This is a genomic window from Flavobacterium resistens (genome assembly GCF_900182645.1).
GTDB lineage: Bacteria > Bacteroidota > Bacteroidia > Flavobacteriales > Flavobacteriaceae > Flavobacterium > Flavobacterium resistens.
This window is the reverse complement of the sequence record NZ_FXTA01000004.1, coordinates 1-57,671: the sequence shown is the minus strand read 5'-3', so window position 1 is coordinate 57,671 and position 57,671 is coordinate 1. Positions and strand designations below refer to the sequence as shown.

At 34.1% G+C, this 57,671-nt stretch carries 54 protein-coding genes (1 of these 54 running past the window's edge); 25 read left to right on the top strand and 29 right to left on the bottom strand.

Annotation, left to right across the window (positions count from 1 at the left end; translation table 11 throughout):
* The 5 genes from FN795_RS15030 to FN795_RS15010 form a co-directional block, all read right to left on the bottom strand.
* A protein-coding gene (locus tag FN795_RS15030; RefSeq protein WP_142451357.1) for a lycopene cyclase family protein crosses the window boundary here: on the bottom strand, positions 1 to 541 show its start. The gene continues 626 nt to the left of window position 1, outside the view; only the first 541 of its 1,167 coding nucleotides appear in the window; its start codon is at positions 539 to 541; its stop codon lies off the left edge, out of view.
* A gap of 18 nt (positions 542 to 559) precedes the next feature.
* A complete protein-coding gene (locus FN795_RS15025) occupies positions 560 to 1,024 on the bottom strand; it encodes a thioredoxin family protein (RefSeq protein WP_142451356.1) in 465 nt (154 codons plus the stop codon).
* Between the two features lie 207 nt (positions 1,025 to 1,231).
* A complete protein-coding gene (locus FN795_RS15020; protein WP_142451355.1) occupies positions 1,232 to 3,484 on the bottom strand; it encodes a TonB-dependent receptor in 2,253 nt (750 codons plus the stop codon).
* A 114-nt stretch (positions 3,485 to 3,598) separates the two neighbouring features.
* A complete protein-coding gene (locus FN795_RS15015) occupies positions 3,599 to 4,507 on the bottom strand; it encodes an NAD(P)/FAD-dependent oxidoreductase (RefSeq protein ID WP_142451354.1) in 909 nt (302 codons plus the stop codon).
* A gap of 11 nt (positions 4,508 to 4,518) precedes the next feature.
* Positions 4,519 to 4,872 (bottom strand): MerC domain-containing protein, encoded by a 354-nt coding sequence (locus FN795_RS15010; protein ID WP_142451353.1) that lies wholly within the window; start codon positions 4,870 to 4,872, stop codon positions 4,519 to 4,521.
* Between the two features lie 93 nt (positions 4,873 to 4,965).
* On the opposite strand from FN795_RS15010, the gene FN795_RS15005 reads away from it, so the two are divergent.
* The 3 genes from FN795_RS15005 (at position 4,966) to FN795_RS14995 (ending at position 8,057) form a co-directional block, all read left to right on the top strand.
* Positions 4,966 to 5,358: a Fur family transcriptional regulator gene (locus FN795_RS15005; RefSeq protein ID WP_081909399.1), complete on the top strand. Its 393-nt coding sequence runs from the start codon at positions 4,966 to 4,968 to the stop codon at positions 5,356 to 5,358.
* A gap of 74 nt (positions 5,359 to 5,432) precedes the next feature.
* Entirely contained in the window at positions 5,433 to 7,301 is a 1,869-nt protein-coding gene (locus FN795_RS15000; protein ID WP_142451352.1) for an Nramp family divalent metal transporter, read from the top strand.
* A gap of 102 nt (positions 7,302 to 7,403) precedes the next feature.
* A complete protein-coding gene (locus FN795_RS14995) occupies positions 7,404 to 8,057 on the top strand; it encodes a metal-dependent transcriptional regulator (protein WP_142451351.1) in 654 nt (217 codons plus the stop codon).
* A gap of 29 nt (positions 8,058 to 8,086) precedes the next feature.
* Here the strand turns inward: FN795_RS14995 and FN795_RS14990 are convergent, their stop codons facing one another.
* The 8 genes from FN795_RS14990 to FN795_RS14955 form a co-directional block, all read right to left on the bottom strand.
* Positions 8,087 to 8,782 carry a hypothetical protein gene (locus FN795_RS14990; protein WP_142451350.1) on the bottom strand — a complete coding sequence of 232 codons (696 nt, stop codon included), beginning with the start codon at positions 8,780 to 8,782 and terminating at the stop codon, positions 8,087 to 8,089.
* Between the two features lie 23 nt (positions 8,783 to 8,805).
* Entirely contained in the window at positions 8,806 to 10,032 is a 1,227-nt protein-coding gene (locus FN795_RS14985) for a hypothetical protein (RefSeq protein WP_142451349.1), read from the bottom strand.
* Positions 10,033 to 10,189: 157 nt separating this feature from the next.
* The gene (locus FN795_RS14980) at positions 10,190 to 10,591 is read right to left on the bottom strand and encodes a hypothetical protein (RefSeq protein ID WP_142451348.1); all 402 of its coding nucleotides are present in this window, start codon (positions 10,589 to 10,591) and stop codon (positions 10,190 to 10,192) included.
* A gap of 117 nt (positions 10,592 to 10,708) precedes the next feature.
* Complete coding sequence (locus FN795_RS14975; protein WP_142451347.1) at positions 10,709 to 11,491, bottom strand: enoyl-CoA hydratase/isomerase family protein; 783 nt, start codon at positions 11,489 to 11,491, stop codon at positions 10,709 to 10,711.
* A 10-nt stretch (positions 11,492 to 11,501) separates the two neighbouring features.
* A complete protein-coding gene (locus FN795_RS14970) occupies positions 11,502 to 12,917 on the bottom strand; it encodes an ATP-binding protein (RefSeq protein WP_142451729.1) in 1,416 nt (471 codons plus the stop codon).
* 144 nt (positions 12,918 to 13,061) lie between these two features.
* Entirely contained in the window at positions 13,062 to 13,610 is a 549-nt protein-coding gene (locus FN795_RS14965; protein ID WP_142451346.1) for a CopD family protein, read from the bottom strand.
* A gap of 33 nt (positions 13,611 to 13,643) precedes the next feature.
* Positions 13,644 to 14,657: a ferrochelatase gene (hemH, locus tag FN795_RS14960; protein WP_142451345.1), complete on the bottom strand. Its 1,014-nt coding sequence runs from the start codon at positions 14,655 to 14,657 to the stop codon at positions 13,644 to 13,646.
* Between the two features lie 247 nt (positions 14,658 to 14,904).
* Complete coding sequence (locus FN795_RS14955; RefSeq protein WP_035652643.1) at positions 14,905 to 15,777, bottom strand: helix-turn-helix domain-containing protein; 873 nt, start codon at positions 15,775 to 15,777, stop codon at positions 14,905 to 14,907.
* A 227-nt stretch (positions 15,778 to 16,004) separates the two neighbouring features.
* On the opposite strand from FN795_RS14955, the gene hemA reads away from it, so the two are divergent.
* The 13 genes from hemA to FN795_RS14890 all read left to right on the top strand — a co-directional run bounded on the left by hemA (position 16,005) and on the right by FN795_RS14890 (position 26,356).
* Positions 16,005 to 17,255, top strand: coding sequence for a glutamyl-tRNA reductase (gene hemA / locus FN795_RS14950; RefSeq protein WP_035652641.1), 1,251 nt, complete (start codon positions 16,005 to 16,007; stop codon positions 17,253 to 17,255).
* 119 nt (positions 17,256 to 17,374) lie between these two features.
* Entirely contained in the window at positions 17,375 to 18,298 is a 924-nt protein-coding gene (gene hemC / locus FN795_RS14945; protein WP_142451344.1) for a hydroxymethylbilane synthase, read from the top strand.
* The gene (locus FN795_RS14940) at positions 18,298 to 18,963 is read left to right on the top strand and encodes a uroporphyrinogen-III synthase (protein ID WP_142451343.1); all 666 of its coding nucleotides are present in this window, start codon (positions 18,298 to 18,300) and stop codon (positions 18,961 to 18,963) included. The genes hemC and FN795_RS14940 overlap by 1 nt, the downstream gene beginning before the upstream one ends.
* Positions 18,964 to 19,060: 97 nt before the next feature.
* Complete coding sequence (hemE, locus tag FN795_RS14935; protein ID WP_142451342.1) at positions 19,061 to 20,086, top strand: uroporphyrinogen decarboxylase; 1,026 nt, start codon at positions 19,061 to 19,063, stop codon at positions 20,084 to 20,086.
* An 86-nt stretch (positions 20,087 to 20,172) separates the two neighbouring features.
* Complete coding sequence (locus tag FN795_RS14930; protein ID WP_142451341.1) at positions 20,173 to 20,535, top strand: hypothetical protein; 363 nt, start codon at positions 20,173 to 20,175, stop codon at positions 20,533 to 20,535.
* Between the two features lie 25 nt (positions 20,536 to 20,560).
* Entirely contained in the window at positions 20,561 to 20,938 is a 378-nt protein-coding gene (locus FN795_RS14925; RefSeq protein WP_142451340.1) for a hypothetical protein, read from the top strand.
* 2 nt (positions 20,939 to 20,940) lie between these two features.
* Positions 20,941 to 21,486, top strand: coding sequence for a GNAT family N-acetyltransferase (locus tag FN795_RS14920; protein WP_142451339.1), 546 nt, complete (start codon positions 20,941 to 20,943; stop codon positions 21,484 to 21,486).
* Positions 21,483 to 22,385, top strand: a complete 903-nt coding sequence (gene hemF, locus FN795_RS14915) for an oxygen-dependent coproporphyrinogen oxidase (protein WP_142451338.1) — start codon at positions 21,483 to 21,485, stop codon at positions 22,383 to 22,385. The genes FN795_RS14920 and hemF overlap by 4 nt, the downstream gene beginning before the upstream one ends.
* The gene (locus FN795_RS14910) at positions 22,376 to 23,314 is read left to right on the top strand and encodes a DUF4421 family protein (protein ID WP_142451337.1); all 939 of its coding nucleotides are present in this window, start codon (positions 22,376 to 22,378) and stop codon (positions 23,312 to 23,314) included. The genes hemF and FN795_RS14910 overlap by 10 nt, the downstream gene beginning before the upstream one ends.
* Positions 23,315 to 23,377: 63 nt before the next feature.
* Positions 23,378 to 24,280, top strand: a complete 903-nt coding sequence (locus tag FN795_RS14905; protein ID WP_142451336.1) for a fructose bisphosphate aldolase — start codon at positions 23,378 to 23,380, stop codon at positions 24,278 to 24,280.
* 67 nt (positions 24,281 to 24,347) lie between these two features.
* Positions 24,348 to 25,340 carry a porphobilinogen synthase gene (gene hemB, locus FN795_RS14900; RefSeq protein WP_115887722.1) on the top strand — a complete coding sequence of 331 codons (993 nt, stop codon included), beginning with the start codon at positions 24,348 to 24,350 and terminating at the stop codon, positions 25,338 to 25,340.
* A gap of 1 nt (position 25,341) precedes the next feature.
* Entirely contained in the window at positions 25,342 to 25,752 is a 411-nt protein-coding gene (locus FN795_RS14895; protein WP_142451335.1) for a c-type cytochrome, read from the top strand.
* Between the two features lie 154 nt (positions 25,753 to 25,906).
* Positions 25,907 to 26,356, top strand: coding sequence for a GyrI-like domain-containing protein (locus tag FN795_RS14890; RefSeq protein ID WP_142451334.1), 450 nt, complete (start codon positions 25,907 to 25,909; stop codon positions 26,354 to 26,356).
* Positions 26,357 to 26,402: 46 nt separating this feature from the next.
* Here FN795_RS14890 and FN795_RS14885 read toward each other — a convergent pair whose 3' ends face one another.
* The gene (locus FN795_RS14885; RefSeq protein ID WP_142451333.1) at positions 26,403 to 28,463 is read right to left on the bottom strand and encodes a M13 family metallopeptidase; all 2,061 of its coding nucleotides are present in this window, start codon (positions 28,461 to 28,463) and stop codon (positions 26,403 to 26,405) included.
* 202 nt (positions 28,464 to 28,665) lie between these two features.
* Here FN795_RS14885 and FN795_RS14880 point away from each other — a divergent pair, with 202 nt between their 5' ends.
* From FN795_RS14880 to FN795_RS14860, 5 genes are all read left to right on the top strand, one after another.
* A complete protein-coding gene (locus FN795_RS14880) occupies positions 28,666 to 29,589 on the top strand; it encodes a DMT family transporter (protein ID WP_142451332.1) in 924 nt (307 codons plus the stop codon).
* An 84-nt stretch (positions 29,590 to 29,673) separates the two neighbouring features.
* Positions 29,674 to 30,339: an SCO family protein gene (locus FN795_RS14875; RefSeq protein ID WP_035652604.1), complete on the top strand. Its 666-nt coding sequence runs from the start codon at positions 29,674 to 29,676 to the stop codon at positions 30,337 to 30,339.
* 103 nt (positions 30,340 to 30,442) lie between these two features.
* A complete protein-coding gene (locus tag FN795_RS14870) occupies positions 30,443 to 30,682 on the top strand; it encodes a FeoA family protein (protein ID WP_035652602.1) in 240 nt (79 codons plus the stop codon).
* On the top strand, positions 30,682 to 32,781 hold the full coding sequence (gene feoB, locus FN795_RS14865; RefSeq protein WP_142451331.1) for a ferrous iron transport protein B: 2,100 nt from the start codon (positions 30,682 to 30,684) through the stop codon (positions 32,779 to 32,781). The genes FN795_RS14870 and feoB overlap by 1 nt, the downstream gene beginning before the upstream one ends.
* Before the next feature lie 6 nt (positions 32,782 to 32,787).
* Complete coding sequence (locus tag FN795_RS14860) at positions 32,788 to 32,910, top strand: FeoB-associated Cys-rich membrane protein (RefSeq protein WP_154275363.1); 123 nt, start codon at positions 32,788 to 32,790, stop codon at positions 32,908 to 32,910.
* A 428-nt stretch (positions 32,911 to 33,338) separates the two neighbouring features.
* Here the strand turns inward: FN795_RS14860 and FN795_RS14855 are convergent, their stop codons facing one another.
* From FN795_RS14855 to FN795_RS14845, 3 genes are all read right to left on the bottom strand, one after another.
* Entirely contained in the window at positions 33,339 to 33,992 is a 654-nt protein-coding gene (locus FN795_RS14855) for an HD domain-containing protein (protein ID WP_142451329.1), read from the bottom strand.
* Between the two features lie 183 nt (positions 33,993 to 34,175).
* Positions 34,176 to 35,168: an acyl-ACP desaturase gene (locus tag FN795_RS14850; RefSeq protein ID WP_142451328.1), complete on the bottom strand. Its 993-nt coding sequence runs from the start codon at positions 35,166 to 35,168 to the stop codon at positions 34,176 to 34,178.
* A 52-nt stretch (positions 35,169 to 35,220) separates the two neighbouring features.
* Positions 35,221 to 35,961: a lysophospholipid acyltransferase family protein gene (locus FN795_RS14845; protein WP_142451327.1), complete on the bottom strand. Its 741-nt coding sequence runs from the start codon at positions 35,959 to 35,961 to the stop codon at positions 35,221 to 35,223.
* Positions 35,962 to 36,086: 125 nt separating this feature from the next.
* On the opposite strand from FN795_RS14845, the gene rnpA reads away from it, so the two are divergent.
* The 4 genes from rnpA (at position 36,087) to FN795_RS14825 (ending at position 39,847) form a co-directional block, all read left to right on the top strand.
* Complete coding sequence (gene rnpA / locus FN795_RS14840; RefSeq protein ID WP_142451326.1) at positions 36,087 to 36,491, top strand: ribonuclease P protein component; 405 nt, start codon at positions 36,087 to 36,089, stop codon at positions 36,489 to 36,491.
* 80 nt (positions 36,492 to 36,571) lie between these two features.
* Positions 36,572 to 37,396 carry a DUF4349 domain-containing protein gene (locus tag FN795_RS14835; protein WP_142451325.1) on the top strand — a complete coding sequence of 275 codons (825 nt, stop codon included), beginning with the start codon at positions 36,572 to 36,574 and terminating at the stop codon, positions 37,394 to 37,396.
* A gap of 2 nt (positions 37,397 to 37,398) precedes the next feature.
* A complete protein-coding gene (locus tag FN795_RS14830; protein ID WP_142451324.1) occupies positions 37,399 to 39,036 on the top strand; it encodes a S41 family peptidase in 1,638 nt (545 codons plus the stop codon).
* A gap of 7 nt (positions 39,037 to 39,043) precedes the next feature.
* Positions 39,044 to 39,847, top strand: coding sequence for an OmpA family protein (locus tag FN795_RS14825; RefSeq protein ID WP_142451323.1), 804 nt, complete (start codon positions 39,044 to 39,046; stop codon positions 39,845 to 39,847).
* A gap of 151 nt (positions 39,848 to 39,998) precedes the next feature.
* Here the strand turns inward: FN795_RS14825 and FN795_RS14820 are convergent, their stop codons facing one another.
* From FN795_RS14820 to FN795_RS14765, 12 genes are all read right to left on the bottom strand, one after another.
* Positions 39,999 to 40,445, bottom strand: a complete 447-nt coding sequence (locus tag FN795_RS14820) for a GNAT family N-acetyltransferase (protein WP_142451322.1) — start codon at positions 40,443 to 40,445, stop codon at positions 39,999 to 40,001.
* A gap of 100 nt (positions 40,446 to 40,545) precedes the next feature.
* Positions 40,546 to 41,193, bottom strand: a complete 648-nt coding sequence (locus FN795_RS14815) for a DUF1579 domain-containing protein (RefSeq protein WP_142451321.1) — start codon at positions 41,191 to 41,193, stop codon at positions 40,546 to 40,548.
* Between the two features lie 196 nt (positions 41,194 to 41,389).
* Entirely contained in the window at positions 41,390 to 42,355 is a 966-nt protein-coding gene (locus FN795_RS14810) for a DUF4837 family protein (RefSeq protein WP_142451320.1), read from the bottom strand.
* A 44-nt stretch (positions 42,356 to 42,399) separates the two neighbouring features.
* The gene (locus FN795_RS14805; RefSeq protein WP_142451319.1) at positions 42,400 to 44,226 is read right to left on the bottom strand and encodes a LysM peptidoglycan-binding domain-containing protein; all 1,827 of its coding nucleotides are present in this window, start codon (positions 44,224 to 44,226) and stop codon (positions 42,400 to 42,402) included.
* 110 nt (positions 44,227 to 44,336) lie between these two features.
* The gene (locus FN795_RS14800) at positions 44,337 to 45,524 is read right to left on the bottom strand and encodes a phosphoglycerate kinase (protein ID WP_142451318.1); all 1,188 of its coding nucleotides are present in this window, start codon (positions 45,522 to 45,524) and stop codon (positions 44,337 to 44,339) included.
* 258 nt (positions 45,525 to 45,782) lie between these two features.
* Complete coding sequence (locus tag FN795_RS14795; protein WP_142451317.1) at positions 45,783 to 46,286, bottom strand: hypothetical protein; 504 nt, start codon at positions 46,284 to 46,286, stop codon at positions 45,783 to 45,785.
* Positions 46,287 to 46,295: 9 nt separating this feature from the next.
* A complete protein-coding gene (locus FN795_RS14790) occupies positions 46,296 to 46,991 on the bottom strand; it encodes a pirin family protein (RefSeq protein WP_142451316.1) in 696 nt (231 codons plus the stop codon).
* Positions 46,992 to 47,009: 18 nt separating this feature from the next.
* Positions 47,010 to 47,753, bottom strand: a complete 744-nt coding sequence (locus FN795_RS14785; protein ID WP_142451315.1) for a dioxygenase family protein — start codon at positions 47,751 to 47,753, stop codon at positions 47,010 to 47,012.
* 168 nt (positions 47,754 to 47,921) lie between these two features.
* Positions 47,922 to 48,611 carry a LytR/AlgR family response regulator transcription factor gene (locus tag FN795_RS14780; RefSeq protein ID WP_142451314.1) on the bottom strand — a complete coding sequence of 230 codons (690 nt, stop codon included), beginning with the start codon at positions 48,609 to 48,611 and terminating at the stop codon, positions 47,922 to 47,924.
* Positions 48,608 to 49,699, bottom strand: a complete 1,092-nt coding sequence (locus tag FN795_RS14775; RefSeq protein WP_142451313.1) for a sensor histidine kinase — start codon at positions 49,697 to 49,699, stop codon at positions 48,608 to 48,610. Before FN795_RS14775 ends, FN795_RS14780 begins: the two co-directional genes overlap by 4 nt.
* Before the next feature lie 158 nt (positions 49,700 to 49,857).
* Positions 49,858 to 50,832: a PorP/SprF family type IX secretion system membrane protein gene (locus FN795_RS14770; protein ID WP_035653473.1), complete on the bottom strand. Its 975-nt coding sequence runs from the start codon at positions 50,830 to 50,832 to the stop codon at positions 49,858 to 49,860.
* 43 nt (positions 50,833 to 50,875) lie between these two features.
* Positions 50,876 to 57,671 (bottom strand): T9SS type B sorting domain-containing protein (locus FN795_RS14765; RefSeq protein WP_142451312.1); only part of this gene is annotated, 6,796 nt, incomplete at its 5' end.

Below are 57,671 nucleotides of genomic sequence, written 5' to 3'. Positions count from 1 at the left end.
TAAAAACTTCTGATTCTGATTTTACAAACCAACCAACAAAATGTTGTTGTAAAACGGGATATTTGGTTTGACTTTCGGCGAAAGCCTTCGTGTAAATACTATTGAATAAATAATTACAAGTGTATCTGTTTTCTTCTGTTCCAACAAAAACATGGTTTTCGAGTTCATTGATATCCGTTACTTTTTCATTCAAAAATGTAATATTCGTCTGATTCGAAATTTTCTCAAAAACGAAATTATAAAAATCTAAACCATTGATTTTATTGTATTGATAAGGCTTCAACGCTAAATTGCGTTTGAAATTTTCATTCACAAACAAAGCTGAATCCCATTTTTTGGAGATAATCGATTTCCAAATTGATTCTTCTTTTTCCCAGAAACTCCATGTTCTGTCGTTGATTTTCTTTGAGTCTTTATCAAGCAATAAAATTGATTTATCTGAGAATTTACCAGACAAAACCATTTTATAAATTGTCATTAAAGAAGCCAATCCGGCGCCGGTAAAAATGTAATCGAAATGTTTGATTTGTGAAGAATTCATTCTCAAAAATAAGGAATTTTATTTTTCCAGTTTTTCTAAAAGAATTTTAAAATCATTTGGACTCAAATAGATATTATATTGAAAAATGATTTCGTTTCTCTCATTCAAAACACATAAAGTCGGATATGCAATTTGATTATTAATTGTTCCGAGTTGTAAAGCCAGTTCATGAACGCCAACATTATTTCCTGAAGGCTGAAATTTAAAAACATGATTATTAAACGAAATATCTTGTTTTTCCTCGGCATTAAAATCAATGAAATAGAATTCTGAATTTAATTTTTGAATGATTTCAGGATTTTTAAATGTTGTCGCTTTCATTCTTTGGCAAAACTGACACCAATCGGTATGAATAAAAACAATGATTTTTCGTTTTTGAATTTGTTGTAAGCTATCAATTTCTTCAAAAGAATAGCTTTTCAGCTGACAAAAACCTGTAGCTGAAATTCCGAAGAAGAAGATTAATAGAAATAGCTTTTTCATTGTTTTTTGTTTTTTGCCCAGATTTGCTTCGCCTGTTCGCTATCGCTCGAGTCACAGATTAAAATGATTTTTTTTCTGGTTGCCACCCTGAGCGGAGTCGAAGGGCTCGCCAATTGGAGCGGGGCTTCGACTCCGTTCAGCCTGACAAATGCAAATTAAAATCTAAAAAAATCAGTTCAATCCGTATAATCTGTGACCCATAAAATTTTATCGCAAAGTATATCGCAATCCTAAAAATCCACGAATCGTCTGGTTTTGTCCATAAACATAAGTCGTATCAAACGTCAAACCATAAGGATTATCAGGCGTTACCAAAACTTTTCCGGCCGAATCGTATTGCACATTTTTATCAAAAGGATCATTTGTTCTCGAAATCAAAAACGGATTTTTTTGCATCGGCGTAAAATTCAGCAAATTTTTGATACCGCCATAAAGTTCAAAATTCTTCCAACCCGTAAAGGTAAACTGAATATTCTGAATGCTGTACCAAGGCGAATTTGGACTTCGCGGATCTGTTTCGCTCAGCAAAGGCAATTTCATCGGACTGTAAACATTTCCTGTATAATCAATTCCTAAATTCCACGGTTGTATTTTGTATGAAACGCTCCAGGTTGCAGTGAAATTCTCCGTTAAAAAAGGTCTTTCAGAAATTCCGTTTTGAACATTTTTATTATCCAAAACCGTCGCTCCGACAATAAATTTTAACCCAGAAGGAAAATTAAGATCAATATTCGTACTTATTCCCTGACTCAACGCATATCCGTCGATATTATCATAAATAATCTTATTTGGGTCACTTTCATAGTCAGAAATGATTTTATTGCTAAAACGCGTATAAAAAGCTGTTGTTTCGATACCCATAAAAGTTCCGTTGCCAAAATTAATTTTCTGGATATAATTTAAATTCACATTTACAGATTGTTCCGGTTTCAAATCATTCGCAATTACAACATCTCTGGAACCTGTTAACGCGGCGTGATCTTCGGTAAACAAATTCACAACTCTAAAACCCGTTCCCGCATTTAAACGGAAAATCGTGTTTTCATTGGCTTTGAATCTGTATGCAAATCTCGGCGTAAAAATAGAACCGTGAATTGAATTATAGTCATAACGCATTCCGAGCAAAACCTGGCTTTTTGAAGAAAATGTAATTTCGTCCTGAACAAAAATTCCCGGAAGCCAAGTGCTTTCCGCTTCTTTGGTTGCCGTTGTGTTGTCATCATAATAGGAATATCGGCTTGCGATTCCGGCCAATAAATCATTTCGTCGGATTTTTTTATCCCAAGTCAATTGCAGAAAACCAATTTTCTGATTCGCGATATACGATGTCGTTCCGTATCGGCTGTCCTGATAATGTACATTTCCAGAGAACGAAAGCATAAGTTTTTCTTCAAATGGCAATTGATAACTTCCTATTAACTCGGCTCTTTTGGTATAAATACTTTCGCCGTAAATTTCATCGCCTCCGCGGAATTTCTTTTCCCAACGCACATCTCCGCCCCAACGATCTTCGTACATTCCACGTACAGCAACCGTAAAAAGCCGATTATTATTTCGCAGAAAACTCCATTTATTAAAAACCGAAATTCGGTCAGAAAGCGTCACATCCGTAAAATTGTCTTTGTCTTTATCAATAACCTGATTGTAATTGAAATAATTCAGCCCCAAAAGTGAGTTGGCTTTTTTGCCGACATTAAACTTCATTCCCAAATCAAGATTGTTTTCGAAATAAGTCGTCGTAAAATAATCCGCAGAAAACATTGGAGCATTTGTTGGATTTTTGGTTATAATGTTGATCAAACCGCCAACCGCTTCACTTCCGTAAAGAGACGAAGCCGGACCTTTTACAATTTCGATTCGTTCAACCAAAGAATTCGGAATTCCAGATAAACCATAAACCGTAGAAAGACTGCTTACAATTGGCATTCCGTCAATTAAAATCAAAGTATAAGGACCTTCCAATCCGTTAATATGAATGTCACCCGTGTTGCAGACACCGCAATTAAGCTGTGGCCGAACGCCATTCACATTCTGCAGCGCATCGTAAATACTTGGTGTCGGATTTTTTTTGAAGAAAACTGGCGAATAAACCTCAACCGGAACGGCACTTTCCAAACGTTTTACTGGTTTTAAAGTTCCAGAAACGACAACTTCATTCAATTCGTTTTGATCTTCTGTCAATTCAAAATCAAGATTTAAATTTTGATTTTCTAAAACCGAAATTTTCTGATTTATCGTTTTGAATCCATCCGATTTCACAACTATTTTATAGACACCTTTCGGAACATTTTCTAATTTATAAAATCCAACTGAATCAGTTTGCGTTTTAAAGTTTGTATTTAATAAGCTGATATTAATTCCCTGTCCTGCAGGAATTAATCCGTCAATTTTTCCCGAGATATTTTGTGAATAAAGGCGTGTAGCAGAAATTATTAATATTGTCAAAAATAAATATTTCATTATTATAAAATTAAATTTAGACAAAACTAAAAATTAAATTTGACAAATATTGTTTCTATTTGCAATAATTTTAAACGGATTGGATTCAATGTGTTAGATTTTTATTTAAACACGTCAAGCAAAATCTTCATCAATAAGATCTTTATTGATAACCGCCCCGGCAAAAGAACCTGTAGAAACCGCAATAGCTACAGATCGCATTTGTGTTGTACAATCACCACTCGCATAAATTCCTGAAATACTTGTTTTTTGCATGGCATCTACTTTTACTAAACCTTGTTCGTTTATATCACAACCCAAATCTGCTGGTAATGAACAATGTTGCTCAAATGGCGGTTTCGAATAAATAGCTTTTACATCAATTTTTTCTTTATTTCTGAAAACAATATTTGAAACATATCCATAATTATGCTCAAACGAATATATTTCTTCTTCGAAAATTGAAATGCCTTTTTTCTGCAGAGTTTGAGTTTGTTCCAAAGTCAATTCAGATTTTCCATTCGTGCATAATCTCAAATCTTCAGTCCAGTTCGAGATTAATTTTGCGTATTCAAAGGCCATTTCGCCATTTGCAATAATAGCTGTTTTTTCATTTTTCACTTCATAACCATGACAATACGGACAATGCAAAACCGAGATTCCCCAGCAATCTGTAAAACCGTTTATTTTAGGAAACAAATCTTTAACACCGCTCGCAAACAGAATTTTTCTGGAAATGAAAACTTCGCCAGATTCGGTTGAAACTTCGAATCCATTTTCTTTTTTAATTGCTTTTACTGCAAGACCTTTATAAAAATGAACGGTTTTATAAAGATCAACTTGTAATTTGGCTTTCGCCGAAATAGCAGCTGGCTTTTCACCATCTTGTGTAATGAAATTATGTGAATGCGGTGTCTGTCTGTTGCAAGGCAAACCGCTGTCAATAACCAAAATCTGACGGAGCGAACGTCCTAAACTCATGGCTGCCGATAATCCGCTATAGCTTCCGCCAATGATAATCACATCAAAATTCTTCTGTTTCATATTGACCGTTTTTAATGATTTTGTTTTTTGTGCAAATTGTAATTCAATAAATGTCCAATGATCATTCCGATTCCGCCGAAGTAAATTAAATCGAGATGTATTTCAAACACTATTTCACTCAAAATACTGATCCAAATTAAACTCATCGAAACAACTAAAATTGACGACACTAAAAGCGACGATTTTTTTATAATTTTGATTATTGCAAATAAACCAAAAGAAGCAAAAATCAAATCGATTATTGGGTTATGAATTAGCCCTAAAGGAAGGATTGTCAGAACAGGAAAAATCAAACAATGAACGAGGCAAAATGTCGCGCTTGAAATTCCTAAAATATCGTAAAAAGATGTTGTTGTTTTCTTCATATTTTGTAGATTTGCTTAATGCAATTTAGTTGCAAATATATCACAATTTTATCATTTGCAACAATGTTGCGATAAAATTTTTAATTCAAAAAAATGAAAACTACACGTAACACTACAGCAAAGACGGCCGTTTTAGAGGTTTTTGAAAAATCAAGAACTGCGCTCTCACACACCGAAATTCAAAAACAATTAAACGACGTTTGCGATCGCGTCACCATTTATAGAATCCTCGACCGACTAGTTAACGACGATATTGTTCACAAAATTTCCAACCTCGATGGAACGGTAAAATATGCAAAATGCAATCATTCTAACCAGCGTGTCCACATACATAATCATGCTCATTTTAGCTGTGAAAACTGTCATGAAATAACGTGTCTCGAAAATGTAAAGCCAAGTTATATTATGCCTCATAATTACAAAGTCAAAGAAATCAATTTTACATTGTCAGGATTATGCCCGAATTGTTTAAATTCTAACATCTAAGTTTTAGACTTGCCTAAAAATATTGTTCAGCGAATATAATTTTTACATATATTTGTTAAAACAACATTTCTACAATGACCAAATCTTTAGAAGAAGTAAACCAATCGGTTGCTACAGAGCATAAAAAAACAGGATTCAGGAAAATATTAGCTTTTTTAGGCCCCGCATATTTAGTCAGTGTTGGCTATATGGATCCTGGAAACTGGGCAACAGATATCGCTGGCGGAAGTCAGTTTGGTTATACACTTGTTTGGGTTTTATTGATGAGCAATTTAATGGCTTTGCTTTTGCAGAGCTTAAGCGCAAGACTTGGAATTGTCACACAGCGCGATTTGGCGCAAGCTTCAAGAGAAACCTATTCTAAATACATCAACTACATTTTATATTTTCTTGCGGAAATTGCCATTGCTGCCTGTGATTTGGCCGAAGTTCTCGGAATGGCGATCGGAATTAATCTTTTATTTGGAATTCCATTGCTTGAAGGTGTTTTAATTACTGTTTTAGACACTTTTCTCCTATTATTCTTGATCAACAAAGGAATTCGTAAAATGGAAGCGTTTATAATTGTTTTGGTCGCAATTATTGGTTTTTCTTTCATTTTCGAAATGATTTTTGCACAACCTGAAGTTCCAAAAATCCTTGCTGGTCTTATTCCTTCTATCCCAAATTCGGCTGCTTTATATATTGCAATCGGGATTATTGGTGCAACAGTAATGCCTCACAATCTTTATCTACATTCTTCTTTGGTACAAACCAGAAAATTTGACCGAACTCCAGCTGGAATCAAACAAGCTTTAAAATACAACCTCATCGATTCAACAATTGCTTTGAATTTGGCTTTTTTTGTAAATGCTGCCATCTTGATTCTTGCTGCCGCAACATTCCACAAAAACGGAATGTTTGAAGTTGCTGAAATTCAAGACGCGCATCAATTTCTTGAACCGCTATTGGGAACTAAATGGGCTCCAATTCTATTTGCTGTTGCCCTAATTGCAGCCGGACAAAGCTCGACTGTTACCGGAACTTTAGCTGGCCAAATTGTAATGGAAGGATATTTACATTTAAGAATTCAGCCTTGGGTTCGCCGAATCATAACACGTTTAATTGCAATTGTTCCCGCTTTAATCGTGATTTACATTTATGGCGAAAGCGTAACGGGAAAACTGTTGATTTTAAGCCAGGTTATTCTGAGTCTTCAGTTGGGATTTGCGATTATTCCGCTTATTCATTTTGTGAGTGATAAATCCAAAATGAATGGTTTTCATATTTCAAAAACCACGCAGGTCGTTTCATGGATTATCGCCGCAATCATTGTTTCTTTGAACGCAAAATTAGTTTACGACGAAATCACTTCATGGCTTGAAAGTTCAAATCATCCAACGGTTCTTTGGTTGACTGTTGTTCCGCTTGCTTTTGCTTTTGCCGGATTATTGTTATACATTGTTTTTAAACCTTTTATTGCAAAAGCTAAAGCAAAAACCATTAATCATTCGCCTCACAATTTAAAATTAAAATTTACGCCAAAGGAAAGCCACGCTGTAAAGAATATCGCAATTTCAGTAGATTTTTCAAATGCCGATGAAGCCGCACTAAATCGTGCTTTTGAGCTCGGCGGAATGGACGCTAAATACACGCTTATTCACATTGTAGAAACTGTTGGCGCTTTGATGTATGGTGTGAATGTACATGACCACGAAACGACTATCGATGAAAAGCTTCTTTTAGAATACAAAAAAATGCTTTCAGAAAAAGGGTTCAATATTGAAACCAAACTTGGTTTTGGAAAACCCAACAAAGTAATTCCAAAAATAATAAACGAAGGCAACTTTGATATTTTAGTGATGGGAACCCACGGCCACACTGGATTAAAAGATATTCTTTTTGGCACAACAGTAGATAAATTGAGACATAAAATTTCAATACCTTTGTTGATTGTTAAATGAAGGTGCTGAGATGCTAAGATTCTAAGTTGCTAAGGTTTTTCAAAAAAGCCTAAAAAGAAAACTTAGAACCTTAACAACTTAGAATCTTAGAATCTTTAAAAAATGACTTTTTCAGAAGAAAACTATCTAAAATCGATATACCACCTTACAGCAGCTTTAGAAACTGAAGTTAGCACTAATGCTATTGCTGAAATCATGGAAACAAAAGCTTCCTCTGTAACCGATATGCTTAAAAAGCTGGCAGAGAAAGATTTGGTAAACTATAAAAAATACCAAGGCGTTTCTTTGACAGAAAACGGAAAACTAGCTGCCAAAATGATTGTTAGAAAACATCGCTTATGGGAAGTATTTTTAGTTGAAAAACTAAATTTCAGCTGGGATGAGGTTCATGATATCGCTGAACAATTGGAACACATCAAATCGGAGCAATTGATTAACCGTTTAGATGATTTTCTGGGAAATCCGACTGAAGATCCACACGGCGATCCAATTCCAGATGCAAATGGCCGAATTATTAAAATTGAAAAGCATCTTTTATCTGAATTAGAAGAAAACCAAACCGGTGTTTGTGTTGGCGTTAAAGATACTTCATCAGAGTTTTTGAAATATCTGGACAAACAAGGAATTGCTTTGGGTTCTAAAATTGAATTTCTTTCTAAAGAATCTTTCGATTTATCGGTGAAAATTAAAGTAGATGGCAGGGAATTATCAATTTCGAATAAAATTGCTTCAAATTTGTTTGTGAAGTTGGTTTAGGTAGATTCAATTTTTTAAAACCTCTTTATTTATCTTCCCGCTTCAACCCAAGAAATATTAAATAACCCTTTAAATACATAAATCGTTACATTCCTACCTACTTCCAATTCATTGTAGGTATTTTTATCTATTGTCAATTTTATTGCTTCAGATTGTTTTTCTTCAGATATAACCTCTATATCATATGATTTAATTCCTACACTTTGAATACGCATATGATTAACAGTTGATGTAAATATTTGAGGTTTTGATTTGTCGAAGACACAATTAAAACCTATAACTACACCAAAAACATATATAAATGAAAAAAGAACAATTCTAAGTATAGTTCTATACCAATTTTCAATCTGCAGATATTTTCTATTTACAATTAAAAAAATTGCTGAAAAAAGGATTGTCATAATTGCAACAGAAAACCACACATTAGAATAATTCACTATATTAAAATCGGAATGTATTCGAAATGCCAAAAAAATAGGAGGAAAAAAAGCAGCTAAAACATTCGTAGAACTATTTCTCTTCGCTTCTATTTTTATTATTCCTTTTGATAATCTAAAAAGCAGTATCCCAATAATTGGCATTAAAAAACAGACAATTACCATATAATTATAAAAAGTAGGAAATTTTAAAATCCAAACTATAATTCCGGCACTTGTATAATTGATAATTTTGGTAACTAGAACTGCTTTTCTTAAAAATTTCTCTTTTAATGTAATTGAATCCATTCTAAAAGAATATAAATTGATGATTATCTTTTATGATCTACTACAATCCAAGGAATGTTAAATCTTCCCTCAAACAAATAAACAGAAACTTCATCACCTTCATTTAGAGAGTCATATAAATCGGAATCTATGGAAACCTTTTCTGTTTCTGTTTTATTATTCCAAGGTAACAGATATAAATAGTAACTCGTGACCTTGTCTTCACGCATCTCTTTGTTCACTACTTCGCTTGAAAACATTTGCGGATCCGATTTGTCAAACACACAATTTGTCGCAATAACTGTCCCGAATCCATAAACAAATGAAAAAATAGCAAACCATAAAATTGAAAACAAATCTTTTCCTTTCTTAAATGAAAGGTGTTTACTAAATGACAATAGAATTCCAGTATAAGTAATCGCAATTGCTATTGCAGGAATCCAAACATTTGAATAATCATCAATCGAAAAATCGAGCGACATACGAAAAGAAAGTGCGATTCCAGGAGCTATTAATGGATAAGTTGCATTTGGATAAACGCTGTTTTTTGCTCCATCGACTCTAATTAATCCCTTCCAGAATTTTATTACTGCAAGTGTTATCAATGGCACAGCAATACAGGCAATAATTGCATATTCATACGGATTAGGGAAAAATATTGTCCAAAAAGTCACAAATATTCCGACACCAGTCAAAACGTAAGAAGTTAATCGAGCCTTTTTTAGTTGATCTTCTCTTTCTTTAGAAGAAATTCCAAACTCTTGATTTGATAATATTTCTTGTTTTTCATCTTCTATAATTTTGTCAGTCGCTTCTCTTTTTCCCTTATCAAAGTCAATAACTTTGGAAGCCAAAATAGCTTTAATTTCCGAAGAATTTTCAATCGTATTTTTAAATACAATAGTCTTCTTACTTCGATCTATTGGCTCAACAACAATATCCTCTAACTGACGTATTTTAGGATTTGTCCTAGTTTTAAAGCCTTTTATTTCCGTAAACTTTAACTCTCTCTTTTTTAGAAAACCAATTATACAAATAGATTCATCTGTAATGATCACTCTTCTTTTCTTTGTAGAAATTATTGCTACAATCATAAGAACAATCATTAACATAAATAAAGGCGGAAGCCATAATTTTTCTTCTCCTGATTGAGTAATTGTACCTGAAGGAGATAAAATATCAATTATAAATGCGCCATAGAATAGAATTCCTAATGACGCTGAAATGTAAATTAATATCCTTATTCCCTTTTTTACTCTGTATTCTTTCATTTTAAAAAGCTATATAATTTTTTGCAAAATTATCGTTACTTTTTAGGCGCATATGTTTATAAAAGACTTAATAATATAAAAAAAAGCCAAAAAAAATCCGTAAAAACTATTTTAGCTTTTACGGGTTTAATTTTCAATTTAATTGAAATATAATCTTTTACACAATACCTTTTTCAATCATTTCCAGCATAACCGGAGATGCATTTTTAAATGTCGGCGGCTGCTCAATAATACTTCCTGCGTTCTTTTTATTTACTTTGAAAGTAAGATCGTTTTCTGTTGTAAAAAGTAAAGCAGTCAAAAAAGGATTTTTTATATAAGTACCAAGAATCAATAAAGCTTCATCTAAACTATGAATGCTTTCAATTTCTTCTGTTTTATATCGAGTCGTCAGGGAAATTGAGAATGTGTTATCTTCATTCAAAACCAATCTGAAATAGATGTTTTTGATTTCGGTGTCGCCCATTGTTTTTGCCAAAGTCAGTTTTGCGAAAGTTCCGGCTTGGATACTTTCTTTAACTCGTTCACAAAAAAGGGCAAATATTGGTTCGTAGGACATATTGTGATGTTTATTTAACCGCAAAGGTCGCAAAGATTTACGCAAGGTTCGCAAAGTTTTTTAATTTTCCTTGTGTGCTTTGCGTAATGTCTTGCGACCTTTGCAGTTGAGAAAAAATTATTTACCTGTAAATTCGGCTTTACGTTTCTCCAAAAAGGCCGTTGTTCCTTCTTTAAAATCCTGTGTTCCGAAGCATTTTCCGAAAGATTTAATCTCCGTATCAAATCCATTTTTACCATCTTCGAAATTAGCGTTTATTGCTTTTATTGCTTTTGCAATAGCAAACGGTGCATTTTTTATGATTTTTTGTGCAATTACAGTTGTGAAAGATAAAAGTTCGCCTTGAGGCACAACATGATTTACTAAACCGTATTGTTTTGCTTCTTCGGCAGAAATCATAGCTGCAGTCATGATCATTTCCATTGCGCGACCTTTTCCAATCAATTGAGGCAAACGTTGTGTCCCTCCGTAACCCGGAATTAATCCTAAAGTAACTTCTGGCAATCCCATTTTTGCATTATCTGAAGCGACTCTAAAATGACAAGCCATTGCTAATTCTAATCCGCCGCCTAATGCAAAACCATTAACGGCTGCAATAACTGGCTTTTTAAGATTTTCGATAAAATCAAATAAAGTTTCCTGACCTTCCGCAGCTAATTGCGCACCTTCAACAACGGTATAGTTTGCAAATTCCGAAATATCGGCTCCAGCAACAAAAGCTTTTTCACCACTTCCGGTTAAAATTATAGCGCGAACTTCCTCATTTTTGCTTAACAATTTAATTGCTTTGCTCAAATCACTGATTGTTTCCTTGTTTAAAGCATTCAGTTTTGCTGGTCTGTTAATTGTAATGGTTGCAACTCTCTCCTCTATTGCAACTAAAATATTTTCGTAATTCATGACGCTAATTTTATGAGTTTGTAATAGGCAAAGAAACTCTAAAAGTGGTTCCTTTTCCGTATGTTGATTCAAAGGTAATTGTTCCTTTATAATTTTCTATGATGTTTTTGATAATTCCGAGTCCAAGTCCCATTCCACTGGTTTTGGTGGTGAATTTTGGTTCGAAAATTCTACCGATATCTTGTTTTTGAATCCCGATTCCGTTGTCTTTCACGGCGATTTCAACATTGTTATTTCTTCTTTTTACCGTAACAATAATTGATTTTTGAAACTGACTTTCAGAAATTGCCTGAGTTGCATTTTTAACCAAATTGGTAATCACACGAATTAATTGTGTACGATCCATAGTAGAAATGATTTCTTCTTCATCACTTTCAAAAGAAATATAATCTTCATTGAAAATATCCAAAGCTAATTCAACAACCTCAACAACATTTAATGTTTCATTTTGTTGCGCCGGCATTGAAGCAAAGTTCGAAAATGCCGAAGCCACTGCTGTCATCGTGTCAATCTGCTGAATTAAGGTTTCGGAATAATCATTCATCTTCTGTTTAACGTCAGGAGCGCTTGGATCAAATTTTCTTTGAAAACTCTGCACTGTTAAACGCATTGGCGTAAGCGGATTTTTAATTTCGTGCGCGACTTGTTTCGCCATTTCGCGCCAGGCTTCTTCACGTTCACTTTGCGCTAATTTAATCGCACTCGTTTCCAGTTTGTCAACCATTCCGTTATACGCTTTTATCAGGAAATTGACTTCTTTGCTATTGGCTTCCAGAACAATTTTTTCGTTTTTCTGATCCAGATTGGTTTCTTCCAAACGATCTGAAATGGTTTTCAGTGATTTTGTAATATAAGTAGAAAGGAAATATGCTAATCCAAAAGCGACAATCAGCATAAAAGAATATACCTGACTTAAACGAATTAAAAAGGTATTCAACTCATTATCATAATAACCATCGTCTTCTAAATAAGGAAGATTCAGAATTCCGAGTGGTTTGAATTTTTCGTCTTTAATTAAACTGTATGAAGATCGGTTTTTAACTCCGTCTATAGTTTTAATGTCTACAAATCGTTTTTCAATCGAAGAGCGAACCAATTTCAAAATATATTCCGGAATTGGCGGCGGCGCTTTATCAACAGCGAAAGACTCTTTTGAAGATTTTAATAGTTTTCCGTCAAGACTATAAATATTGATTTCGATTTTATGAATCTGAGCTAATTCGTGGATTTTATCTTTAAAAATCAAATCCAGATTTTGGGTTTTCAGCGGGTAAGTTGTAGTCGAAAGCACATAATTGATGTGTTCTTTTACCGCATTTTCTTTTCGTTCTAAACGTTCTTGATGATATTCTTTTGCTTCAGTCTTAAACTGAATAATCGAAATCGAAGCCAATAAAAAAGATGCCACAACAATCAATACAATCATCGACAGGAAAATCCTGGTACGAAGCGATAGCATTGACATTTTGAAGTTGTTAAACATGTTTTTTTAGTTATAAATTATGAGTTATGAATTATGTGTTATGTGTCATAAACTTACAACTCATAATTCATAACTCAAAACTCATAACTATTTTCTCTCTCTAATTCTCTTGTAAAATCGGAATCCCAGCATTATTAAAACCGAAAACAATATAATTCCGATTACGCCGAAAATCCAATTGATGGCGCTTTTTAAAACTACTAAAAAGACAACGGCAAATAAAATAATCGTTGCACCTTCATTCCACAAACGCATAAAATTATTGGAATATTTTACCTCATCATTTTGCAATTGTTTAAAAATCTGATGGCATTTTCCGTGATATAAATATAAAAGAAAAACGAAACACAATTTTACATGCATCCACGGCATTTTAATCCAAATATGACCAGCGTCTGTAAAAAACAGCATCCAAAAAGCAAAAATACTCGCCAAAACTGCCGACGGCCACGTAATAATGTACCACAAACGGTAGGCCATTATTTTGTATTGCGCCTGAAGAATTTCTTTTTCTGGTGAAGGTTTCTCATTCGCTTCAATTTGGTACACAAACAAACGCACAATATAAAACAAACCCGCAAACCAAGTGATTACAAAAATTAAGTGCAGTGATTTTAGATAGTTATAATATTCCATAAAGTCTTTTTTCTTTACTCTTGCCTCTTTCTTCTATTTAGCCCAATCGTTAATCCAGTTAGAAACCGTCTGGCACCATTCATCATCATCATTCAAACATGGAATTGCCAAGAACTCTTCGCCACCTTTTGCTTCAAAATCTTCTTTGGCGCGCATGGCGATTTCTTCTAAAGTTTCTAAACAATCTGAAACGAAAGCTGGTGTTACAACTGCTAATTTCTTGATTCCTTTTGCAGGCATGTTATCAATTTCAACATCTGTATAAGGTTCTAACCATTTGTCTCCCGCTAAACGCGATTGAAATGTCAGACTGTATTTATCTTCAGGAAGTCCCAATAATTTCACAACTTGTCTTGTTGTTTCGTAACATTGGTGACGATAACAAAAATCATGCGCTGGCGAAGGCGTGTTGCAGCAAGATCCGTCAATTTTACAATGCGATTTAGTCACATCGGTTTTGCGAATATGACGTTCTGGAATTCCGTGGTAAGAAAACAATAAATGATCGTAATCAAAACCAATTAAATGTTTCTGAATGGAATCGGCTAAGTTTTTGATGTAATCCGGTTTATTGTAAAATGCCGGAACATCTTTAAATTTCATGTGAGGGAATTTCTTCTTGCGAATTTCTTCGGCCTTTACTAAAATAGTTAAAGTTGAAGCCATTGCATATTGCGGATACAAAGGAAAAAGCATTACGTCTGTAACTCCTTTATCACTTAATTCCTGAAGTCCTTTTTCTATTGTCATGCTTCCGTAACGCATCGCTAAAGAAACTGGAACATTTACAAGAGGCTGAACCTTTTTCTGCATTCTTTCAGACAATACTACTAAAGGAGAACCTTCATCCCACCAAATTTTTGCGTAAGCGTGCGCCGATTCTTCTGGTCTTTTTCTTAAAATAATTCCACGAACTAATAATGCTCTCAATAAATACGGAACGTCGATCACGTATTTATCCATTAAAAATTCGTCTAAATAAGGTTTTACATCTTTTGGAGTTGGACTTTCTGGAGACCCAAGATTTACTAATAATACGCCTTTCATGTTTTTTGCTTTTGGCTTTAAGTGCTAGACTTTAAGCTTTTTATTTGTTTTTAAAAATTTCGTCAAAAGTAAACGCTGTACTTTATTCGAAATATGATAATTATTACTTTTTAATTATTGTAGAATATTTAAAATCGATTTGGATAATTCGTGAAATTTTTCACGCAGATTTACACAGATTTAAGCAGATTAAATTCGTGAATTGCTTCGCCTGTTCGCTGTCGCTCGGGTCGTGGCTAAAAAAAAATTACACATTCGCATTAATCGACATTAAATACTTCTTTGGAGTTGTCGCGAACTTTTTCTTGAATGCTGCTATAAAATGACTTCCCGTGCTATAACCTATTTTAAGTCCAACCTCATTTACATTATACGAACCGCTGTCTAATAGTTTTCGGGCGAAATCCATTTTGTAATCAAAAAGGAAACCGTAAACCGTATCTCCGTAAATTTGTTTGAAACCCATTTTAAGTTTCTTCAAATTCAAACCAATTTCATCAGCCAGTTCTTGTAATCCCGGTGGTTCGGCCATATTGGCGATAATGATTTCTTTTGCTCTTCGTATTTTTAGAACGTTGTCTTCATCAATCAAAAACGGACATTGTTCTGCATTTGGATCTTCGGTTCTATTAAAATACAAACTCAATAATTCGTATCCTTTTCCTTTATAATAAAGGTTTTTTATAGATGGATGAAGATTATAATGAAACAACTGACTCAAAACAATCGCCATTGACGGACTTATATTTCCTTCGTTATAATACTTTTTGTCCTTATTATCAGGACTTAAAAACGTAATATAATCGGCTTCAGCAGAAAACAACGCGTGAAATTTTTTGATGGAAACAATTACCGAAATCACCCACGAGTTTGGAGCCAATTCTAAATTAAGCGGTAATTCTTTCTGCGGATTGTATAAAAGCAGTGATTTTTCTTCCTTCAAATCCAAAGCATAAGAACCTTGATTGAACAAAAATTTAGCATTGCCTTTTATCCCGAAGTGGAACTGTATCAGACCAGTACCTATTTCATGCTGCGCATAAAATGGCTCTAAACTGTCATTTTGAAAACGGATCAGCGTAAAGTCGTCTTCAATTTTTATAACTTCTTGAGAACTCATAGCGATATTTTTTTTAAACTAAAATCAAAACTAACGCGAAATGTTATTTAGAATCACTCTAAACTAATCACTTGAAATGAGTTGATTTTGCTACAAAAATAGTCCTTTTTACTCAAAAACACCTATTTAGGTTCAAAAAAACATACAGCGACATAAAAAGTACTTTTAGCGTTATTTTTATCGATGGTATAGTAATAATTTTGTTGCACTTTTATGAAAGTGAATTTATGGAAAACAATAACGTACCGAAACACCTTTATTTTTACTCAGTTGGTCTGAGTTATAAAAAAGCTGATGCTGAGGTCAGAGGTCAATTTAGTTTGGATGCAGTTGCGAAGACTCGTTTACTGGAACAAGCTAAAAACGAAGGAATAGAAAGTTTATTAGTTACTTCAACCTGCAACAGAACCGAAATCTACGGTTTTGCAGAACATCCATTTCAATTAATAAAATTGATTTGCGATAATAGCAACGGCTCTGTTGATGCTTTTCAAAGAGTTGGTTTCGTTTACAAAAATCAGGAAGCAATCAATCACTTATTTCGTGTAGGAACTGGTTTAGACAGTCAGATTTTAGGTGATTTCGAAATTATATCCCAAATTAAAACGTCTTTTATCCATTCAAAATCTTTAGGTTTGGCGAATGCTTTTCTGGAAAGATTAGTGAATGCGGTAATTCAGGCGAGCAAAAGAATTAAAACGGAAACAGAAATTAGTTCTGGTGCTACTTCGGTTTCTTTTGCATCGGTACAATATATTTTGAAGAATGTTGAAGATATCAGCAATAAAAACATTTTACTTTTTGGAACTGGAAAAATCGGAAGAAATACGTGTGAGAATTTAGTAAAACACACTAAAAACGAACACATTACTTTAATCAACAGAACGAAAGACAAAGCGGAGAAATTGGCCGGAAAATTAAATCTGATTGTTAAAGATTATTCTGAATTACATTTAGAACTTCAAAAAGCCGATGTTGTTGTTGTGGCAACCGGCGCTCAAAATCCAACGGTTGACAAAGCAATATTGAATCTTAAAAAACCTTTGTTGATTCTGGATTTATCTATTCCGAAAAACGTTCATGAAAACGTTGAGGAATTAGAAGGTGTAACGTTGATTCACATGGATTATTTGTCTCAATTGACGGATGAAACGTTGGAAAACAGAAAATTACACATTCCTGCGGCTGAAGCAATTATTGAAGAAATCAAAGAAGAATTTGTTATTTGGATGAAAGGCAGAAAATTTGCCCCAACAATTAACGCCTTAAAAGAAAAACTAAACGCGATCAAAGCTTCGGAATTGGATTTCCAAAGCAAAAAAATCGCTGATTTCAATGAAGAACAAGCTGAAATCATCAGTAATAGAATCATTCAGAAAATCACTACTCATTTTGCAAACCATTTAAAAGACGACGATACCATGGTCGATGAAAGCATCGAATGGATCGAAAAAGTCTTCAAAATAAAAGCATCTTAAATAAAATTTTAAACCATATAAGTTATATAAGTTCATTTAACCACAACGCTTAATTGTTGTCTTTAAGTTCAAGCTGCTTAAATTTCCTTATATAACTTATATGGTTCAAAAAACAAATCATGGCAGAAAAGACAATCAGAATAGGAACGCGTGACAGCGAATTAGCACTTTGGCAAGCACACACTGTAGAGAAAAAACTAAACGACTTAGGTTATAAAACCTCAATTGTTGCGGTTAAATCTCAGGGCGACATTATTCTTGATAAGCCACTTTATGAATTAGGAATTACTGGAATTTTTACCAAAACACTTGACATCGCTATGATCAATGGCGATATTGATATTGCCGTGCATTCTATGAAAGATGTTCCAACGGCTTTGCCAAAAGGAATTGTTCAAGGAGCTGTTTTAGAAAGAGCCAATGTTTTAGATATTTTGGTTCATAAAGGAAATCCTGATTTCGAAAATCCAAGCACTATTGCGACCGGAAGTTTACGTCGCCAGGCACTTTGGTACAATAAATACCCAAATCATACTGTAGTTGATTTACGCGGAAATGTAAATACACGTATGCAAAAATTGCAAGACAATAATTGGGATGGAGCTGTTTTTGCAGCTGCAGGTTTGGAAAGAATCAATTTAAAACCAGAAAATTATATCAATTTAGATTGGATGATTCCGGCTCCGGCTCAAGGAGCGATGCTTGTTGTGGCAATGGAAAATGACAACTATACTTTAGATGCGCTTTCGCAATTAAATCATATTGAAACTGAAATTTGTACTTACATTGAGCGTCAGTTTTTGAGAACTTTAGAAGGTGGTTGTACAGCACCAATTGGAGCTTTGGTTACTTACAATGAAGATGAAGACACTTTGCATTTTCAAGGTGTTTTACTTTCTGTTGATGGAAAACAAAAATTGGAAATCAACAAAACGGTTGATATTTCAGAATGGAAAAAATTAGGTTTTAATTCAGCTCAGGAAATTTTGAATAATGGAGGAACGGAATTAATGCAGAAAATTAAAGAATCTCTGAAGAAATAATGGCAAATCCAGTTCAAATAGTATCTACAAAAATATTATCTCCTCTTCATAAGCAAGAACTAATGAAATATGGCGTCGAAGTAATCGAAGCCGATTTCATTAAAACCGAAAATAAACCTTTCGAATTAAAAGACCTCAACGAAAGTCTGATTTTTACAAGTCAGAATGCCGTTCACAGTGTTTTATCAGATCCAAAATCAGAAGATCTAAAAAAGAAAAACGTGTACTGCGTTGGACTTAAAACCAAAACTTTATTGACAGATAACGGATTTAATGTTGTGGCTTACACAGGTTACGCTTCTGATTTAGCTGAAATTATTACTTTAATTTATGGAAATGAAAGCTACACTTTTTTCAGCGGAAATTTAAGAAGAGACACTTTGCCAGAAGCTTTAAAAGAAAACGGAATTAAATTCAATGAAATTCAGGTTTATGAAACTACGCTACAGCCTCAGAAAATAAAAGCAAATCCTGAAGCGATTTTGTTTTTTAGTCCGTCTGGAGTTAAAAGTTATCTGAAAGACAATACTATAAACAAACAAATCTGTTTCTGCATTGGCGAAACCACCGCAGAAGCTTTATCAAAAATCACAAAAAATATCATCATCGCAGATCAACCCACAATTGAAGACGTAATCGAAGATGTAATTCACGAATACAAATAAATCAAAGCAATAAGCTTTAGGCAGTAAGCCGTAAGCAAAAAAATCATAATTAAACAAGCTTAAAGCCTAAAGCTTAAAGCCTAAAGCAAAGAAAAAAATGTTAAAAAACGACCTATTTTTAAAAGCATTAAAAGGAGAAACAGTTCAGCGTCCGCCAGTATGGATGATGCGTCAGGCAGGAAGATATTTACCTGAATTTAGAGAACTGCGTGATAAATATGATTTTTTTACGCGTTGCGAAACTCCAGAATTAGCTGCTGAAATTACAGTTCAACCAATCCGTAGAATTGCTCCGGATGCTGCGATTTTATTCTCAGATATTTTGGTAGTGCCTCGCGCAATGGGAATTCATGTAGAATTGAAAGATAATTTGGGTCCGATTATTCCAGATCCAATTCGTACAATGGAACAAGTGAATCAAGTTTTTGTTCCAGATGTGAATGAAACATTAGGTTATGTTTTTGATGCTGTGAAATTGACTAAAGAAATGCTGAATGATGAAGTTCCGTTAATTGGTTTCGCAGGTTCGCCTTGGACAATTTTCTGTTATGCTGTTGAAGGAAAAGGTTCTAAAAGTTTTGATACTGCGAAAGGATTTTGCTTTTCAAACCCAGTTGCAGCGCATACTTTATTACAAAAAATCACCGATACGACTATTTTATACTTAAAAGAAAAAGTAAAATCGGGAGTAAATGCGGTTCAGATTTTTGATTCTTGGGGAGGAATGCTTTCTCCTGTTGATTATCAGGAATTTTCATGGAAATACATCAACCAGATTGTTGATGTTTTAGCTGAAATTACTCCAGTTATTGTTTTCGGAAAAGGTTGTTGGTTTGCTCTTGGCGATATGGGTAAAAGTAAAGCTTCTGCATTAGGAGTTGACTGGACTTGTTCAGCTAGAAATGCTCGTTATTTGTCTGGTGGAAACATTACTTTGCAAGGAAACTTTGATCCGTCAAGATTGCTTTCTCCAATTCCGACTATCAAGAAAATGGTTCACGAAATGATCGACGAATTCGGAAAAGATAAATATATCGTAAATTTAGGTCACGGAATTTTACCAAATATCCCTGTAGATCACGCAAAAGCGTTTATTGATGCCGTGAAGGAATACGGGAATTAGTATTCAGTTTACAATTTTTAGTATTCAGTTTTTGAGTAAAACTGAATACTAAAACTTAAAATCAGGAATAAATTCATACTATCATTATGTTGCAAAAGAATACTATTTCTAAGATTGAAGAAGTAAGTCCTAATTTTATTGGATTTAATATACTCATTCTATTCGTTTTTGTAATCTGGTGGTATAACGTAATTAGCACTTTTATTTTTGGCCATTATAGTCTTTCCGGAGAAAAGCAAATGTTCGAAATATTCATTTATACCGTTGGTTCATTTGTTTTGCCTTTACTGTATACTTTTTATATTTTAGGCTACATCGACTATAATAAAATTAAAAAACAGTCATTATATTTTAAACTTATTGGCTTAGCCTGGCTTCCAGCGATCATTCTTTTAATAAACTTTATTTATATCCAGTCAACAATAGACAATCGGGTATATTTTGAATAAAAAAAACGAGTTAATTTAAATCAACATGCTCAACAAAGGTTTAAGAGATGAAGAAAAAATCAGAATTGATAACGTTCTTAAAACGTTACGAACTCTTGTTTTTGTTCCTTATCCTTTGAATGCTTTACAAAAAACAGAAATTGAAAATCAACTCAAAGAATTCGGATTAAATCTTGAAAATTTAATTGATTTTTCGAATGAAGATTTAATTACTTTCTTGATTCGTCTTTCCTTTGATTGGGAACAATTAGAACAATTTGCTGATATTTTAGTCGAATTTTCTAAAACTGAAAACTATAATTTAGACAATAAGCCTTTGGCCGTTTATCAATATATTCAGGCAGAAAGCAGGATTTTTTCTTTCGGAATCAATACTAAAATTGCTTCTCTAAAAAACAAATAAAGATGAGTTTTACAGATTGGAAAATAGACCGAATTGAAAATATTCTTCCTAAAGAGTTTTATAAACTGATTGATAAGAATAAAAATCACATTGGTAAAACATTCCCTGTAACGCTAGCTAATTCTGACTCACCAGAAAAAGCAGAAAATTTTATCTCAGTTAACAAAGACAAAGAAAGAAATAGCGAAGGATATTATTTCTTCGCCCGCGATATAAAAACAAATAATCTAATTGGTTATTTGTGTGTAAAAACTATTGATTACCGCATTTCAAAATGTGAATTAGGTTATTTTATCGACGAAGATTTTCAAGGCAAAGGCATTACATCCGAAATGGTTTCTAAGGCACTCGATTTTTGTTTTAACGAATTGAAGATGAATAAAGTTTTCATCTGTACTTCAGAAATAAATATAGCAAGCCAAAGAATTGCATTAAAACATAATTTTAAACAAGAAGGAATTTTAAGAGACGAATTTAGAAATGGTGATGGCACATTACAAAATACTGTTTACTTCGGATTACTTAAATCAGAATACAATTTACAATGAAAGACAAATTTTACGCATACATACAACAATTACAAGACCAAATCTGTGCTGGATTAGAAGCTGTTGACGGAACGACGAAATTCCGTGAAGATTTATGGAAACGTCCAGAAGGCGGCGGCGGAAGAACACGTGTTATTGAAAACGGTGCTGTTTTCGAAAAAGGAGGTGTAAACATTTCTGCAGTTCATGGAAAACTTCCAGAAACGATGCAAAAAATGTTTAATGTCGGAGAAGCTGATTTTTTTGCTTGTGGATTAAGTTTGGTTTTACATCCAAAAAACCCAATGACTCCAACGGTTCACGCGAATTGGCGCTATTTTGAAATGTATGACGAATCTGGAAAAGTTATCGAACAATGGTTTGGTGGCGGACAAGATTTAACGCCATATTATTTGTTTGAAGAAGATGCAAAACACTTTCATCAAACCTGTAAAACGGCTTGCGATAAACACAATCCAGAGTTTTATCCGAAATATAAAAAACAATGCGATTCGTATTTCTGGAACGCACATAGAAATGAAGCGCGCGGAATTGGCGGTTTATTTTTTGATTATTGCAAAGCAAATGAATCAATGTCAATGGAAAATTGGTATAACTTTGTAACTGAGGTTGGTAATAGTTTCCTGGAAGCTTATGTTCCAATTGTAGAAAGAAGAAAAAATTTAGCATATACGCCAGAAAACAGAAATTGGCAGGAAATTCGTCGTGGCCGTTATGTGGAGTTTAATCTGGTTCATGACAAAGGAACTTTATTCGGATTAAAAACGAATGGAAGAATCGAAAGTATTTTAATGAGTTTGCCTCCGCATGTGCAATGGGTTTACGATCATCATGCAGAAGCAGGAAGCGAAGAAGAGAAATTAGTAAATGTGTTAGAAAACCCACGCGAATGGATGTAAAACTGATTTATATAGCGTTTTTTGCAAGTGTTTTTGGGTGTTTCGCTCAAAATGATACTTTGCAGAATCCCTATTTTAAATCATATAATGATAAAATTACGGCGAGCGTTTATTATTTAGACACTTCAAATAGTTTTCAGATTACATCAGACAATCAGGATCCGAAGATTTATCTTGATCTCATTCCGAATCGCAAAGAGCAAATCGGTTTTAGTTTAAATTACAAGATTATTGATATTACGATTGGTTTTGCTCCGAAATTTCTTGGCGGAAATACCGGAGATTCCCATTCTAAAAACTTTAATTTCAACACTCGCTTTTATTATAAAAAATGGATGCAGTCCTTAACTTTTATCAATCAAAAAGGGTTTTATGTAAGTGATGATAATTTTACTGCACAAATGCCCGATATGCGAAGTACAAAAATTGGCGGATCGACTTCCTATGTTTTTAATGACAAATTCTCATTTAAGGCATTGGTAAATCAAAACGAATGGCAGACCAAAAGTTCTGGAAGTTTTATTCCGAATTTTTCTTTCTATTACACCAATATTGACCTAAATACGCCTGATACAACACCCGGAGATATTTACGTATTTACTTTAACTCCTTCTTACTTTTATAATTTTGTAATAAGTGATCGCGTTTTAATTGGAGCAGGAATTGGTTTGGGCGCCGGAATTAATGATGTTGACGGAGATACCTCAGCGTTATATCAAGCCGATTTAAATTTAAAATTGGCTTATAATCAAGATCGTTTCTTTGCTTTTGCCAGTCTGAATGCGGTAACCTTTGATCAGGACGAAAAAGTAGATCCGAGATTGAATGATAATATTGTCACTTTAAAAATTTCTGCTGGTTATCGATTTGATCCTCCAAAAAAGGTAAAAGAAGTATATGACAAGGCAAATGAGAAAATAGGGCTTTAAAAAGCCTTCAAAATAGCAAAAACAAGCATAAGCAGGGATTTCTAATAATTAAAAATCATTATTATGGAAAAGACAGATGTAAAAACGGCACAATTAAATCGTATGCATTCCGGAAAAGGCTTTATCGCCGCACTTGATCAAAGTGGCGGAAGTACTCCAAAAGCTTTAGCACAATACGGCGTAGAGGAAAGCAGTTACACGAATGATGAAGAAATGTACACACTTGTTCATGAAATGCGAACAAGAATTATAAAGAGTCCTGCATTTGACAGTCAATATATTCTTGGCGCTATTTTATTCGAAAATACTATGGACCGCAAAATCGATGGACAATGGACGGCCGATTATTTGTGGGAGAAAAAAAATATAGTTCCGTTTTTAAAAGTAGACAAAGGTCTTGCTGATCTAAATAACGGAGTTCAAATCATGAAGCCGATTTCTAATTTGGATGAATTACTGACGCGAGCTGTAGAACGAAATGTTTTTGGAACAAAAATGCGTTCAGTAATTAAAGAGGCCAATCCAGCCGGAATTCGAGAAGTTGTTGAACAACAATTTGCAGTTGGTTTACAAATCTTTGCAAAAGGATTAATTCCAATTATCGAGCCAGAAGTTGATATTTATAGTTCAGATAAAGAAAAGTCAGAAGAAATTCTGAAAGAAGAAATCAAAAAACAGCTTAGTTTATTAGACAAAGATGTAAAAGTGATGTTGAAACTATCGATTCCAACCGTAAATAATTTCTATAGCGATTTAATGGCTGACTCGCATGTAGTTCGTGTCGTTGCGCTATCAGGAGGTTATTCTCGTGATGAAGCCAATGAAAAGCTGTCACAAAATCAAGGATTGATTGCCAGTTTCTCAAGAGCATTATCTGAAGGGCTTTCTGCTGGTCAATCTGATGACAATTTCAACTATGAGCTAAGCAGCACAATTAAAGACATTTACAACGCTTCTATTAAATAAAAAATTAAACACAAAACATTATACTTTCAGAGTTAAACCTGAAACATTAAACTTTAAACAAAAAAACATGTTCCCATTACAAAGAAACCGTCGCTTAAGAACTAATGAATCTATTCGTTCTTTAGTTCGTGAAACAAGTTTAAGTCCGCAGGATTTTATGCTTCCAATGTTTGTTGCCGAAGGAAAAGATATAAAATCAGCAATTCCTTCAATGCCTGGAATTTATCGCCATTCGTTGGATAACACAATCAAAGAAGTTAAAGAAGCTTGGGATTTAGGAATCAAAGCGGTAAATATTTACGTAAAAGTAAGCGATAATTTAAAAGACAATAAAGGTACCGAGGCTTGGAATAAAGATGGTTTGATGCAACAAACAATCCGTGCGATTAAAGATGCTGTTCCGGAAATGATTGTAATGCCCGATGTTGCTCTTGATCCATATTCAATTTACGGTCACGACGGAATTATCGAAAACGGTCAATTGATCAACGACGCAACGGTTGATGCTTTAACCAGAATGAGTTTAAGCCACGCCGAAGCCGGAGCCGATTTTGTAGCGCCAAGCGACATGATGGACGGACGAGTTTTGGCAATCAGAAAAGCTTTGGAAGAAAACGGACATCACAATGTTGGAATTATGAGCTACAGTGCAAAATATGCTTCTGCATTTTACGGACCGTTCCGAGATGCTTTAGATTCAGCTCCTGTAGATTCTCAAAATATCCCAAAAGACAAGAAGACATATCAAATGGATTATGCGAATAGAATTGAAGGAATTCGCGAAGCATTATTAGATGTTGAAGAAGGTGCAGATATCGTAATGGTAAAACCAGGAATGGCTTATTTAGACATCGTTCGTGAAGTAAAAAACGCCGTTCATGTGCCAGTTGCGGTTTACCAAGTATCTGGTGAGTACGCGATGGTAAAGGCCGCAGCAGAAAGAGGGTGGCTTGATCATGACAAAATTATGATAGAGCAACTTTATTGCATTAAGCGCGCAGGGGCTAGTATCATCTCAACTTATTTTGCAAAAGAAGCTGCTGTAATTTTAAATAAATAAGATGAAAAAAGCAGTATTCTTAGCAGCCGTTTTAGCATTTGCTTCATGCAAAAAAGAGAGTCAGGAACCTTTTGGAAAGTCATCTGAAAGTACAACAGAAACTTCTTCCGAAGGCGAATCGGCGAAAGCCACAACTCCAATAGATTTAGGAAAAGAAATTTTTGAAGGAAGAGGAAATTGTACTTCTTGCCATCAACCTGATCAAAAAGTTATTGGTCCAAGCATTCAGGAAATAGCAAAAATCTATAAAGACAAAAAAGGTGACATCACCACTTTCTTAAAAGGAAACGCAGATCCAATTGTTGATCCGAGTCAGTTTGCTGTAATGCAGACTAATTTTGCAATTACCAAAGAAATGTCTGATGAGGAATTAAAAGCTATAGAAGCTTATATTTACAGCAATTTGAAATAAAACTGTAATTGTAATAACAAAAAGAAAAACGACGCCAAATAAGCGTCGTTTTTTTATTTGGCTTAAAATGTGGTTTTTTAATGTTTCGCTGCTGACATACTGTTGTCACAACTCGGATTTACTTTTGGGTCATTAACCAATAAATTTAAACATAATGCACAATCAAGAATTTAATGTAATTGGAATTTCGATTAGAACAACAAATGAAAATGGACAATCGGCAAAAGACATTCCCGCACTTTGGAATACTTTTTTATCAAAAAATATCGTGGGAAAAATTCCAAACAAAATTTCGCAGGATATCATTTGCATTTATACCGATTACGAAAAGGATCACACAAAACCTTATACCACAATTTTAGGTTGTGTTGTCGAAAACCTGAATAGTATCCCAGAAGAAATGGTGGGAATAACAATTCCAAATTCTAATTATGAAAAATTCACACCAAAAGGGAATTTGGCCGATGGAATTGTCTATAACGAATGGCTAAAAATCTGGGAATTAAATCTGAAACGAACTTTTACAAGTGATTTTGAAGTTTATGGTGCAAAAGCTCAAAATCCTGAAAATGCTGAGGTTGACATTTATATTGCTATTAAATAATAAAAAAAAACGGCGCTTATTCAGCGCCGTTTTAAAATTTATAAGATTACCAGATTTTAACTCTTTTCTCTGGTTCAAGATACATAGCGTCTCCTGGTTTAATTCCGAAAGCTTGGTAAAAAGCATCTAAGTTTTTAATTGGCACAACCGCTCTGTACATTCCTGGAGAGTGCGGATCTGTTTTAACTTGGCTCTTAATTGCTTCGTCTCTAGATTTTGTTCTCCAAACTGTAGCCCAAGAAATAAAGAAACGTTGTTCTGGAGTAAATCCGTCGATTAATCCTGGATTTCCGTTTGCTTTCAAATACAATTGTAAACCATCGTAAGCAGCATTTGTTCCTCCTAAATCTCCAATGTTTTCACCTAAAGTAAATTTACCATCAACGTGAATTCCTGGCAATGGCTCTAAAGCACTGTATTGAGCAGCAAGATCTCCTCCAAGAGCAGTAAATTGCTTTAAATCATCAGCAGTCCACCAGTCAACCAAGTTTCCGTCAGCATTATAACGAGCACCTGAATCATCAAAACCGTGAGAGATTTCGTGACCAATAACCGCTCCAATTCCACCATAGTTTACAGCTTCATCAGCTTGGTAATTGTAGAACGGTGGCTGTAAAATCGCTGCTGGGAAAACAATCTCGTTGTAAGATGGATTGAAATAAGCATTTACAGTTTGCGGAGACATTCCCCATTCTGTTTTATCAACTGGTTTTCCAAGTTTAGCTAAATTGTCAGCATAAGCCCATTTTGATAGATTTTTCATATTATCAAAATAAGTTCCGCCTTCTTTAACATCTTTAAGCTCTAATTTTGAATAATCTTTCCATTTGTCTGGATATCCAATTTTAACCGTTAATTTTTTTAATTTTTCAATAGCCTTAACTTTAGTTTCAGCAGACATCCAAGGTAAAGCATTGATTCTGTTTTCATACGCCAACATAACATTTGCAATCATGTCTTTTGCTTTTGCTTTTGCTTCAGCAGGGAATAATTTCTCTACATAAAGTTTTCCTAAAGCTTCACCAGTTGCTCCGTTGATTACTTGCAAAGCAACTTCCTCACGTGGACGTTGTTTTAAAGCTCCTGTTAATGTTTTTCCATAGAAATCAAAGTTTGCATTTTCGATATCTGTAGTCAAAGTTGAAGCAGCTCTGTTTAATAGGGACCATTTTAAGTATTCTTTCCAAGCTTCTACTTTCTTTTCAGTAAAAGTTTTTTCTAAAGCGATCATGTAACGAGGCTGTGCAACATTTACAGTATCTAATTTTGCCATTCCAATTCCTGTGAAATATTTTTCCCATTGAATTGATGGTGTATTCTTTTTCAAATCAGCAACAGCAGTTGGATTGTATTGTTTTCTTCTATCTCTTCTTTCAACACGATCCAATCTTGGAGCAGACATTTCAACCTCCAAAGCCAAAATTTGTTTTGCACTTTCTTTTGCTTTTGCAGGAGATTCTCCAATGTACTGCATCATACGAGCAACATGAACTTCGTATTTTTCACGTTTTTCTTTAGAATCTTTATCATCAGAATTGTAGTAATCTTTATCCGACAATCCAAGAGTTCCAGGTCCTAAAGTCACCGAATTTTTATTACTGTTTTTAGCATCAGCACTAACATAAACTCCAAAGAAACCTGATCCGCCAGAAAGTTGCATTTCAGTAATATAGTTTTGAAGATCAGCAACATTTTTAATGGCGTCGATTTTCTTCAAATAAGGCTGAAGTTGTGTAACTCCTCTTTTATTTCTTCCAACAGTATCCATGATAGTGTTAAATAAAGCGATTGCTTTACCTTGGTCAGTATTTGATTTATACTTCGGATTTTTCGAAGCTTCTTTCAAAATAGCAAGTGAATTCTCGTCTGTCTTTTGACGCAATTCATTAAAACTTCCCCATGAATTTCTATCACTAGGAATTTCAGTTTTGTCTAACCAAGCTCCGTTTACATAACGAAAAAAGTCCTGGCTTGGACTTACTTTAGTATCCATATTGGCAATATTGATACCTGGTTCTTTTGGTTTTGCATCTTGAGCTTGAACTGCTGTTATCGTTAACATTGCAGAAACTACACAAAACATTGGTTTAGTAAGCTTTTTAATCATTATAATTTATTGTTTTAGTATATATACAAACATATTGTTATTATTTTGAATACTATGTTAAAATTTTCCAATAATTAAAACTGTTCTTTAATATTAAATTTCCGAATAGAATACAGCTAAAAATTTCATTAATAATTTGTGAGATTTATACCCAATTTTTGAAATTGTTTTTGGAATATTTGTCAAAAGAAAAATCATCAAAGTGAAAGCAAAAATTCAGAATGCAGTTTCAGGAAAAGTTGACGCAATTGGACTTCCAATTTTAGCTTTATGCTGGGTAAGTTTTGGTTGGGGAACAACATGGCTTGCATCAAAAGAAGGTGTAAAACATATGCCAGCACTTCAAATGGCCATGATTCGACAGTTTTTAGCCGGCTTGATCTATGTTGGTTATTTTATTCTAAAAAAAGAACCTTGGCCAAAAGGTAAACAATGGGGAACTATTTTAATTCTTGCTTTCTTAAATTTTGTTTGCAGCAATGGTTTAAGTACTTGGGGTGTGAAATACATTAGCAGCGGACTTGGCGCAATAATCAGTGCTATTTTTCCAATTTGGATTATCATTATTAATTTTTTCAATGGCGAGAAAGTTGCGAAACTTGCCATAACAGGAATTTTAATCAGTTTTGGTGGCATCTGTATTATTTTCATTGATCATTTGACTGACTTTTTCAAACCCGATTTTCAATTCGGAATCCTTTTGACCGTTATTTCAACCATCACATGGGCGTTTGGAATTTTGTTTATCAAGAAGAAAGCAGCGAGTTTCAATCCCTATTTTAGTTTAGGTCTTCAAATGCTAATTTCAAGTTTCATTCTTTACGGAATTACTGAGCCTTTAGAGATGAATATTTCGCTTGCCGAAATTCCAACCACTTCATGGTGGGCAATTGGCTATCTGGTAATAATTGGTTCTGTATTAACTTTCATTGCTTTCATCTATACACTGCAGCATCTTCCAACAGAAATCAGTAGTATTTATGTTTACATTAATCCGATTGTAGCTATGGTTTTAGGCTTTTTTATTTTTGGAGAAATGCTGACACAAGCTATAATTATTGGTAGTGTGGTTACTTTATCAGGAATATATCTGGTGAACAAATCCATCCGTAAAAACAAAGCTTAAATGAAATTCTAATAAGCTGTTAAAAAGCTTTAAGAGTAAGTATTTTAAAATGCTCTTTTTGTATTTTTGCGCCAAATTATTTTTATGAAATCGCTTCTATACAAATACCGCAAATTCTTTATTGTTTTAATTGTTTTTTCGGTTGTTACGATATCCTTATTTTATTCAGCTTTAAAACCACAAAAAACACTTCCAATTTACAATCCGTCAGATGTAAATCCGGAATTAGTTGACAGTACGATTCAATATAAAAGCAAATATCACACAATTGCTGATTTTTCGTTTGTAAACCAAAATGGCGATACGATCACTCAAAAAAATTACGAAGGAAAAATCTATGTTGCCGATTTCTTTTTCACAACTTGCGGTTCTATTTGCCCAAAAATGTCAACCAATCTTGTTGATGTTCAGAAAGCCGTTTTAAACAATCCAAAAGTAATGCTGCTTTCACATACTGTTTTCCCAGAAGTTGACAGTGTTTCGGTTTTAAAAGAATATGCCATAAAATATGGTGTTGTAGACAGCAAATGGAATTTGGTTACCGGCGACAAAAAAGAGATTTACACCATGGCCAGAAAATCTTATTTGGCAGTTAAACTTGGCCGGCCAGATCAACTTTATGATATGGTTCATACGGAGAATTTCGTTTTGGTTGATCAAAAAAGACGTGTTCGCGGTTTCTATGACGGAACTAACAAAGAAGAAATCAAACGTCTTTTAGAAGACATCGATTTCTTATGCAAAGAGTAAAATCCCTTATTTTTAGAAAGATTTAGCATATTCAAAAGTGTTAAATGCCTTGAAATAAAGAATTATTGCCTACTTTTGCAATCTAAACTCAATCTAAATAAGCTTGCAAAATACAATTCACACTCTGAAAAAAGGCGAGAAAGCCATTATCAAAGATTTTGATATCGATCTTATTCCTCTAAAATTATTAGAAATGGGTTGTTTGCCGGGAAGTGAAGTCGAATTATTACAAATTGCTCCTTTTGGAGACCCATTATATTTAGACATTAACGGTTCGCATGTTGCAATTCGTATCGAAACAGCTCGTGAAATTGAAGTTGAACTTATCAAAAGCAATTTATAATGAGTGTTCAAAATATTAATGTTGCCCTTATTGGAAATCCAAATACCGGAAAAACTTCTGTTTTTAATCAATTAACGGGTTTAAACCAGCAAGTTGGAAATTATCCCGGAATTACGGTTGAGAAAAAAATGGGGTTCTGTAAGCTTCCGCATAACATCAAAGCCAATATTTTAGACTTACCAGGAACGTATAGTTTGAATGCCAGTTCAATGGACGAAAGCGTAGTTATTGAACTTTTGCTAAATAAAAACGACAAATTATATCCGGATGTTGCCGTTGTTGTCACCGATGTAGAAAATCTCAAAAGAAATTTACTGATTTACACTCAAATTAAAGACCTTGAAATTCCGACGATTTTAGTCATAAACATGTCCGATCGTATGGAAAGAAAAGGAATTTCATTAGATATTCCGTTTTTAGAAGAAAAATTAAAAACTAAAATTGCTCTGGTAAGTTCCCGAAAAGGTTTAGGAATTGATGCTTTAAAGGAATTAATTGTTTCGTACAAAACCATTCCGCACGAACCTTGCTTAAACGCTTCAGTAATTGACGAAGAATATTTCAAAAAACTCCAACACGCATTTCCGAATCAATTGTTGTACAAACTGTGGCTTGTAATTACTCAGGATGTCAATTTTTCTAATTTGGACAGAAATGAAATCAGAAGCACTTTTACCAAATCACATTCTGAATTAAAACGTCTTCAGCAAAAAGAAACCATCAAACGTTATCAGTTTATCAATGACGTTTTGAAAGAAGGATTAAAAGTCGATGCATCGATGGCAAAAGACATTCGTGCAAAACTAGATCGCGTTTTAACGCACAAAGTTTGGGGTTACGTTATTTTCTTTGCCATTTTATTTTTGATTTTCCAATCGATATTCAGCTGGTCAACTATTCCTATGGATTTCATTGACAGCACTTTTGCTTCTTTAAGCGCTTGGGCTGCAGAAACATTACCAAGTGGTATTTTAACCGATTTACTTTCGCAGGGAATTATTCCGGGAATTGGAGGTGTTATTATTTTTATTCCGCAGATTGCTTTTTTATTCTTGTTCATTTCAATTTTGGAAGAAAGCGGTTATATGAGTCGTGTTGTTTTTTTAATGGATAAAATAATGCGCAAATTCGGGCTTTCGGGAAAAAGCGTTGTGCCTTTGATTTCAGGAACTGCCTGTGCAATTCCGGCAATTATGGCAACCCGAAATATTGAAAACTGGAAAGAGCGTCTTATTACAATTTTAGTAACGCCATTCACAACTTGTTCGGCAAGATTACCTGTTTATGCTATTATTATTTCACTGGTAATTCCGAGTACACGCGTTTTTGGAATATTAAATCTTCAGGGATTAACCTTAATGTTTCTTTATATTCTCGGATTTGCAACCGCAATTCTATCCGCTTATATTTTGAATAAAGTTTTAAAATTAGAATCAAAAACGTATTTCGTAGTTGAAATGCCAAGTTATAAATTGCCACTTTTTAAAAATGTTGGAATCAATGTTGTGGAAAAAACCAAAGCATTTATTGTGGGCGCCGGGAAAATCATTTTAGCTATTTCTGTTATTTTATGGTTCTTGGCTTCATATGGTCCTGGAAAAGATTTTAATGAAGCCGAAAGCATTGTAAAAGAAAAATTTGCAGAAACTAAACTAAATGAAGTTCAGTTTGAAAATGAAGTCGCTTCGCAAAAACTAGAGAACTCTTATATCGGATTAATGGGAAGAGCAATCGAGCCTGCAATTGCGCCTTTAGGCTACGATTGGAAAATCGGAATTGCATTAATCAGTTCATTTGCTGCGAGAGAAGTTTTCGTTGGAACACTTGCCACCATTTACAGCGTTGGCGATACGGATAACGAATCGACTATAAAAAGCAAAATGCAACAGGAAATTCATCCTGAAACAGGTCAAAAAGTATTTAATTTTGCAACCGGAATTTCATTATTGCTGTTTTATGCCTTTGCGATGCAATGCGCAAGTACATTAGCCATTACAAAAAAAGAAACCAACTCGTGGAAATGGCCGGCAATGCAACTAGTATTTATGAGTGGACTAGCCTATTTTAATGCTTTAATCGCTTATCAACTATTAAAATAAAGCATTATGATTCAAGAAATTATAGCTTTCGCCATATTAGGATTTGCCATTGCATTTCTGATTAAGAAATTCTTCTGGAAATCTAAAAAGAAAAAAGACTGCGGTGATGGAAATTGTGGATGTTCTTAAAAAGATAATGACATCCTAACATTCTAGAGAAATTTCAAAAAGCTTCACGAGATTAAAATTCTTTGTGAAGCTTTTTTGTTTTTAAAAAAGCTTTACCAAAAGAAAAATGTCTTATTTTAATGATTTTAAAGCTTTTAATGCAGATCTATGATAAATGAGAAATTTATTTTTACATAAAATAAAATTACATCAAAATGACAAACTTTGAAAAAGAGGAAATTGTAAGAGACAACAGGGTTGCTAGATTATTGTGGTTTTCTTTTGGGTTTTTATGCGCTTTCGGAATAATGTGCCTTTTAAAATTCAAATTATAAATTCAAACATTATAAATTCTTGTAACTATAATAAAATCTCATTTAAAACAAAAAGCAACTTCAGAATTTGAAGTTGCTTTTTTTATTTATTTGAAATGAATTGTCTGTCGAAAACTATTTCACTCCTTCCCACTCGGCATAAAATTGAGCAAGGAATGTTTCCATAAAATGATGCCTTTGAGCTGCAATTTCTTTGCCTTTTTCAGTATTCATTTTGTTTTTCAAAAGTAAAAGCTTTTCGTAGAAATGATTAATAGTTGGAGCATTGTTCTTTTTATATTCCTCTTTTGTCATGTTGGTTATTGGAGCAATTTCAGGATTGTATAAAGCTCTGTTTTTAAATCCGCCATAATTAAACGCTCTCGCAACGCCAATTGCACCTATTGCATCCAAACGATCAGCATCCTGAACAATATCCAATTCGACAGAAGAAAACTTCTTTTCAAAATTTCCGCCTTTATAAGAGATATTTTCAATAATATTCACAACATGCTGAATAATGTCTTCTGAAACATTTTCTGCTTCTAAAAACGCACGAGCTGTCTTTGGGCCAATTGTTTCGTCTCCGTTATGAAATTTACTATCGGCAATATCATGAAGTAAAGCACCAAGCGAAACAATCGTTAAATCACAATCTGTTTCTTTTGCAATCAAAAGTGCATTTTTATAAACGCGTTCTATATGAAACCAATCGTGACCGCCTTCAGCATCGTTTAATTTTTCTTTTACAAAATCTATGGTTTTATTTATCAATTCAGAAGTATTCATAGCGTATTTTATATGATTTTTGACATATCTACTTTATGCATTAAAAGTATAATTATCTACATTTTATAAAAAATGTTGATTGCTAAAAAGCTGTTAAGCCTTTAACAATCAACACTAAATTATTATTTTAATTAAAGCGCAACTTTGTTGCAAATTTAAACTATAAGCAATAAAACTTAAAATTTAAAGTCTAGCTGGTTCCACCCATTTAAAGATATGACCTTCGGCAGGAATTACTAATCTTTCAGAAATTTTAGCCATTCTTCCTGGTAATTTCATTAGATAATCACGTGCTTTTTCGGCTTCATCTGTCAAATTAGAAATTTTATCAATTTCCCATTTAGTGATCAATTTTTGCATAATATCAACGTAATCATTTGCAGTGTAAACACCAATACGTTGCGCTGAATCTGAAAACTGTTCAAATGCAGAGCTGATTTTTTGACCAGATTCTCTCAAAAAGTGAGCTGGCATAACGATTTTCTGCTTCATCATGTATTGAAAAGCAAGCATCATTTCGCTAGGATCTACCTGAAAAATTCTAGTTACAAATTCGCTGTATGCATGGTGATGACGCATTTCGTCTCCCGCAATCATTTTACACATTTTAGACAACTTGTTATCACCAAATTTCTTAGCCATTTGCGCTACTCTATTGTGCGATACGTACGTTGCTAATTCCTGAAAACTAGTGTACACAAAATTCTTGTATGGATCAGTTCCAGTTCCAATATCAAACCCGTCGTTGATTAAATGCTGTGTTGTCATTTCGATTTCACGCATGTTCACACGACCAGACAAATACAAATATTTATTTAAAAGATCTCCGTGGCGATTTTCTTCTCCAGTCCATTGTCTGATCCATTTTGACCAGCCATTTCCGCCGTTTTCAATCTGATCCACACCTTCTACATCCATTAACCATGATTCATATGTAGGCAAAGCTTCCTCAGTGATGGTATCACCAACAAGCGTAACCCAGAAATCGTATGGAAGTTCTTTAGCAATTTCGCGCAATTCTTTAACCTCTTCAAAGAAATTTTCTCCTTCAGAATTAGGCAAGAAATCTGACGGCTGCCAAATTTTTTCCACTGGAATTAAATACTGTTCAACGAAGCTATCCACGTTTTTTTCCAAAAACTGCATTACTTCTAATCTAATGTTTTTTATAGACATTACTTATTTTTGATTTGGGATTTAAGTTTCAGCACTCGGCTAAAACAAAAATCTATTTATACTCGTTTACTCCTTCTACAACAGCCTTTTCAGTCAAAGCCATTAATTCGGCAAAATCATAATCTTTTACTGCCATTGCTTTATGAGCTGTAAAAGTCAGATTGTTTCCTAAACCGACAGGAAACATTCCATAGCGAACCATTTTCCATGAATTATTAATACTCACCGGCACAACATAAGCTGATGGTGCGTATTTACATAAGATTTTTAAACCGCTTTGGGCAAATTCTTTAGGTTTTCCAGTCTTGCTGCGGGTTCCTTCCGGAAAAATAACTGCAGATCTGGTGTTTTTTTCGATATATTCAGACAAGCCTTTGATTACAGGAATCGCTTGTTTAGGGTCTTTACGGTCAATAAGCACTGATCCGCCGTGTTTCAAATTGAAAGAAACACTTGGAATACCGCTTCCTAACTCTTTCTTACTTACAAATTTACAATGAAAACGTCTAAAGTACCAAATCATTGTAACGATATCGTACATACTTTGATGATTGGCAACAAAAATGATCGGAACTCCTGTCGGAATACCCTCTACTCCTGTAACTTTATACGTTGTTCCAACAAGATTCGTACATCTTAAAAGCCAAAAGTTAAGATAATCAACACTTTTCTTGTGTGCCTGATATCCAAACACATTCAGGCAAATCCATTGTATTGGGTGAAAAATCACCAAACACAATCCAAAACATAAATAGTAAATAACAGATATTGGGTACGAAATTATCTTTTGCATGCCTGAAAAATTAATTGCCAAAAGTAGTAAATATATTTTTAGCGGTATAAAAATTGAAAACAATAACTGTTTTTCTCGTTTAATTGTACCTTTGCCGTAAAATTTGCAAATTTTTTCTGAACTAAATGAGCTTTACTTACCCTAAAAATGAACGCTTAAAAAGCAAAACGACAATTGGATTACTATTTTCTGAAGGAAAATCGGTATCGAAATATCCACTTCGTTTGGTTTATCGTGAAGCAGAAAAAAATTCAGAAGAAAAAATTAAGCTTGGCGTTTCGGTTTCTAAGAAATATTTCAAAAAAGCCGTTGACCGAAATTACTTCAAAAGAGTGTTGCGAGAAACTTATCGATTAAATAAGCATTTGCTTCTAGATCAACTCAATCAACCATACTCTATCATGTTTTTTTATCAGACAAAAGACAAATTATCTTACCAGGAAATCAATACCAAAACGATTCAGTTGTTTGAGAAATTCCTGCAACAAATAAACAAAACTCCGGATTCTGAAAATAAAACAGAATCGTAAGTCTTATAAGGCAACTTTATTTATCAATTTGGGCAAAAAATTATAAAAAAATTGTAGTTTTAGCTCTAAATTGGAACTTTATGAGATATATTTTCTATTTATTCTTTTTGGGTTTAATTTTTTCGAGCTGCTCAAAAAACAGCGAGGAAAACGTAAGTGCTGATATGGCAATCTCAGCAGTAAAATTGCCAGCAAAAAAATATGAATCTGGCAGTGCAGATAAAAATCTAAATGCTTCTTCGCCTGAAATTGAACAAAAAATTATAAAAGAAGCTTCTCTTCGATTTGAAACAAATGATTTAGAAGAAACATTCAATCAAATCAAAACCGCAGTAACAGCAAACAAAGCAACTGTTTTAGTAGATTCTGAAGGAAAAGATTATAATTCTGTTTTCAGGAATCTTACAATTAAAGTTCCAAGTCAAAATTTTGATACCTTTATCAATACGATTTCAAAAGGAGTTTCTTATTTCGAAAGAAAAGATATTTCTGCAGAAGATGTTACAGAACAATATATTGACCTTACTACAAGATTAAAAAACAAACGAAAACTTGAAGAACGTTATTTGCAAATTCTTCAAAAAGCCACAAAAATCAGTGAGATTTTAGAAATAGAAAAGCAAATCTCAATTATCCGCGAAGAAATCGAAGCCAAAGAAGGACAATTAAAATATTTAGAAAGCCGAGTTTCTGAAAGTACTGTTAGAATTGAATTTTATAAAAACCTTCCGGAACAGGAAGCAGTGCAATTATCATACGGATCAAAAATCTGGACCGCTATTAAATCAGGATTTTTTAGCCTGTCAAGCTTCTTTATATCAATTATCAGCATTTGGCCGTTTGTAATTATATTTTGTGTATTAGCCTATTTTATTAGAAAAAGATTTAAAAGAAAAAAAGCATAATCATGTATCCATATTTAAAAAAGAAGTTCGTTATACCAACCGTTGCGGCGGGATTATTATTTATTGGAACCAGTTTCAAAGAAGACTTTTTTGAAATTGCGAAACAAATAGAAATCTTCACTACTTTATTCAAGGCCGTTAATACAAATTATGTTGACGAAACCAATCCGGGCGATTTGATGGACAAAGCCATTAAAAGCATGTTGGGAAGTTTGGATCCTTACACCGTTTACTTTAATGAACAGGATGTTGTGAATTTCAAAATCAACAATACTGGAGAATACACCGGAATTGGTGCTTTGATTTCAAGAAAAAAAGACCGTTTGATTGTTCGCGAACCGTACAAAAATTATCCAGCAGACAAAGCGGGATTAAAAGCTGGCGACGAAATTATTCAGATTGGCGATGTTTTGATAGCAGATTATAAAGATGATGCTTCACAATTAATGAAGGGAACTAAAAACACCAAGATCCAGATCAAATATCTTCGCCAGGGAAAAACCAATACAACAGAATTGGTTTTGGATGAAGTTGATATTAAATCAGTTCCGTTTTACGGAAAAATTGATAATAAAACAGGTTATATTGTTCTTTCTCACTTTAGCCGAAAAGCTGCTGCTGAAGTAAAAGACGCTTTAGAAAAATTAAAAGCAGACGGAGCAACTCAAATTGTATTAGATTTAAGAGGAAATCCGGGAGGTTTATTGAATGAAGCGATTGATATCTGTAATTTATTTGTTCCAAAAAACGAAGTAATTGTTACAACAAAATCAAGAATTGAAAAACACAATAACACCTATAAAACAACCAAAGAACCAGTTGATACTGAAATTCCATTAGCAATTTTGGTTAATGGAAGAAGCGCATCGGCATCTGAAATTGTTTCCGGAGCATTACAGGATTTGGATCGTGCCGTGATTTTAGGAAGCCGCAGTTTTGGTAAAGGTTTGGTTCAGCGTTCGGTTGATTTGACTTACGGAACACAATTGAAAGTTACTATTTCCCGCTACTACACTCCTTCTGGACGTTGTATTCAGGCGTTAGATTACGCGCATAAAGACAAAAATGGTGTAGCTCAAAGAACGGAAGCAAAAAACTTTAACGCTTTTAAAACCAGAAAAGGCAGAACGGTTTATGATGGTGGTGGTGTTTTGCCAGACATTGAATTGGACGAAACTAAAATGAGTCCGATAACAAGTGCATTATTGAAAAATGACGGTATTTTTGATTATGCAACAACTTACTATTACAAAAACCCAAATCTTGGTGATAAAATTCCGGTTCTGACTGATGCTGACTACGCAGGTTTCAAACAATATTTAAAAACCAATAAAATCAGTTTTGACACCGAAACTGAAGTTGCTTTGAAAAATACGCTAGCAGCAGCAAAAAACGAAAAAATCGATGAAACAATTGCTCCGGAATACCAGCAATTACTAGCTGCATTGGAAAAAAGCGAAAACACTTTACTGGATAAAAATCAAAAAGAAATCAGAAATTTAATTCAGGAAGAACTCATCAAAAGATATCAATATCAAGAAGGCCTTTATCAATTTTACCTTAAAAACAATTCAGAAATTAAAAAAGCGGTCAGCGTTTTAAATAATCAAACTGAGTACAAAACGATTTTAAAAATGTAAAAATGAAATGAAACTTTGTTTAGCCCTATTTCTGTTTATTATTTACAATTTATCGGCACAGCAAAAACCTATTGAAACCATTTATTTTGAGTTTGACAAATATGATCTAACTCCTCTACAAACCGAAGTTGTAACTAATTTCATTAAAAGTATTGACACGGCAAAAGTCGAGTCAATACAAATCTACGGATACTGCGATGATCGCGGTACAGACGAATATAATTTTAGATTATCGAACAATCGTGCCAATACGATTCAGAATCTGTTGACATCTGCAGGATTCAATCAAAGCAAAATTGTGATTCTGGAAGGAAAAGGCCGTATTGTAGTCCGACCTGATACTGTCGAAAATCTTCATGAAACCCGCACCCGAAATCGGCGGGTTGATTTGATAGTAGTAAAACGAAACAGTTTTGGAAAAGGAATTTATACTTCTTTTAAAGACAATTTAAAAGTTGGCGACAAAATATACTTAGAAAGTATACTATTCGACATTGGAAGTTCAGTATTAACATCAACTTCAAAAAAAGAATTGGACAAAATTGCTGAAAAATTGCTTCGACAAAAAAGTATTCAATTTGAAATAAGAGGCCACGTTTGCTGTACACCCGATCTGTACGAGGACGGAATCGACAAAGCCACCAAAGAAAGAAGACTTTCCTGGAACCGCGCCAAAACGGTTTTTAATTATCTAAGCTCTAAAAAAGTATCTAAAAATCGGATGACCTATCAAGGTTGTGGCAATAAATATCCGCTAGGACGAGGAGATAAATATGACCGTAGAGTTGAATTTTTGATTACGAAGATTTAAATCGTTTAATTAAAAAAGAATTTCATTTTACTTAAAGTAATACTTTAAAAAAAACTGTTATTAAATTATTTTTTAGATAATTACAAAAACATTTTAGCGCAAAAACACTTAATGCAAAAAAGTTGCGTTAAGTGTTTTTGCGCTAAAATTCTTAACCGCGAATCATCTCAATATGTTCGATATCATCTTCTAAATACATTTCGCTGGTTTGCACAAATCCGTGGCTTTCGTAAAACTTTTTAAGATAAAGCTGAGCGCCAATCGTAATCTGATCTTTACCAAAATTTTGTTTTATGGCTGCAATTGATTCACGCATTAAATCATGTCCCCATTTTCTATCACGATAATTGGCATCGACAACTACTCGCCCAATCGATGCATTATCAAAACTAATTCCGGCATCAAATAAACGCGTATAAGCAACAATTTTGCCATCAAACTCACCAATTAAATGCAAACCTTTCTTGTCTTTGCCATCAAGGTCCAAATAAACGCAGTTTTGTTCCACTACAAAGATCTCGCTTCTCAATTTAAGCAAATCATATAGTTCGTCAACCGTTAATGCCTCAAAAGGCTTTATTTTCCATTTTAATTCCATTATTCATTATTGTTGTAGTCGAAAAGACGAAATTAGCTTAAAAAAAGAAATTCCAATCACAAACTGTAATTGGAATTTCTTTAAATGAGGAAATATCGTTTTATTTCTTCTTCGAAATAATTTCCATGCTTTTATATTCGGCACCGTTTTTCATATCATACATTTCGAATTTTCTAGTTGTCGGATCAACAATAGTATAAACTTCACGATAAGGAGTCTTTTTCCCCTTTACTGGATCTACAGTTTCTCCTTTTAATTCGATTGTTTTTGTGCTTTCGTCATATTTACCATAGGCCACCATCATTCCGGTTCCCATATTGTCAATAAAAGTATTCGTAAATTCTTTAGTGGCATTATTATATGCCAACGTTCCTTTTCCTTCAAAGGGAGCTCCCATAATAGTACCTTTATAATCAGTTTCTTGATAACGCCCACCGAAAAGCATTTTTACGGTTGCTATTGAAGTTGCTTTTTCCGGTTTTCCATTTGGTTCATACCAAAAAGTCATATCACAAGTCCAAGTCCCAACTTCCTCCATCATTAATTTATGAGGTTCTCCGGGCGTTGCATAGGCCTGCCATGCTTTTACCTGCGTTGCAGAATCAACAGGTGCTTCAACTTCAGCAATTGGTTCTTCGGTTTTAATACTGTCTGAATCCTTTGTTGTTACTGTTTCTGTTTTTACTTCTTTTTTGCAAGAAATAAAACTCAATATCAATATTACTAATATTCCGGCTACATTTTTCATAAGTATTTGTTTTTATGTTTGTTACAAACAAATTTAATGAAAAAACATTTAGTTTCAAGTTTCAGGTTCTACACATAATTTGAAACTTACGTATTTGTCACCCTGAGCGAAGTCGAAGAGCGCAACGCAAATGGCTTCGACTTCGCTCAGCCTGACAGTGCAAGCAGAACTTGAAACCCGAAACTTGAAACAAAACTTATTTTTTATCAATCTTAACGGATTTTATAATCGCTTCTAAGTCCAGCATTAAATCACGCTCCTGATTGGAAGGTGAATAACAAAAACCTTCAATTACTAAAATTCGATTATATTTTTCATCAATAATCGCGTAGTTTATGAAAGGTCCGGCCATAAAATCATTTCTCATTTCCCAACTGCCTTTCGTTTCGTATGCTTTTTTTCCGTCCAAAAGTGTTGATGTAAAATAAGGCGCATAAGCTTCACCGGTAATCATTCGGGTATTTGGTTCTCTACCCTTTATGTATGCACCGACAGAATCTCGCATTTTTATAATATCACCAACTATATTTGATTTTTTAAAGGATCGAAGCGGAACCTGATAAACAAGCAAACTTGTATTACCGCTTATAATATTATTCTTGAGCCAAATGAAATTCTTCTTATGAAGCATATATTCATAACCAACAGGAATTTCAAGCGTAGCATGGAATTTATTTTTGATAATCGCCTGATTTAGTAATGATTTGCTATTATCTTGTTGAATTTTTTCAATTTCAGCATCACGAATAATTTTTATCATTTGAGCTGAATTCAGTTCAATGCTGCAAATAATATCATCTACTGATTTTCCGTAAATGCGAAAAGTATTGTGTGGGAGTTTTTTGCTTCGAATGATTTCGAACTTGTCGGTTGTCGCTTTTTTAACAACAATTATGCTTCTGCTATCTGTAACAAAGCCTTCGAGTAAGCGTGCAGGATATTGATTGATTGTGAAAAGAGGTTCTTCCTGAGTCAGGCCCCAAACAGGTGAAGCAAATTTATTTCTGATGGTGTCGCCAACCTCTCCATACCACAACTGATCATCTATGATAACCGAAATTGTGTTCGTTTTACCTGATACAGGTTGGGATTGTTTATCGTTTTTAAGACATGAAATCAGTAAAAACGGCACTAATAGAAATAAAAAAAGGGTTTTATTCATTTTTTTAATTTATGAAATAAAACCCAAATTTAGATGTTTTTTTATTATCCGTTTATTTTAAGTTTCATTCCGGGTTTAATATCTCCATCTTTTATACCATTCCATTTTTTAATATCTGAAATCGTAACTCCAGGATATTTTTTTGAAATACTGTATAAAGAATCTCCTTTTTTAACGTAATAATCTTCACTGATTTTTTTCGATGCTGCACCTTTCTTGAACGATTCAATAGAAACATTCGACGCGATAGCAGTATTTACATTTGCAGTTTCTTCAATTGCAGGAACTTCTTTAGAAATCACTAAAGTTTTTCCTAAACCAATATTATTTGAAGTAAGACCATTAAGTTCTTTTAACTCCGCAATAGTCGTACCGAATTTTTTTGCAATGCTTCCTAAATTATCTCCAGCCGCTACAACATATTCCTGTGGTGTAGCTACTTTTTCCTTATCATCAGCAGTTGCAATTGCTTCTTCAGACTTTTTCTCTATCGCAGGAATTGCTTTTACATCTTTTGAAATTTTAGATGTATCAACATCCGATTTGATTTTCAACGTTCTTCCTAAAGCAACGTTATTTGATTTTAAGTTATTCCATTTCTTTAAATCGGCAAGATTTACGTCATATTTTTCAGCGATTGCTCCTAAATTATCTCCTTTTTGAACTTCATAAAATTGGAAATCCGAATTTGTTTTCTGAGGTTGCAATTTAACTTTCGGCGCCACTTTCAAGGCCAGTTTTGCAGGTATTGTGCGTACCGTTGACATATAATCAACATAGGCATAAATTTGCTTTTCGTTAGAAACAAAAGTCGCAATTTTATCTTTCGGAAGACGAAGGCAATGTTGCTCACCTTGATAAAAAGGCACAACGTTTAATTTATAAGAAGGATTTAAAAGCTGAATTTGAGATTGAGGCATATCAAGCAAATCGGCGATTTGTTTGAAAGTCATTTCTTTTTTGATGTTCAGCGTATCTGTTTCGAAGTTTTTAACTACAGCTCTTTCCGGATTAATTCCGTGTTCTTTATGATATTCAAAAAGATACATTGTTGCATAAAATGCCGGAACATAACCTTGCGTTTCTTTTGGAAGATTACTGCGAATATCCCAGTATTTTGTTTGTCCGCCAGAACGACGAATGGCTTTAGTTACATTTCCAGGTCCTGAATTATAAGATGCTAAAACAAGTTCCCAGTCATTAAAAACCTCAAACATTTTGGTAAAATAATCGCTTGCTGCAGCTGTAGATTTCATTGGGTCGCTACGCTCATCAACATAAGAATCGATTTTTAAAGCGTATTGTTTTCCTGTTCCGTACATGAACTGCCAAAGTCCTGTGGCGCCCATTTTAGAAACTGCTTTAGGATTTAAAGCAGATTCTACAACGGCTAAATATTTAATTTCTAAAGGAACATTGTTCTTTGCGAACGATTCCTCAAAAATTGGAAAGTAATATTCTGATAAAGCCATTAATCGAGAAAACGATTTTTTACGATTCTTAAGAAATGACTTTATTAAGTTTTCTAAACCTTGATTGTATTCTATATTAAACGGAGATTTTTCGTTCATTGCCTGCAAACGCTGTTTTAGCAGTTCCGTTGGCAATTCCTGATCAACCGTTACGTCTGAATTAATGGTTTGAATATCTTTTGATAGATCATCATATATATCAAGACTTGTTAATTCTTTCATCCAAAGACTGTCTGCTTTTGCAGCCACGTCATTTTTTTTGAATGTGCTTTTAACCGAATCGAGATACGATAATTTTACTTCTGGCTTTACTTCTACTTCTGATGATGCAGATTGCTGTGCAAACATTGACATTGAACATAGAACTCCGACTATTAAAGATATTTTCCGTACAATCATATAACATTTTTTTAAAATCTTATAAATCAATAAATTATAAGAGACGTATTTTTGCAAAACTAAAAAGTTTAGTGTTTAAAAATACGCAAAAAAATGTTAATTGTGATATTTTATTCTAAAATTGCTGCAATTCCAGGTAAAACTTTGCCCTCAAGCATCTCTAACATAGCTCCACCACCTGTTGAAACGTAACTCATTTTATCTTCAAAACCGAATTGTTTTACAGCAGCAACAGAATCTCCACCTCCTACTAATGAAAACGCTCCGTTTTCTGTAGCTTCAGCGATATAGTCACCTAAAGCGATTGTTCCTTTTGAGAAAGTTTCCATTTCAAAAACTCCTAAAGGACCATTCCACAAAATAGTTTTAGACTCTAAAATTACTTTTTTGAAGTTCTCTAAAGATTTTGGACCTGCATCAAGACCTTGCCATCCGTCAGGAATTGCTGTTACATCAACAACCTGAGTGTTTGCAGTGTTTGAGAAATCATCTGCAGCAACAACATCAACTGGAATATGAACCTGAACACCTTTTTCTTTAGCTAATCTTAAAATTTCAAGAGCTAAATCTTGTTTGTCATCTTCGCAGATTGACTCACCGATTTTTCCACCTTGAGCTTTAACGAAAGTAAAAGTCATACCTCCACCAATGATCATGTGATCCACTTTATCTAAAATATTTTCGATAACTGTAATTTTTGAAGATACTTTAGAACCTCCAAGAACAGCTGTTACAGGTTTTTCGCTGTTTTTCAATACTTTATTTAAACTGTCAATTTCTTTAGCCAATAATGTTCCGAAACATTTTTCAGTTGGGAAAAACTGAGCAATAATTGTAGTCGAAGCGTGTGCTCTGTGTGCAGTTCCGAAAGCGTCGTTTACATAAATATCTCCAAGTGAAGCCAATTCTTTTGCGAAAGCAACATCTCCAGCTTCTTCTTCAGCGTGGAAACGTAAATTTTCTAATAAAAGAACTTCTCCTGGTTTTAAATCTTTTGCAGCAGTTTGAGCTGGTTCTCCAACACAGTTTTCAGCAAATTTTACTTGAACTCCTAAAATTTCAGAAGCTGTTTTTAAAATATGTTTTAATGAATATTTTTCTTCAGCACCTTTTGGTCTTCCTAAATGCGACATTAAAATCACACTTCCGCCTTGCGCTAAAATAGCGTCAATTGTAGGTTTCGCAGCTTCAATACGTGTTGCATCAGTTACATTGAAATTTTCATCTAAAGGAACATTAAAATCAACACGGATAATTGCTTTTTTATTTTTAAAATCGAAATCGTTTAAAGTTTTCATTTGACTAGTTTTTTAATTTTTTTGAAAGAACAACAAATATAGAACTTTTGGAGTACTAATAAATTCGGATATACTAAAAAATCGATAATTAAAAGAACGAAAACGTTATAATTTCACAAATAAATTGGTTTATTAAATATTAAACACAATTTTAAATGCAAATTTTACATCTTCTTTTATATAAAAAAACCTTTCCTGTCTACAGACTGACAGAAAAGGCAAAAAATGAAACGAATAATTTCTGTTTTTTTATGCTTACTATTTATTTTGGAGCAAACAGATCGATAAATTCTTTTGAACACGAAACATGATGGTTTCGAATTCGTTAGCTTTTTCTATATTTTTAGAAACCAGATAATTTCCTTCGACAATTCCGAAATAAGTTAATAAAGGCGAATAAAAAGTAATTCCGATTTTATGTTTTGATGAATCTGCAATATCTGTATTGATAATATCCAACTGATAATTGATAAATGGAAAATATGTATTTCCGAGAACATCTGTAACACGATGAAAATTGCCTTTCAATTGTTCAACATAGCCACTTGCTGCAATTCCGGCTAAAAAATGCAATTTCTCTGCCTTTTCATTTTCGGCCAATAATTCACGAAAAGTGTTTTTTGGATTTGTTTCAGAATTAAACTGCTGACTCTGCATTTGATATTCTTTGAAAGTGTCTTCAAAAACATACTTGTCCCAAAGAAAAGTTGAAGAAGAATCAATAACAATTCGATAAGCGAGTTTAATTTTCTTGATTTCCATTTTCTAAATTTACTTATCTAAAGGAACTTCCATGACTAATAAAACAGCATTTTCAGATAATGCTTCCCATTCAATAGTTCCAACTTTTTTAATTCCTAGACCGTCTTTTGCTTCTAAAAGTCGATTTTCAATTTCGAAAGCGCCGTGAATAACGAAAACAAAAACACCATTTTCAGCATTTCTTAAAGCAAAAAAACCTTCTTTTCTTCCATCATAAACACCAATAAAACCAATTGCTCTTTCAATTTCGAATAAATTATTCAATTTATTATGAGCATTCAAATCTATCTTATATTGCTGAAAATAATTTTTAAAATATTGTCTTCCCATCTGAAAATCAATTTCGAGGTAACTAACATTCTCTTCTTTATAAGGATTAAATATTTCTATTTCCAAATCATCGTCTGCGGCTAAAACTCTAATTTGATCGACACGTAGAAACTCCTCATTACCGATATTATCCTTATATTCAATTCCGCCGAATAGTGGCAGAATAATAACATTCGTATTTGAACTAACAAATCGGGTGATACGTTGTTGGGGAGCTAATATCACTTCGTTAAGGATTTTTAAAGATCCGAATCCGTTTCTGGATAAATCCTGATAATTTTCGAAGTTAAAAGTTGAAAAACGGTTGTGTTTCGGAGAATTGAAAGCACCTCGAAAATCTGACTTATAAATTTGAGCTGGTATTTGAACTATCATTATAACTTAATTTTAAAACTAGGACGCTACATTAATTGTATGCGTTAAAACAAAACCATCGCTTACGCTTCCGGTTACAGTTGACATTTCGTTTGCCACTGAATCAAAGAAAACGTTATCAGAGGCATTATTAGTATAACCACTCAAACCTTTTGTGTAACCATTTTGTGTTGATACGTTGACTAGCGCGACTGCACTGTTTGATCCTTCGGGAAAAGCAATTTGTGTAACCAATAACGATGTTCCGCTTGAATTGTAAATATGAACATGAATATGAGTTGCGCGGCCAGAATACCAACCTGGAAAAATTGAAGTAAAAGTGACCAAGCCATTTTCGTCTGTAGTTTGCCTTCCTCTTAAAAAATGCACCGAAGTGTAATTTACCGATTGCATTGAGGTTCCGCCATATTCAGAATAATATCCGTCTTTGTCGCAATGCCAAATGTCTACAATAGCATCTTTTAAAGCGGCACAATTTGCTTTAGTGTTCTTGATTGTAATTTTAATAGTAAAACCAACACCGGTTCTATCCATTACAATATTTGATTTTACTAAAGATGATGGCGTAATTGTCGGAAAAGGTCCGGCTGTTTCTGAAGGACTAACAGAACAATCGCCAGAAGATGATCCTGAACCAGAAGAAGAACCTGAATCAGATGAAGAATCAGAGACATCATCTTTACTGCATGAGTTTATAATAGGAATTGCCAAAGATGAAATTCCGATTAAACCCAAACCTCTTAAAAACTCTTTTCTTTTCATTGCTTTTTGTTTTAAATGTTATACCAATAGAATGATTAACAGTTATTTTCGAGTAAAATTATTCGAAATTAAAGCGTTGGAAAATGTTTGAGGTAAACCACAAAATTTATGAGGTAAACAGATAAAATATATTTTTTTGTAGTAAAAATAAGTCAATTACAGCTTTCTTTATTTCTTGTCTAAAAGCGCAAAAAAAGCTTCTTCATAACTGGCACTAACTGGGATTTCTGCCCTTTCTATGAATATTACTTTGTTTCTGATTTTCTCAATTTTAGAAATTGGGACAATAAACGAACGATGCACTCGGATGAATTCGGTTTCAGGCAATTTTTGGAGTATTGCCTTTAATGTCATTCTTGCCACAACTGTTTTTTGATTCTGAATATGGATTTTCAGATAATCATCTAAACCTTCGATATATAAAATATCTGAAAACAGGATTTTTATCAAACTATAATCGGCACGAATAAAAAGATGTTGCTGTTCAATATTTTGATTTTGTAGTTTCCATTGCGAAAGAGCTTTTTCCGTTGCTTGCTTGAAACGAGAAAGTGAAATTGGTTTTAAAAGATAATCTGTTGCACTCAGCGTAAAACCTTCAACAGCAAATTCAGAGTAGGCAGTTGTAAAAATGACCATCGTTTTATGAGGCAGTTTTTTATAAAAATCCAAACCAGAAATTGACGGCATATTAATATCCAAAAACAATAAATCAACAGGATATTTCTTTAGATATTTAAACGCTTCATCTGATCTTGTAAAAACTTTATCCAGTTCAATATAATCAATAGTTTCGCATAAACTCTGAAGAATATCTAATGCCAAAGGCTCGTCATCTAATGCAATTGCTTTTATCATCCTACTTTTATAGATAGATTTACAACGTATTTTTCTGGAGTATCTTGTATTTTAAGCTGATGTTTATTTGGGTAAACCAACTTTAATCTTTCAATTGTATTCTGAAGTCCAATTCCAGATTCAGACTGTATTGAAAAAGTCTTTTTATTAGAAACCGATAAAGTCAGCTGTTCCTCTTTTATATCAATACTGATAGAAATTTCAGAAGTTTGATCCGGATTTACACCATATTTAAATGCATTCTCAATGAAAGATATTAAAATTAAGGGTGTGATTTGTTTTCCAATAGTATTTCCTGTGACTTTATAATCAACAATTACGGTATTGCCCAAACGTGTTTTTTGGAGTGAAATAAAATTATTGATGTAGTTGATTTCTTTGGTCAAATCAATAACTTCATCGTTAGAATTGGTCATGATATAACGCATTAACTCTGAAAGCTGCACGACTGCATCTGGAGTTTTATCGTCTTTTTTTAACGCCAATGCATAAATACTGTTCAAAGTATTAAATAAGAAATGCGGATTGATTTGTGCTTTTAGAAATGCCAGCTCCGATTTTACTTTCTCTTTTTCAACACTCTGCAATCTTCCTGTGATAGCAAAAAGAAGACTTGAAATTACTCCAATTAAATAGACCAAAGAAGTATGTCCATACTGTGTTGGCGGACCACCTACGAAATCAAAAGGCATTTCTTTAACCATTGAAGGGGGTGGAGGAAATTTTTCTGGAAACAAACCAGGATTGTGTTCAAAATGCTCCGGAGGGTTTCTGAAATCTAAAAAATTTCGGGCAGGATGATCTAAAGTGGTTGATATCCAAAGAAAAAAAAGAAGAAATCCGATGATGATGGAATAGTATATGAACTTCTTTTCGGAAAAATAGAATTTCGGAATTAAATAATAATAGTTAAAATAGAAAAAGCAAAGTAGTGTAAAATAGATAAAAAAGTAAATACGATCATGCGCATTGGTATATAAATGCGGCAATGAAAAAATCGTATTTGTCGATGTGAAGGCATACGGCAAAAATAAAAAAGCGAGGCACAAAACAATGTGTTTCGCGTAAAGTGAAAATTTAGCTTTCATAAATCAAATTTGATTTATCATTTTGACGATGCAAATTGATACTATTCAAATTTAATGTTATTGTAAGTTTATTTCAAATTATTGCGGTAAAAACACATAATGTTGCGACTCGCTTTGTAATAATGGCTTATTTAGCCTAAGAAATGGTTTTGTTCTTATTAATCGTGAACTGGACTCTGCGTACAAGGACAATTACTGATAGCCTGCAAGAAATCAAAACCTATGGTTACTACGTGAGTACCTGTATTATAATTCCCTAAATCGTTGAACATAACCTGATAAGAATATCCGAAGTAAAATCTAGACTTCATGAAACCGGCCATTGGTCCTACCGATAATGGTTTTGGGAACTGGTCGTTTAACATACGGTATGAAACTCCGATCCAATAATAATCTTCATAACGATTGTAACGTCTGTACTTGAAGTTGAAATCGGTTGTAGAACGTTTATCACTTGCAAAATATTGATAGAAGATAGATGGTTCATATTCAATTCGTCTGTTTTCTCCGTCGTTAAAAACATATCCAGTATAAACCTGATAGTTTGAAAGCAAATTAGGCTCTACTCCACGATATTTATCAACGTTTTTCTTCAATACGTTATTCGCATTAAAACTCAAATAGAAGTTTTTATTACGATACAAAGCACTAATGTCAAAGTTATTATTTCCAGTATAACGATTATCTGTTACCGAAGGATCCAGGATTGGATGTTCAATCGTATTATTAAATTCATCAATATCAATTCTGAAACTGTTAAAGTTATACGAAATACCAAAAGACAAATATTGTTTAGAATAATAATCCAAAATCAAGTGATGTGCAAAGGAAACCTTGGCACCAGTTTGTCTTGTGTATCCATTTTTATCATTGTAAATCGAGATTCCAACACCAGAACGGTCCAGGATTCTAAAATCAGCATATAAAGACTGGTTTTCAGGTGCATCTTTAATTCCGACCCACTGCGTCAAACCATTCGCTCTAATTCGAAGATTATCTCCAATACCAGCATAAGCAGGTGAAAGTACAAATGGGTTATCAGCTAAATACTGGGTAAACACTGGTAGGTTTAACTCTTGGCTGTAACTTGTTGTTACAGCCATGAGTACTAGGGATAAAATAAACTTTTTCATTGTAATAATTTTTTTAGATAACATCATAGGGGCAATTATTTTGTTATCTGTATAAAGTGAAATGTCCAACAAACTCTCTTGCATCTTTCTCGTCATTTAGTTTAAGAACATACCAGTAATCACCTGAAGGCAATTCTTCACCATTGTATCTTCCGTCCCATTTTTGACCATAGTGATATTTAGCAATTACACGACCGTATCTATCGAAGATTGAGAATTCAAGGTTGTTGTAAATATTAGTACAACCAGGTCCCCAAGTATCATAAACTCCGTCTCCGTTAGGAGTAAAATAATTGTCTAAGCAAACATCAACATAAATCGCTGGCACCGTAATAGTCGCCGTACAACCATTTTGATCTCTTACTACCACTACATAATCACCAGATTTGTAGATTTTGAAATTAGTAGAAGAGCTAAACGGTTCTCCATTGAAGCTATATTCGTAAGCTGGAGCTCCACCTGTAGCAGTTACTGAAATTACGTTCATTTCAGGTTTACCTGCTGCTAAAGCGATTGCTAATGGTTGAACAGCTTTAATTTCGAAACTTACAGTAGGAACTTCGCATCCGTTAGTATGTCTAGCAGTAACGTAGTGATTACCTGGAGCAACATTAGTGAAAATATTGCTTGGTTGGTAAGCACCAGTTCCATCAAGTTTATAATCTACATCCGCTGGATTTGTGATACTTGCATCAACAGTGATTGTTACTCTGTTAGCAGCATGATTATCCACACAGTCATAGTTTATTTCAGCTTTTGGATCTAGAACAACCGGCAATGGCATATTAATTTCAACATAGTTCATACATCCAGCCGCATCTGTAAAGTAAACTGTATGTTTACCACCAGTCAAGTTAGTAAAGTCAAATATTGTCTGACCTGCTGCACCTGCCGTAAATGGACCTTTTTCATTATCCAGACTTACTTTATATGGAGCAGTACCACCTAAAATTTCAACACTAAATGCACCGTCTTTGTCACCAACACATACTTCAGGAATCATAGAGTTTGGAACTTCTTTTCCTCTCAATAATTCTGGTTGCGTGATTGTGAAATCGTGTAAAATGAAACATCCATTTGCATCCTGAACAATTACTTGGTAATTACCTGGTGCTAATTTCTCAAATACATGAACATCATCAAATTGATTCAAGTCTGGAGAAAGTGCATATTTGATAACTCCTGTTCCGCCTGAAGCAAGAACCTCCAATTTACCATTGTTTTCACCGAAACAAGAAACATTTGTTACATTAAATTGCGCACTTACAGGTGTTGCTGGCTCCGTAATAACGATAGCTTTTGATGTAAATGTACAATCTTGACTATCAACTTTTACACTGTATGTTCCAATTGCAAGATTTTCAAATCTTCCTTCCGTCTGAGCTGGACGTATTGCAGTTCCAGCACTGTTTAACAATGTGTACATGTAGTTTCCAAGACCTCCAATTGCTTTAGCAACAATTACTCCTGTTGTTTCTCCCTGACATTTCACTACTGCATTTGTAACATCTAAGTCAAGAGTTAAAGGAACTAATGGATCGATCTTAATTTCATTAGAAATATATCCAACACATCCATTTGCATCTTTTACATAGTATTGGTATTTACCTACAGGAACATCAAATGATACTGATGATGCAAATGATCCAATAACCGTTGCAAAATTAGCAGAAGTACTATACGTGTAAGGTGCGCTTCCTCCTTCTGCACTTAATGTAATTTGAGACAATGTCTGACATGTCTGAGCTCTTGACAGTCTTAAATCTGGTTTCACCTCTGTAGGTTGACTTATAACAATAGTTGCAGAAGTAGCCTCACAAGAGTATCCATCAGTAACTGTTACTGTATAAGTTCCAGCGCTTAGGTTAGAGAATACTCTACCTGATTGTGGTCCTGAAACAATAACTGGATTTGCAGATACGATGTTCAATGTGTACATGTAGTTGCTTCCTTGTCCGCCTGTTGGCTGATTAACTGTGATTACACCATCTTTATTTCCGAAGCATGATAACATAGAAGCATTTGCGCTCGCTGTAACCACAATTGGAGCAGGAACCACTAACTGAACGTTAGTTGTTGAAATACATCCTTTTTCATCTTTAACATTTATCGTATAATTTCCAGCTGTTAAATCAGTAAATTCAAATTTATCAGAGTATGCAATATGAACTGTAGGACCTACTAATTCGTATTGATAATTTGGACCCCATCCTCCAGTTGCTGAAGCAGAAATCGCTCCATCATTGTTACCAGTAATACAAGTAATTTCAGACTTAGTTGTAGTTACTACTAACTGGCTTTGAGGCTGAACAATTGTAAATACATTTGTAACTGTACATTCTGGGCTATTAACCAATTTAGCTGTTACTGTATATTGACCTGCTCTTAAACCTGAAATTCTAACTGGCCCAGCTGTTGCAGAAGTTCCAGAACTTGGAACCGGACCTGCAATAGTGTATGTAAATGCGCCTGCTTCGTTTCCAGGATTCAATACATTATCAACAAACATCAAGTCTACGCTTCCATCTGCAGCTCCATAACATAACTCAACATTTACTGGCGTTACTTTGATTTCAAAAGTATTTGCATCATTTACATAATGGTAAGCTTTTATTGTACAACCCGTTGTTGGGTTAAATACAGTAATTTGATAGCTTCCAATTGCTAATCCAGAGAATAATCCTGTTGGATTTGTTTGGTTGAAAACAGTACCATCAATACCTGCAAGTGTATAAACTAATCCCGTTGGAGTTCCTCCGGTTGTAGATACAGAAACCTGTATTGTTTCATTGCTTACACAAGTAATTGGAGCAGTAACATTTACATTTACATCATTCATAGTAATGAAAGGTGCAATTACAATTGGAGCAGTAGAAGATCCTACGCAACCATTACTATCAAATACTTTAACTGAATAATTTCCACCTGCAAGATCTGTTTCGTTGTAAACATTAGAACTGCTGGTTTGAACTACAGTTCCGTTTTTACTGAACTCATAAAGAACGTAAGGACCTGTACCACCTGTCACAGAATTAACTGTAATGCTAGCAAAGTTTGTTGTGTTTGTACCTGTTGTACATACAAAAGATGTAACAGCTGGTGCATTAACCACAACTGGTGTTGGCTGAATGATTCTTGTATCTGCCTGAGCATTACATCCTCTTCCAGAAGTTACTCTTACTGTATAATCACCTGGTAAAAGATTGTCAAAAACATTACTTTCTTGAGGTATTCTGCTTACAGCTACATTACCAATAGTTGTTCCAGTTAATGTGTACATATAAACTGGGTTATCATTAACGCCTGGTCCATTTGGAGCCAAGTGAACAATAATACGTCCATTAGAATCACCATTACACTTAACATCGTATTTCTCTAAACTTAAACCTGTAATAAGTGTTGCCGCTTTCATTTCAACAGTAACAACATCTTTACAGCCAGTCGTCAAATCTTCAACTGTAATTGTATGAGAACCCGCAGCCATATTGTTGAATGTTGCTGTTGTTCCAGCTATTACTGGAATATAAGCTCCAGAAGTATATTTATAGTTTCCAGAACCTCCTGTAGCTGTCGCTACAATTCTTCCGTCAGGGAAATCACAACTTGGTAATTTCTGAACATCTAATTGTAAATCAAGAGCTCCGCTGATTACAACAGCACCTGTTACAGTTGTTGTACATCCGTTAGCATCTTTAACAATAATATCATAAGAACCTGAAGAATTCACACTAAATGTAGGGCTTGCCTGGAAGCCTCCACCTATGCTGTATTCAAATGGTCCAACTCCTGAAGTCACATTAACTGTGAAATCGTAAGTTCCAGTTGCACTAGGGCATTGACTTGCAACATTTGCTGTAATACCACTTGGAAGCGGAGCAGTAGAAATATTTTGTGTTTGTACTAAAGTTGCACATCCGTTAAAATCTTTCACATAAACATCCCAAGCTAAAACAGTTCCGTTATTAGTATCAACAACAATTTTGTTATCAGTACTGTAAACTGTTGGAGCAGCAGCTAAATGTGCAACAGCAGCATAACTATAAGCTGGAGTACCTCCAGTTGCAGTTACCGTAATAGTTGCATTTTTATTATTACAAGTAATGTTTGTAGCGGCCATTGTAAAGTTCAATGCAGCAGCTGGCTGGTTAACGATGAAATTAGAAACATTATCTGTACAGCCTGACGTATTATCAGTAACTGTGAAAGTGTAACTAGCTGCAGTTAATCCAGTGTAAGTCACTACATCACCTGTTTGAGTGAATGTTCCGTTATTTGGAGACAATGCAAATGTATAATTAGCCGGAGCAATATAGTTGCTGATTGTAAAGGCAATAGATCCTGTTGTACCAGCATTACATAATACATCGCTCAATAATTGAGCATCAACACTAATTTCGCTTGCTTTTTTAACTTCAATTGAATTTAAAGTACTACATCCATTAAAATCAGTCACTTTTATTACATAAGTTCCTGGTAATAAACCAGCGAAGCTTCCTGTTGCATTTGAAGTTGCTGAACCCGTTGGTTGAGTAATTGCATAGTTAAATGGCGCAACACCTCCAACAACATTACTAACTGTTACAGTCGCAACACCTCCAACTGTATTACAGTAAATTGGCGTAGCTGAAAGATCGAATTTTGTTGGTGGATTGTATCCAGGAACTGTTGCTGATCCTGTTACTCTACATCCATTAGCATCAACTACAACATAATTAATTGTAGATGCTGTGTTTACAATATGAGTAGGAGAAGCTCCAAAACTCACACCATTGTCAAAACTATAGCTATAAGGTCCTGTACCATCATGAGCTGTTAATGTAACTGATGCATCTTTTGCAGTGTTAGAAGGATCACATCCAAATGGAGAAACAACATTTGTAGCTGTTAAAACAATTGGATCAATAATGTCAACGTTAACTGCAGCTGACGGACATCCTTTAGCATCCATAACAGCGATTGCATAAGTTCCTCTGCCTAATCCAGCAAAAATGTTAGAGTTAACAAAAGTTCCTCCGTTAATGCTGTATTTATAAGGTGCAACACCATCTGAAGCTGTCACTGTAATACTTCCATTTAAATCACCTTGACATAATGCATCTACTACCGAAGTAGTAAATCTTGGAATAGTAAGCGGCGTTACTACTACCGGAACAGAAACTGCCTCACAAGTCACAGCATCTTTTACTCTGAAAGTATAAGTTCCTGCTGTACTAGTTACGAATGGCAATGCTGTAACTGGCTTATAAACACCACTGTTATTAAGATCATATTCGAAAGCATATGTTCCTGCACCTGTACCTTGCGTTGCTGTCAATGTAATTGTAGCATCGTTTGTAGTACAGTTTAAATCTTGAGTAAGAGTTGCCTGTATTAACAATTCTTGTCTCAATACATAAGTCGCTTTTGCCACACAGCCATTACCATCCTTGATAAAGAATTCGTAAGTACCTGGTGCATTTAACGTAAAGTTAGGACTAGCATAATAACCATTACCTATACTATACATTGGTGGTGTTGCAATTGCTGGATCAGTTGTTCCTGTAATTGTAATTGGAACTGGTCCACCAGTGTAGCAATACACATTAGCATTAGGATTAATAGTTGGTGCCTGATGCTTCGTAATTGTAACAAGTACTTTATCCGAGCAAATCAAGTTTGCATCCTGAACATACACATCCCAATCATTTGGTCCTAAGTCATCATAAGCTAACACTGCACTATTGCTAGTTGAAAAGTCTGCTGCAGTTGGCGTAGCTCCAGCTTTAACAAATGCATATTTGTATACCGGAGTTCCTCCTGTTGCCTGAACAGTAACGATAGAACCTAAGTAACAATTTGCTGCAGTTTTAGAAACTAAAGCAACATCTAAAACAGCTGGCTGAGCAACATCGATTATCGTTGTAGCTATACAACCTGTAATGGCATCTGTCACTGTAAGTGTATAAGTATCAGCTGGTAAATTAGTTACTGTGATAACATCACCTACCTGAGTTGCTGTACCTAAAGCTGGACTTAATGAATATGTAAATCCACCTGCTTTGTTTTCAACTGTAAATTTAACTGAACCGTCAGCACCACCATTACAAGACACATTTTTAATTAATGAACTTGCAACAGTAATATTTGTTACTGGCGCTAGAGTGTACGACTCATTATAAGTACAACCATTTGCATCTGTAATCTGGAATACATAAGTGTCCGGATCTAAGTTGGCAAATGTTGTTGATCCTTGTTTAGCTTTCACAATTGGAGATAAAATCTCGTATTGGAATGGTCCAACTCCACCTGTATGACCTGTAATGTCAACTGTTCCTTTCACTAAACATGTTACTGGAACTGTTGTTGCAAAAGTCAAGTCAGTTGGAGGGTTCAATGCCGGTACGTTAACACCATTTGTAATAGTGAATGTACAACCATTTGCATCCTTAACGATTACATCAAATGTAATTCCTGCAAACGTCTCATATGTATTCGTTCCTGAGAAGCTTGTGCCATTGTCATAGCTGTACTGATAAGGAGTTGTTCCTCCTGATGGGGTTACAGTAACAACCGCTTTTGATGGTGCATTACCTGCTGTACATACTAAAGCTGTCGTAATCGTTGAACTAGCCGTCAATGCTGTCGGCTGAATAATAGTTACAGGAACCGGTATTGCAATAATACATCCTTTGGCATCTTTAACTTCAACAGTATAATTAGTTGCTGCTGATAAGTTAGAGAAGATGTTTCCATCCTGATAAGCTGTAAGAACTGTTCCTCCTTGTGATAATTGATATTTGTATGGAGCAATTCCGTTTGAAGCAGTAACTGTTATGCTACCGTTGCTTCCACCATTACAG

Excerpts from the sequence above, each read along its gene's own strand:
- FN795_RS15025 (WP_142451356.1), bottom strand. The coding sequence starts at position 1,024 with ATGAAAAAGCTATTTCTATTAATCTTCTTCTTCGGAATTTCAGCTACA.
- FN795_RS15020 (WP_142451355.1), bottom strand. The coding sequence starts at position 3,484 with ATGAAATATTTATTTTTGACAATATTAATAATTTCTGCTACACGCCTT.
- FN795_RS15015 (WP_142451354.1), bottom strand. The coding sequence starts at position 4,507 with ATGAAACAGAAGAATTTTGATGTGATTATCATTGGCGGAAGCTATAGC.
- FN795_RS15010 (WP_142451353.1), bottom strand. The coding sequence starts at position 4,872 with ATGAAGAAAACAACAACATCTTTTTACGATATTTTAGGAATTTCAAGC.
- FN795_RS15005 (WP_081909399.1), top strand. The coding sequence starts at position 4,966 with ATGAAAACTACACGTAACACTACAGCAAAGACGGCCGTTTTAGAGGTT.
- FN795_RS15000 (WP_142451352.1), top strand. The coding sequence starts at position 5,433 with ATGACCAAATCTTTAGAAGAAGTAAACCAATCGGTTGCTACAGAGCAT.
- FN795_RS14995 (WP_142451351.1), top strand. The coding sequence starts at position 7,404 with ATGACTTTTTCAGAAGAAAACTATCTAAAATCGATATACCACCTTACA.
- FN795_RS14990 (WP_142451350.1), bottom strand. The coding sequence starts at position 8,782 with ATGGATTCAATTACATTAAAAGAGAAATTTTTAAGAAAAGCAGTTCTA.
- FN795_RS14985 (WP_142451349.1), bottom strand. The coding sequence starts at position 10,032 with ATGAAAGAATACAGAGTAAAAAAGGGAATAAGGATATTAATTTACATT.
- FN795_RS14980 (WP_142451348.1), bottom strand. The coding sequence starts at position 10,591 with ATGTCCTACGAACCAATATTTGCCCTTTTTTGTGAACGAGTTAAAGAA.
- FN795_RS14975 (WP_142451347.1), bottom strand. The coding sequence starts at position 11,491 with ATGAATTACGAAAATATTTTAGTTGCAATAGAGGAGAGAGTTGCAACC.
- FN795_RS14970 (WP_142451729.1), bottom strand. The coding sequence starts at position 12,917 with ATGATTGTATTGATTGTTGTGGCATCTTTTTTATTGGCTTCGATTTCG.
- FN795_RS14965 (WP_142451346.1), bottom strand. The coding sequence starts at position 13,610 with ATGGAATATTATAACTATCTAAAATCACTGCACTTAATTTTTGTAATC.
- hemH (WP_142451345.1), bottom strand. The coding sequence starts at position 14,657 with ATGAAAGGCGTATTATTAGTAAATCTTGGGTCTCCAGAAAGTCCAACT.
- FN795_RS14955 (WP_035652643.1), bottom strand. The coding sequence starts at position 15,777 with ATGAGTTCTCAAGAAGTTATAAAAATTGAAGACGACTTTACGCTGATC.
- hemA (WP_035652641.1), top strand. The coding sequence starts at position 16,005 with ATGGAAAACAATAACGTACCGAAACACCTTTATTTTTACTCAGTTGGT.
- hemC (WP_142451344.1), top strand. The coding sequence starts at position 17,375 with ATGGCAGAAAAGACAATCAGAATAGGAACGCGTGACAGCGAATTAGCA.
- FN795_RS14940 (WP_142451343.1), top strand. The coding sequence starts at position 18,298 with ATGGCAAATCCAGTTCAAATAGTATCTACAAAAATATTATCTCCTCTT.
- hemE (WP_142451342.1), top strand. The coding sequence starts at position 19,061 with ATGTTAAAAAACGACCTATTTTTAAAAGCATTAAAAGGAGAAACAGTT.
- FN795_RS14930 (WP_142451341.1), top strand. The coding sequence starts at position 20,173 with ATGTTGCAAAAGAATACTATTTCTAAGATTGAAGAAGTAAGTCCTAAT.
- FN795_RS14925 (WP_142451340.1), top strand. The coding sequence starts at position 20,561 with ATGCTCAACAAAGGTTTAAGAGATGAAGAAAAAATCAGAATTGATAAC.
- FN795_RS14920 (WP_142451339.1), top strand. The coding sequence starts at position 20,941 with ATGAGTTTTACAGATTGGAAAATAGACCGAATTGAAAATATTCTTCCT.
- hemF (WP_142451338.1), top strand. The coding sequence starts at position 21,483 with ATGAAAGACAAATTTTACGCATACATACAACAATTACAAGACCAAATC.
- FN795_RS14910 (WP_142451337.1), top strand. The coding sequence starts at position 22,376 with ATGGATGTAAAACTGATTTATATAGCGTTTTTTGCAAGTGTTTTTGGG.
- FN795_RS14905 (WP_142451336.1), top strand. The coding sequence starts at position 23,378 with ATGGAAAAGACAGATGTAAAAACGGCACAATTAAATCGTATGCATTCC.
- hemB (WP_115887722.1), top strand. The coding sequence starts at position 24,348 with ATGTTCCCATTACAAAGAAACCGTCGCTTAAGAACTAATGAATCTATT.
- FN795_RS14895 (WP_142451335.1), top strand. The coding sequence starts at position 25,342 with ATGAAAAAAGCAGTATTCTTAGCAGCCGTTTTAGCATTTGCTTCATGC.
- FN795_RS14890 (WP_142451334.1), top strand. The coding sequence starts at position 25,907 with ATGCACAATCAAGAATTTAATGTAATTGGAATTTCGATTAGAACAACA.
- FN795_RS14885 (WP_142451333.1), bottom strand. The coding sequence starts at position 28,463 with ATGATTAAAAAGCTTACTAAACCAATGTTTTGTGTAGTTTCTGCAATG.
- FN795_RS14875 (WP_035652604.1), top strand. The coding sequence starts at position 29,674 with ATGAAATCGCTTCTATACAAATACCGCAAATTCTTTATTGTTTTAATT.
- feoB (WP_142451331.1), top strand. The coding sequence starts at position 30,682 with ATGAGTGTTCAAAATATTAATGTTGCCCTTATTGGAAATCCAAATACC.
- FN795_RS14860 (WP_154275363.1), top strand. The coding sequence starts at position 32,788 with ATGATTCAAGAAATTATAGCTTTCGCCATATTAGGATTTGCCATTGCA.
- FN795_RS14855 (WP_142451329.1), bottom strand. The coding sequence starts at position 33,992 with ATGAATACTTCTGAATTGATAAATAAAACCATAGATTTTGTAAAAGAA.
- FN795_RS14850 (WP_142451328.1), bottom strand. The coding sequence starts at position 35,168 with ATGTCTATAAAAAACATTAGATTAGAAGTAATGCAGTTTTTGGAAAAA.
- FN795_RS14845 (WP_142451327.1), bottom strand. The coding sequence starts at position 35,961 with ATGCAAAAGATAATTTCGTACCCAATATCTGTTATTTACTATTTATGT.
- rnpA (WP_142451326.1), top strand. The coding sequence starts at position 36,087 with ATGAGCTTTACTTACCCTAAAAATGAACGCTTAAAAAGCAAAACGACA.
- FN795_RS14835 (WP_142451325.1), top strand. The coding sequence starts at position 36,572 with ATGAGATATATTTTCTATTTATTCTTTTTGGGTTTAATTTTTTCGAGC.
- FN795_RS14830 (WP_142451324.1), top strand. The coding sequence starts at position 37,399 with ATGTATCCATATTTAAAAAAGAAGTTCGTTATACCAACCGTTGCGGCG.
- FN795_RS14825 (WP_142451323.1), top strand. The coding sequence starts at position 39,044 with ATGAAACTTTGTTTAGCCCTATTTCTGTTTATTATTTACAATTTATCG.
- FN795_RS14820 (WP_142451322.1), bottom strand. The coding sequence starts at position 40,445 with ATGGAATTAAAATGGAAAATAAAGCCTTTTGAGGCATTAACGGTTGAC.
- FN795_RS14815 (WP_142451321.1), bottom strand. The coding sequence starts at position 41,193 with ATGAAAAATGTAGCCGGAATATTAGTAATATTGATATTGAGTTTTATT.
- FN795_RS14810 (WP_142451320.1), bottom strand. The coding sequence starts at position 42,355 with ATGAATAAAACCCTTTTTTTATTTCTATTAGTGCCGTTTTTACTGATT.
- FN795_RS14805 (WP_142451319.1), bottom strand. The coding sequence starts at position 44,226 with ATGATTGTACGGAAAATATCTTTAATAGTCGGAGTTCTATGTTCAATG.
- FN795_RS14800 (WP_142451318.1), bottom strand. The coding sequence starts at position 45,524 with ATGAAAACTTTAAACGATTTCGATTTTAAAAATAAAAAAGCAATTATC.
- FN795_RS14795 (WP_142451317.1), bottom strand. The coding sequence starts at position 46,286 with ATGGAAATCAAGAAAATTAAACTCGCTTATCGAATTGTTATTGATTCT.
- FN795_RS14790 (WP_142451316.1), bottom strand. The coding sequence starts at position 46,991 with ATGATAGTTCAAATACCAGCTCAAATTTATAAGTCAGATTTTCGAGGT.
- FN795_RS14785 (WP_142451315.1), bottom strand. The coding sequence starts at position 47,753 with ATGAAAAGAAAAGAGTTTTTAAGAGGTTTGGGTTTAATCGGAATTTCA.
- FN795_RS14780 (WP_142451314.1), bottom strand. The coding sequence starts at position 48,611 with ATGATAAAAGCAATTGCATTAGATGACGAGCCTTTGGCATTAGATATT.
- FN795_RS14775 (WP_142451313.1), bottom strand. The coding sequence starts at position 49,699 with ATGAAAGCTAAATTTTCACTTTACGCGAAACACATTGTTTTGTGCCTC.
- FN795_RS14770 (WP_035653473.1), bottom strand. The coding sequence starts at position 50,832 with ATGAAAAAGTTTATTTTATCCCTAGTACTCATGGCTGTAACAACAAGT.